Genomic DNA, 55431 nt, shown 5'->3' with positions numbered 1-55431 from the left:
GCGATCCGGTGGGGCGGCACGACGGAGCGAATTGTCGCATGGTCCTGCGTTTTGGCATCCTCGATGCAAAAGCTGTTGATGGCCCTGTTCGGCCACAGCTTCCAGCAACTCGAACCGACCGTCATGGTCGTCGATCTGACCCTGCTGATCGCGTTGTGCTGGGTGGGTTTGCGCGATCCGCGCTGGTGGGTGCTTACGATGTGCGCGTTGCAGTTGCTATCCGCCTCGACACATCTCGAGCATCTGGTGGATACGGGCATGTCGCCACTCGCCTACGCGATTTTGAGCGGCACGGGTGCATACCCGACCCAGTTTCTGCTGATCGCCGGGATCGTCGGGTATCACGCACGGACGAACCGACGCGTCACAGGCGTGCGATAGGGTCGGAATCGTCTTTCGAGATTCTGGCGGCGCGTCTCGCCCCGCCATGCCGGCTCGCCCGGCGATACGATCGGCACCAGCGGTTGCGCGCGCTGAACGTGTTGTACGACACGTTGCGTGCGGTTGCCGGGGAGCTTGCGGTCGCGCCGAATGCGGTGCGCGCGTGCGATTACATCCGCCCGGATCTGGTGGATGATGTGGCGTTCGCGCTCGGCCTGTGGATTTCGCCGGGCGATTAGGCATCCGCCGGACGTCAGGCTTCGGGGCGCCGACCCGATCGGCGCCCCTCGCGTCGGTTTACCGATCGAAGCTGTCCGCGCGTTGCCCCAGCAACGTCACCTCGACCCGGCGATTGAGTCGCATTCCCGCCGGCGTGGCGTTGGTCGCGACGGGATCGCCCTCGCCATGCCCGCGTACGCGGAAGCGGGCGCGCACCACGCCGAGTTGGTCGAAGGCGGTGCGCACGCTTTCCGCACGGCGTTCGGACAGATCCTGGTTATGCGCATCGGTGCCGCGGGAATCGGTAAAGCCGTCGATCGAGACGCGCACGCCGGGATTGTCCTTCAGATAGCCGGCCAGCGCCTGCAACTTGTCGATCGCGTGCGGGCGCAGCACCGCCGAGTCGGTCTGGAACAGCACATCCTCCTGCAAGGTCATGCGCGCGCCCTCGGGCGTCTGGCGGAAATGGTAGTCGCGCATCGCACTGCGATCCCAATGACCGCGATTGGGTCCGCCACCGGGGCCACCACGATCGACCACCACGACCTCCTCGCGCACCGTGCGCCCGGGGCCGTAGCGATCCCAGTTGAAGCGTGCGCGGTCCGGCCCCGCGACTTCGGCGAAGGCACTGTCGGCGGCGTCCGCTTCGCGCCGGTTGATATAGCCGTCGCGGTTAAAGTCGAAATTGCGCATCACGAAGGCGCGGCCACGCGGGGTGCCGCGCAGCTCGGGGTACAGCATCGGCACGCCCGGCCCGGCAAGCCGATAGGGGTGATCGCCCGGCGCCCAGTCCCACCGGCCCTGTGCGGATGCCGGCACCGCGACCAGCAGCGCGCTGGCGGCAGTCGCCACCGCGAGGATCATACGGTTAGTCGTTTTCATGTAAAATTCCTTTGTCGGCCCACTCTTGATGCAGGTTTGCCCGAACGCGCTTGAACGCCGCGTGAGCCATGCCGACAGGTGCCGTTCAGCGTATCGGCAGCCCGATCCGGGTAGCGGCACCGCGAACCTCGTCGAACAGCGTGGCCTCGGTGCCGGTCATCCACACCTGCCCGGTCCCGGCGAGCGCGTCGAACAGCGCGGCGCGCCGGCGCGGGTCGAGATGCGCGGCCACCTCGTCGAGCAGCAGCACCGGATGCCGCCCGGTGCGCGCCGCGACCAGCCCGGCATGCGCGAGCACGGTGCCGAGCAGCAGCGCCTTCTGCTCGCCGGTGGAACACAATGCCGCTGCCTGCCCCTTGCCAAGATGTGTGACGGCAAGGTCGGCGCGGTGCGGGCCGATCAGCGTGCGCCCCGCCGCCATATCGCGGCGGCGGCCGGCGGCGAGATCGGCGGCGAAGGTGTCGCCCTGCCCGGTCCACCCCTCCAGCACCAGCCCGGCGCGCGCGAACGGCCCGTCCGGCTGATCCGCGAGCACAGCGCCGAGCGACGCCACCGTCTCGCGCCGTGCGGCGTCGATCGCCGCGCCATGCTCGCCCATCTGCGCCTCCAGCGCGGTGACCCAGTCGGCGTCGAGCGGCGCACCCTCCGCCGCTTCGCCGAGCAGGCGGTTGCGCGCGCGCATCGCCGCATCATAGCGGTTGGCGTGGACGGCATGGCCGGGCGCCAGCGCCAGCGTCAACCGGTCAAGGAAGCGCCGCCGCTCGGATGCCGGCTCGACGAACAGCCGGTCCATCGCCGGGGTCAGCCACAACACCGTCGTCCATTCCGCGAGCGCGGTCGCGGCGGCGGCGGCGCCCTGGATGCGCACGATCCGCCGCTCGGGCGCGGTGGGGACCGTGCCGGTCGCGATCTGCACGTCGTCACCGATGGTTGCCGCCACGCCGAACCCGCCGGCACCGCCCTGCCGCGCCATCTCGCCAAGCGCCGCCTGCCTGAGGCCCCGCCCCGGCGCGAGCAGCGACACCGCCTCGATCACGTTGGTCTTGCCCGCGCCATTCTCGCCGGTCAGCACGACGAAGCCGGCGCCCGGCTCCAGCGTCAGATCGGCATGATTGCGGAAATCGGTGAGGACGAGGCGCGACAGCATCGCGGGTCGCCTTAGCGGCAATCGCGACCATGACGCCAGTTTCACGCAACCGTCGCATCGACCCGGCTATTGAGCAGGCACCCCAAAGGAGAACCCCGATGCGCCTGCCCCTGATCGCCCCCGCCGACCTCTCGCCCGAACAGAAGCCGCTCTATGACGACATGAAGACCGGCATCGCCAGCAACTTCAACGATTTCAAGGTGCTCGCCGATAACGGCGCGCTGATGGGGCCGTGGAACCCGTGGCTGCACGAACCCGTCATCGGCAAGGCGGTGTGGGATCTCACCAAGGCGATGTCGATGCAGGCGACGCTGCCCGATGCGGCGCGACAGATCGCGATCCTCGTCACCGGCGCGCATTTTGATGCCGCGTACGAGATCTACGCCCACATCGCCGTCGCCGAGCGCGAGAAGATGCCGCCCGCGCGCCTGTCCGCGCTGTGCGCCAACATCAAGCCTGCCGATCTGAACCCGGAAGAGAGCGTCGCATACGACGTCGCGTTCGCGCTGGTGAACGGCGGCGTGCTGCCCGAACCTTGCTACCGACTCGCCGTGGAAACCTTCGACCAGCACGGCGCGAACGAGCTGATCTACCTGGTCGGCCTGTATGCGCTGGTGTCGATGACGCTCAACGGGTTCAACGTGCCAGTGCCGGAACGCGACTGATTGCCCTATTTCCGACATGACGCGAACGTCATTTCACCGTTCGTTCGCGTCCATGTAGAGCGCCTTATCCGGGCGTTGCGGCGCACACCCCTTAGCCCCTATGGCTCGATCGCCTGTTCGTAGGAACGGGCACCGGGCGGGGCGCGGGCCGGGCGGTGGTTTGAACGGAGCGTGGGTCTTTTGCGCGGATGATGCTGGCAGGCGGTTACGAATATTGGCGCTGGCACGACCGGTCCTTCCGGCGGCGTGCCTTCGCGTTCGGCCTCGCTTTGGCGATCGAGCTGCTCATCGCGCTGTTGGTGCTGCTGTGGGGATCGCAGCGCCCCACCGCCGTGCCGCCGAAGCCGAGCGAACTGCACCTGTTCGTCCCCTCCGAACTGCCCGACCCCGCCAGGAAACCCGCCGCCAAGGGTGAGAAAACCACCGTCCAGCACCAGCAGAAGGCCACCGCGCCCAAAGTCACTCAGCCCAAGCCCGACATCGTGCCGCCACCCCCGCCGGTGCCGGTCCCGCCCAAGCTCATCACCATGAGCCAGGACGATTTCGCCGCGACCGACATTTCCAAGCTGCCCACCCACGGCAGCGACAGCGGTGACGACAAGCCCGGCGGCGGCAACAAGGGTGGTGCGGCCTATGGCCCCGGCGAAGGCCCGGGCGGCGAGCGGCTGTACAACGCCGAATGGTATCGCGAGCCGACCGATGCCGAACTGAACGGCTATATGCCCAAGAACGTGCAGGACCCCGAATACGCCGACATCGCCTGCCGCACGATCGAATCCTACCATGTCGACAATTGCCGCTCGCTTGGCGAATCGCCGATCGGCTCCGGCCTCTCCCGCGCGATGCGACTGGCGGCGTGGCAGTTCCTCGTCCGCCCGCCCCGCGTCGGCGGCAAGCCGCTGATCGGCGCGTGGGTGCGCATCCACATTTACTTTACCAGGCGCGCCGCGAAGGAATAGCCGGGCAAGCTTGGCGCAACACACGCCGCGTACCCAGCCTGCCATTGAGCCGGCCCGCCGCCCTGCCCGCTCGTTCGTTCCGAGCGTAGTCGAGGGATGGTCAGGCAGAGCAGGTGTCTTGCCTTTGCTCGACACGAACCGGGCGTGAAGGGAGAGGAACGCGCCCGCCCTTCACGCGGAAATTTTTGCCTAGCGGAAAAATCGGCCGCCCGGTCCATCCTATAATATCGGCATGGGGACATTCAGGCCCCGCACTTGTGCCGAGGTCCAGCGTGAACGCGATCCAATCCTTCCTGAAACAGATCGGCACGCGCCGGATGTACCTGATGGGCGGTGTCGCGGTGGCGATGCTGGCGGCGCTCACCTTTCTCGCGTTTCGCGGCAGTTCGGCGGAACTGGGCTATCTCTACACCGATCTCGACCCGTCCGCCGCACAGAGCATCTCGCAGAAGCTCACCGCGCAGAACGTGCCGTTCCGCATATCGGGCGACGGCACCGCGATCATGGCGCCGACCGACCAGCTCGCGCAACTGCGCATGAGCATGGCGGGCGAGCAGGTCGGCGGCAAGATCGGCTACGACGTGCTCGACAGCGCCAGCCCGTTCGGCCTGTCCTCCAGTCGCGAGAAGATGGACGAAACGCGCGCGACCGAGGGCGAGCTCGCCCGCTCGATCGCGACGCTCGAGGCGGTGTCGAGCGCGCGCGTCCACATCGTCATGCCGGAACGTGCGGTGTTTTCGGACGAGGGGCGCAAGGCCACCGCCGGCGTAACGGTGCGCACGCGCGGCCGGCTCTCGCCCGAGAACGTGCAGGCGATCCGCTACCTCGTTTCCTCCTCCGTCCCCGAACTGTCGCCGGAATCGGTGTCGATCGTCGATCAGACCGGCCGCCTGCTCGCCCGCGCCGGCGATGCGGGTGCCGCGACCAACGCGGAGACCGACGAGATGCAGCAGGCGATGGAAGAGAAACTGCGCGCACAGATCGAAAGTCTGGTCGAGCCGATCGTCGGCGCCGGCAAAGTCCGCGCCGAGGTGTCCGCCAATATTGACCGCGACAGCCGCCGCGAGGAATCACAGACTTTCGATCCCGACAAGCAGGTGATCGCGCACCAGACCTCGGTGGAATCGGGCGACCAGAGCCAGGAGGGCAACGCCGCCGCACAGGGCGCGTCGGTGTCCGCGCAGTTGCCCGGCAACGCGCCGGCACCCACCGCGGGCGGCAGCGATACCCGCCAGGCAAACAGCAAGCAGACCTCGGAAGACACCACGTACGACAACACCCGCACCAACGCGGTCGTCGTCCGCCAGCCCGGCACGCTGAAGCGCCTTACCGTCGCGGTGATGATCGACAGCGGCGCCAAGCCGCTCCCCGCCGCACAGGTCCAGCGCCTCACCACGCTTGTCCAGAACGCGGTAGGCTACGACGCGCAGCGCGGCGACAGCGTCGCGATCGAGAACATGCCCTTCGCCCAGCCCGAGGAGGTCGCCCCGCTCGGCAGTTTCCTCAGCAGCCTGCCCAAGGACCAGATCTTCAACCTGCTCAAACTGGTGGTGATCGGCGCGATCGGGCTGTTCGCGCTGAAGATGATGCGCACCCGTGGCGGCGGCGCCGACCTGCCCGAGGGTGCAGTGCAGGAGCAGACGCTCCTCGGCCGCATCCTGCCGCCCGCGATCACCGGTGCGCCGGCGCTCGCGGCGCTCCCCGCGGGCGACGGCGTGTCGCACATGGAGCAGATCGACCAGGAGATCGCACTCGCCCAGGTCGAGGGCGGCATCAAAGCCTCCTCGCTGCGTCGCATCGGCGAGACGATCACCGCCAACCCCGCTGAATCGGTTTCCGTCATCCGGCAATGGATGAACGCGTGATGGAGAGTAACATGGACGCCACCGCATCTTCCCAGCCCGCCCCAGACCTTGCCGCGTTCGGCACCAGCTTCGACACCGGCCACGATGTCGCGCTGAACGCGCGCGAGCCCGCCGGCCTCGAAGCCTTGTTCGACGTGCCCGTCCGCGTCCAGGCGATCCTCGGCCGCGCCCGCATGCCGATCTCCGATCTGATGGCGCTGCGCCCCGGCGTGGTGGTCGAGCTCGATCGCCGCATCGGTGAATCGATCGACATCCTCGTCAACAACCGGCTGATCGCACGCGGCGAGGTGGTGATGATCGACAATGCGCTCGGCGTCACGCTCACCGAAATCGTCCGGCATGAGAATTGAGCACGATGCCTGACGAGACGATACCGATCCGCATGATCCTGCTCGGCCCGCCCGGCACCGAAATCCGCCACGCCGCCGAAATGGCGCGGGATAGCGGCGCGGACGTGACGCTCGCCGACGATACCGCGCACGCGCTCGCCACCTTGCGCGAACACGGCAGCGATCTCGTCATGATCGACGTCGCGATCGATACGCCCGCCTTCCTGCGTGCCTTGCGCGCCGAACGGTTCGCGGTGCCGGTGCTCGCCTGCGGCATCGGCGCGCCCGCCGAACGCGCGGTCGCCGCGGTACGCGCCGGCGCGTGGGATTACGTGCCGCTGCCACTCGAACGCGCGCTCATCGCCGCCGCCATCGCCGCCGTCGCGAGACGCCCCGCCGCGATCATCGGCGAGGCACCCGCGCTGCGCCAGGCGGTCCGCTTCGGCCTGGCGATGGCCCCTGCCGGCGCGGCGATCCTCGTCACCGGCGAACATGGCGCGGGCAAGGCGCTGATGGCGCGCACCATCCACGACTCATCGCGGCTGAGCGGCCCGTTCGTCATGGTCGATTGCGCATGCCTCGACGAAGCGGTGCTCGAATCCGAACTGTTCGGGCATGAGGCGGGCGATTTTCCCGGCGCGGTGGCGCGCCGCGTCGGCCGCATCGACGAAGCGCGCGGCGGCACGCTGTTCCTGCGCGAGATCGGCGCGCTGCCCGCGCACACGCAAGCCCGGCTGCTCGATCTGTTGCAAGGCAGCGTCGGCCACCGCATCGGCGGCCCGCGCATGGACCAGAGCGCACGGCTGATCGCCAGCAATATCGGCGATCTCCATGCCGAGGTCGCCAGCGGCAGCTTCCGCGCCGATCTGCTCGCGCGGTTCGGCATGATCCAGGTGGCGCTCCCGCCGCTGCGCGCGCGCGGCGACGATATCGCGCTGCTCGCCCGCCATTTCGCGCACACCGCCAATATGCAGTGCCACCAGCACGACGGCGGGGTGGACGACGATGCGCTCGATCTGCTCAGCCGTCACGACTGGCCCGGCAACGTCCGCGAGCTGGAGGCGACCGTCCACCGCGCGGCGATGCTCGCCGGTGGCCGCCCGATCGCCGCCGCCGACATCGTGCTCAACACCACGCGCGCACCCGCCCGCACGCCGGTCGACAGCCTCGTCGGGCGCACCATGGCCGAGGTCGAGCGCGAGCTGATCCTGCACACGCTGGAAAAGTGCCGGGGCAACCGCACCACCGCCTCCTCGATCCTCGGCATCTCGGTGCGCACCATGCGCAACAAGCTGCGCACCTTCATGGATGCGGGTTTCCCCGTCTCCCCGTGCTGAGATAGACCATGCCAACCAGCCTCCCCAATGGCGTAAACGCCTTCCTGGAACGCATCGGCGCGGGCCGCGATCTCGCGCTTGCCGGCACGGTGGTCGCGATCATCGCGATGCTGATCCTGCCGATGCCGGGCTGGCTGCTCGATTTCGGCCTCGCGCTGTCGATCACCGTGTCGGTGATGATCCTGATGACCGCCTTGTTCATCGAAAAGCCGCTTCAGCTCTCCGCCTTCCCGACGATCCTCTTGATCGCGACGATGCTGCGGCTCGGGCTCAACCTCGCCTCCACCCGGCTGATCCTGTCGCACGGGCAGGAGGGCACGCATGCGGCGGGCGGCGTGATCGCGGCGTTCGGCGAGTTCCTGATGGGCGGTCAGACCATCATCGGCATCACCATCTTCCTGATCCTGATCGTCATCAACTTCGTCGTCATCACCAAGGGTGCGGGCCGCATCGCCGAGGTCGCCGCGCGCTTCAGCCTCGATGCGATGCCCGGCAAGCAGATGGCGATCGACGCCGACTTGAACGCCGGCATGATCGACGAAAAGACCGCGCGTGAGCGCCGCAGCGAGCTGGAGGCGGAAAGCGGCTTCTTCGGCGCAATGGACGGTGCCTCCAAGTTCGTGAAGGGCGATGCCGTCGCCGGGCTGATGATCACCGGCATCAACGCCGTCGTCGGGCTGATCCTCGGCGTGGCGATCCACGGCGTCGATTTCTTCACCGCGTTCAACACCTATACCACGCTGACCGTCGGCGACGGCCTCGTGACCCAGATCCCCGCGCTGATCGTATCGACCGCTGCCGGCCTGCTCGTCTCCAAGGGCGGCGTTACCGGGCAGACCGGCGCGGCGCTGGGCGATCAGCTCGGGCGCTTCCCCAAGGCGTTCGGCATGTCGGCGTTCCTGCTCGGCGGTTTGGCGCTGATGCCGGGGCTGCCGTTCATCCCCTTCGCCACGCTCGCCGGCATCTGCGGCTACGCCGCCTGGGCGATGAGCAAGCAGGCCGAGCGCAAGGCGGTCCTCGCCCGCGCCGATGCGAACGCCGCCGACGCTGCGGCCAACCAGGTCGAGGAACCGATTTCGCAGACGCTGGCGATCGACGCAGTACGGATCGAGATCGGCTATGCCCTCCTGCCGATGGCGAACGGCGCCAATGCCGAACCCCGCCTCGACGACCAGATCCGCGCGCTGCGCCGCCAGTTCGCCACCGATTACGGCTTCGTGCTGCCACCGGTGCGCATCCTCGACAATATGGCGCTGAAGCCCAACGATTACGTCGTCTACGTCCGCGAAACCGAAGTCGGGCGCGGCGAGGTGCGGCTCGACCGGCTGCTCGTCATCAACCCTACCGGCGCGCATACTGGCCTATCGGGCGAGGAGACGCGCGAGCCGGTGTTCAACCTGCCCGCGCTGTGGATCGGCCGTGAGCTTCGCGACGAGGCCAATTTTCGCGGCCTCACCGTGGTCGATTGCGGCACGATCGTCACCACCCACCTCACCGAACTGGTCAAGGACAATATCGCCGATCTGCTCTCGTACAGCGAGACGCAGAAACTGCTCGGCGATCTCCACAAGGACAGCGAGAAACTCGCTGCCGATCTGGTGCCGTCGAAAATCTCGGTGTCGGGGGTGCAGCGCATCCTCCAGAACCTGCTCGCGGAAGGCGTGTCGATCCGCGACCTGCCGACCATCCTCGAAGGCATCGCCGAAGCCGTGCCGCTCACTAACAACCTCACGCAGATGACCGAGTACGTCCGCGCGCGGCTCGCCCGGCAGATCTCCGCACAACAGGCGCGCGACGGCGCGATCCCGATCGTCACGCTATCCCCCGAATGGGACCGCGAGTTCAGCGAAAGCGTGATCGGCGACGGCGACGAGCGCCACCTCGCGATGGCCCCCTCCAACCTCCAGAAGTTCATCGCCCACGTCCGCGACACGTTCGACCGGATGGCGGTGGACGGCGAGATTCCCTGCATCCTCACCAACCCGTCGATCCGCCCGTTCGTCCGCTCGATCATCGAACGCGTTCGCCCCGCCACGGTGGTGCTGTCGCAGAACGAGATCCACCCGCGCGCCCGCGTCCGCGCGCTCGGCGCGATCGGGTGATGTGCGTCCTATAATACGCCCATGACCCCGATCGCGGCCACAGCGCCCGCACCCACAGCGCCGCCCGCAGCGCCCAAAGCGGCCGACCGCGACGATCGGTTCGCCGCGATGGTCGACGACGGCGGCGCGGACGCGCTCGCCCCGAGCGCGCGCCCGGCGCAGGATGCCGCCAAACCCGCACCCGCCGCCAAGCCGACGCCGGCCACCGCGCCGCAGACCACCGCCGCCGCCACGCTCGCCGCGCTGATTGCCGCCGCCAATGGCGAGGCCGCTCCCGCGCCCGCCGACGCGCCAGTCGCGCCCGAAGCAAAGCCCGATGGGCAAGCCCCCGCCGACCCCAAGGCGGAGGCCAAGCCAACCGACAAGGACGCACCCGCACCAGCCGCCGCTTCAGCCCCAACGCTACCGATCACCGCGCCCGTCCTCGCCGCGACGCCGACGCCGCTCGCGCCCGCCCCGCACATAGCCGCGCCGACTGCGAAAGTCTCGCCCAAGGACGAAAAGGTCGCGACCGCGTCCGCCGCCGACGCCAAGGCCACGCACGCAACACCGGCCCCCGCCGAGGCACCGCCCACCAAGGCCGAGACCACACCGACCGGCGACTTCAAGGCCGCGCTCGATGCCACGATCACGCCCGCGCAGCCGCACACCGCCGCCGCGCATCTGCCCGCGCCCGACGCCCCCGTCGTCTCGATCCGCCCCGGCCAGCTGGCGGCGGACACCGGCATCCAGATCGCGCGGCAGATCAACGCGGGCGAGAACGAGTTCCTGCTCCGCCTCAATCCCGCCGAGCACGGCCATATCCAGATCCACATGCGCTTCGCCGAGGATGGTGCTTTGCGCGCGGTGATCTCCGCCGACAGCGCCACCGTGCTCGACATGCTGCGCAAAGACAGCGGCGATCTCGACCGTGCGCTTGGTCATGCCGGCGTGCGCACCGATGCGCAGTCGTTCAGCTTTGATTCGCAGGGCCAGCCCGACGGCGGCCAGCGCCAGCCGCGCGGCACGCCGCAGGGATCGGCGCAAAGCTGGAACCACACCGCCAGCGATCAGACCGAAGACACCCCGCTCCCCCGCTTCCGCCCGTTGCACGGCGGGCTGGGCGTGCTCGACCGTTTAGCATGAAGGATCATCGATCATGACGACCGTCACCACCAACACCGGCGCCAACGCCACGCCCACCGCGACCGCCACCACCGCCGAGGCCACCAAGGGCATCGGCGCGGACTTCAACATGTTCCTCAAACTGCTCACCACCCAGATGCAGAACCAGGATCCGCTCAACCCGATGGACACGTCGCAGTACACGCAACAGCTCGTCCAATATTCGCAGGTCGAGCAATCGGTGCAGCAGACCGGCACCTTGAAGGACATCCTCACCCGCCTGACCTCACAGGACATGGCGCAGGCCTCGTCGTACATCGGCAAGGAAGCGAGCTTCAACAGCAGCTCGTCCGCGCTCGGCGCGAAGCCTGCGGCATGGAACTGGACGGCGGGCAGTGGCGCATCCTCGCTCACCGCGAGCGTGACGGACGCGAGCGGCAACGTCGTCGCCACCCGCCCGATCGACCCCGCCAGCCACGGTCGCTTCACCTGGGACGGCACCAAGGATGACGGCAGCAAGGCGGCGGCCGGCTCCTATTCGCTGGCCGTCAAGGCGACCGACGCCTCGGGCGGGGATGTCACCAGCACGGTCAACGGGCTCGGCGTGGTCGATGGCGTGTCGGCCGCGGCGGGTGTCGTCTCGGTCAGCGTCGGCGGCACGACCTACCCTGCGACGCAGCTGCTCGGCGTGTCGGCGGCGGATAAGGACTAATCCGGAGGCGCGCCAGATCGCCGAAAAGCACCGATTCGCCGCTATAATGAAACTGTGATGAGCTTGGATCGTTAAGCCCCTTGTCACTACGGTTCGGACTGTAACGGTCCGAAAAACGCTAGAGCCGGTGATGCGTCCCCCCTTTGCGCATCACCGGCTCGAAACGTTTGTGGCACCCCGATCTCGCAGCCATACCGGCGAACTATGTCGGACGGGCGGCTTCTATTGAAGTATGTCGTGCGATCTTCGCTAGCCTGCTCGCCGCAAGGCAAAAAGCCGGCAACGCGCGTCCCCACGCCCGTCACCGGCTCGATCCGTTATCCCCTGCCGCTTCCCCCGAAGCGGCACCCGGATCGGCTCCCCTTCAAAAGCGCTCCCCCAGACGACCGCCTACTGCTTGGTAGCCGCGCCGCTTGCCGCAAGGAAATCGCGGACCGCAAGCGTGCGCATCGTGTGTTCACGCACTTGGGCGAGGTGCGGGCTGGCAACGGCGGTGACCGCGAAGCCGAGCGGCGTGCACCCGGACACCGCATCAGGCGCAGTCAGCATCGCCAGGCACTCCGCCAGCATCGGGTCCTCAGTCGGGCCGAGCACATCCTCCACCTCGGCGATGGTGATGCCCGGCTGCCGGAACGCGATCCGCGCCGCAGCATGCCACAGCGCTTCGGCATCGGTGACGACCAGATCGAAGCTCAGGCGGAACCGTTCACCGGTCTGCCCGGCCTCGATATCCTGTTCGTACATGGCAATCGACTGAGCCATCGTCTTCCTTCCGAAGCCGCGTGGGTGGCGGCGCATTCCTGCGGTGTCAGCCGTTCCTGACGGCGTCCTTTTCGCCGCACGGCCGCCGGAAGAACATTGCGCAAAACGCCGTTAAGGGCTGCTACGGAAGCCGCGCGGCAAAGATAGTGAAAGAAACGCGCCTGACACGGCGTGAAGATGCCACGAACTCGCGCGCTGTCGCACGCGTAACGTCTCACCCTGATTTAAGTCCATTTTGGTGTTATTCAGTGGAGCGTCCACGGGCGTCGCGCCAACTCGCGCGCGACGGTCGCGGCAAGCGTGAGTTCCACGAACATCCGGTCCCATAGCAGCGCGGGCAGGTCGAAGCCGGCGTGCTCCGCTCCGACACCGCAGGACAGGCGCACCGCAGGCTGGGGATGCTGGATCAGGTCGAACCGTGCCGGGAATTGGCCGTCGACGGTTTCCTCCGGAATGGTGGTTCCTGTGTTGGTCATCCGCGCCGACAGGATCATGGCAGAGAGCATCTCGGCGCCGAACACATCGAGCCGGACACGCGGGCAGCCGGGCAGATCGGCCCGCTCCATTGCGATCACGCCGCCGGCGGGATGCGGTTCGACCCACAGCCGCAGGCAGGTACCGAAAGCATCCTCGATCTCGCGTATGCGGCGGGGTTCTGGGGCAGGCGCGGGTGCGAAGCTGATGGTCATGAGCCTACGCCGAATTTGAAAAGCGGAAAAGGGGCCGGACGGTACGCCCGGCCCCTTGGTGCGGTGGCCCCGGATACAGGGGGCCACCGCTTGCGGTTCCGGATTAACGGAACAGCGAGGTGATGGTCTGCGGCGCCTGGTTGGCGATCGACAGGGCCTGCACGCCAAGCTGCTGCTTGACCTGAAGCGCCTGCAGCTTCGCCGATTCCTTGGCGAGGTCCGCATCCACGATGTTGCCGACGCCTGCGGTGATCGCGTCCGACAGCTTGCTGACGAACGTCGACTGACCGTCGATCTGGCGCGACGCCGAGCCCAACGTGCTCAGCTTGCCCAGAACGCTCTTCGACGCGGTTTCCAGGTTGGCGACCATCGTCTTTGCCGTAGCGGCATCGGTGAAGGTCGCGCCCAGGCCCGTGATGTCGCTCTTGAAGTCCTGGTTCGCTACCGCCAGGGGGTCCTGGGTGGTATCGGTGGACTGGAGCGCCGACACGGCACCGGTGCCGCCGTCGAGCAGGTTGACGCCGTTGAACGTCGACGAGCTGATGATCGTGCCAATCTGGCTTTTCAGCGCGTCGAAGTCCTGCGACAGCGCCGAACGGCTGTCCGCAGAGATGCCGGCGTCCGAGGCCTCGATGGCCTTGGCCTTCATCTGGTTGAGCAGGTCGGAAACCTGCTCGCCGCCGGCGATGGCGACGTCGGTGGTGCTCTTCGCCGTGCTCAAGGACGAGCTGACCGCCGACAGGCTGCCCAAGTCGCCGCGAAGCGTCTGTGCAACGGTGTACTTGGCCGAATCATCCTTGGTCGACGACACGTTCAGGCCGGTGTTGATCCGGTTCTGGGTCGTGGTCAGTTCCTTCTGCGTAGCATTCAGGTTCTGAAGAGCGGCCATCGCGCCGAGGTTGGTGTTTACCGAGAGAGTCATAGGTATTTCCTTCTGGAAGATGCGGGGTGGCTTCTGCTGCCCCGGTCAGGCGAGCGCCTCACATCTCTATTGTGGGAAGGATTATGGGATGTCGGAAATCATCCTCGAACTATTCGCGGTTAGCGAAACCTTACGCGGACGCGTGCTTCACCACCTAAGAAACGGCCCGGACGCGCAGGTCGCGCATCCGGGCCGATTTTAGCCTGTCGCTGAACGCGATAGCCGCGACGTTACCGTCGCATTGCCCGCGGCGTGACGCGTTTTGAGGCGCGTAGCCTGTGCGTTGCCGCGCGGTTTAGAACGGCGACAGCACGTCCATCAGTTGCTGGCCCCAGCGCGCCTGCTGCGCATCGGTCAACTGCCCGCGCCCACCATAGCTTATCCGTGCCTCGGCGATCTGGGTATGCTGGATGCTGTTGTCGCGCGCGATGTCCTGCGGCCGCACAATGCCGGAGACGAGCAGCTCGCGCAGTTCGTAGTTGACCCGCGTCTCCTGTCGCCCGCGGATGACGAGGTTGCCGTTGGGCAGCACCGACGTCACCACCGCCGCGATCGTCATGTTGACCACTTCGCTGCGGTTGACCGTCCCCGCGCCCGCCGAACTCGACTTGGTGTTGGTGCTCACCAGCGTGCTGGGGTCCACCCCCGCCACCCGCTTGGCGATCTTCTCCAGCCCGAGCAGCGCGCTGACGCCGGAGTTTTCCGATCCGTCGCGGGTGCGCGTGGTGGTGTTGCCGACGTTGGCCTTGTCGGAGATGTTGACCTTGATCGTCAGGATATCGCCGACCCGCGTCGCGCGCTGGTCCTGAAACAGCGCACCCGCGCCGACCCGAAACAGCGACGGGCTGTTGACCGCCGCCGCCTGCGGGTTGCGGCCTTCCGCCATCGCGACCTCAGTACGCGAGCCGACCGACGCCTCGACCTCGGGCGCGGCGACCGGCGCCATTTCGCTCATTTTGGGCGCCTTGCCGATCTGCTTGATCCGTCCCATCGTGCCACAGCCCCCGAGCGCGAGCGCCGGGATCAGCAGAATTGCAATTTTTTTCATTACCTTACCCTTTGTTTGCGCAGCGTCTCACGACGCCGCGAACAGAACCTTGCCGGTGCCCGACACCACCGCGTCGAGCGTGCGTCCGGTGGCGTTGCTGAACACCCGCACCGCATCGCCCATCCCGCCGCCGGACAGTGCACGGCCGGGCGCGGTGATGGTCAGCGCGCCGCTGTGCACCAGGATCGACACCGGCTCGCCGCGCCGCACCAGCTGCACCGGCAGCGTATCGGTCAGCCGCACCGGCGACCCCGCCGCCAGCGCGCGCGTCGCCTCGCGGCCGACCGCATCGCTCGCCCGCAGCGCGCCGCGCACCTGTGCGGCGGGCAGCGTGCCGCGTTCGAAATCGGCTTGCGAGAACGCCTCGCCGCGCCCGACCGGGCGGGCGAGCACATCCGCCTCGGCGGTCGGCGCAACCTGCGCGACCGCAGGCGCGGCGACCAGCACCAGCGCGGCGAGGAGATGCCGCGCGCTCACCGCAACTGGCTCGTGGTGGAGAGCATTTCATCGGCGGTCTTCACCACCCGGCTGTTCATCTCATACGCACGCTGCGCGGTGATGAGCGCGGTGATCTCGCTGACCGGGTTGACGTTGGATGCCTCGACGAAGCCCTGCATCACCGTGCCGAAGCCCGGCTCACCCGGCGCCGCCACCGTCGGCTGGCCCGAGGCGCTCGTCTCGATGAAGCGGTTGTCGCCGGTCGCCTCAAGCCCCGCCTCGTTGACGAAGGTGGCGAGTTCGAGCTGGCCGACCGTCTGCATCTGCGCGTTGCCGGCGGTCTTGACCTGCACCTCGCCGGTCTTGGAGATGGTCACGTCGACCGTGCCCTGCGGGATGGTGATGCCGGGCTGCACCGGCAGCCCGTCGGTCGTCACCAGCTCGCCCTGATCGGACACCTGGAGCGTGCCGTCGCGGGTGTAAGCGGTGTCGCCCGACGGCAGCGTGACTTGCAGGAAGCCGTGGCCCTGGATAGCGATGTCGTAACGGTTGTCGGTCTGGTTCATCGCGCCCTGCTGCGCCACGCGGTACACGCCGCCGGTGCGCACGCCCGAACCGATCTGGATGCCGACTGCGGTCTTCGCCTCGGTGCCGCCGCTGGCAGCACCCGGCCGCTGCACCTGTTCGTAGAGCAGATCCTGAAACTCGGCACGCTGCCGCTTGAAGCCGGTGGTGCTCATGTTGGCGATGTTGTTCGAGATCACATCGACGTTGGTCTGCTGCGCGAGCATGCCGGTCGCAGCGATCGAGAGGGAACGCATGGGTGTTTCTCCTTAAATCTTAGCTGATCCGGCTGAGCCGGCCGATCGCGGTCTTGCGCAGGTCGCTCATGCTCTCGGACATGCGGATGCTGTTCTGGTAGGACCTGAGGATATCGATCATGTTGGTCGTCTCGATGATCGGCGAGACGTTGGACTGCTCGATCCCGCCGGTGCGCAGGCTGGTTTCGCTGGCGGGCAGCACACGGCCGTTCTGCGCCGCCATCAGCCCGTCACCACGCGGCGTAACGCTTGCCTCGTCGTCGAACACCGTCACCGCAAGCCGGCCGATATCGCCGGTCTTGGTCGAGATCGTGCCGTCCTTGGCCATCGCCAGCTCGCCGACCTGTTCGGCCGGTATGTTGATCGGCGACCCGCCCTCGTCGAGCAGCTTCTGACCCGCAGACGTGACGAGATCGCCACTGTCCGACACCCGCACATAGCCCGCGCGGGTATACGCGGTGGTGCCGTCCGCCGCCTGCACCGCGAAATAGCCGGGGCCGTTGATCGCCGCGTCGAGCGGGTTGCCGGTCTGTTCGAACGCGCCGCTCGTGGTGTCGTGCACCGGGCGGTAATCGAGCACGAACGACACCGGCTTGGCATCGTCCACGCTCGCCTCGCGGGTATTCTCGACCTGTTCGTGGAACACCGGCTGCTCCCGCCGGAATCCGGCGGTGCTGGTGTTCGCCATATTGTTGGAAACCACGTCGAGCCGCCGCTTCAGCGCCTGTTCCTGGCTGAGCAGCACGTAGCTTGAGATGTCCATCCACGCCGTCCTGAAAAATGTGCAGGCCGGAAAATTTTGCCGACCTCCATCCTATAATAGACGAGAAACGAGCGTCGGCGGTGTCGGCGTCCACGAAAATTCGGATCGAACCCAGGGGGCTGCTCAAGCGATGTCCAAGATGGAGAAGATTACCGCCGCGCCCGAGGGGGAAGACGGCGCGCCAGCAGAAGCCCCCAAGAAGGGCAAGAAGAAGCTCGTCATCATCGGTGCGGCGGCAGCGGTGCTGCTCGCCGGTGGTGGCGGTGGCGCGTATTTCATGCTGGGCACCGCATCCGCCAACAGCCACGAGGCGGACGCCGCCCCGGCCGAAGCTGCGTCGTCCGAACACGGCGAGGGTGCCGAAACCGCGCTGGTCGACGTTCCCGCGATGGTCGTCAACCTGCGTACCGCCGGCGGCGATCAGCGTTACCTGAAGATCCACTTCATGCTCGTCCCGAAGACGGCGGCGGCGGGTGAAGCGGTGAAGGGCAAGCTGCCCGCGATCATCGACGCCTATCAGCCGTTCCTGCGCGAACTGCGCCCGGAGGATCTCGCCGGTGCCGCCGCCGTGTTCCGCATCAAGGAGGAACTGCTCACCCGCGCGTCCGACGTGATGGGCACGGGCAAGGTCGAGGACGTGCTGATCCAGGATCTCGTCCAGCAATGAGCGACGCGGTCGATCTCGATATGGAGGAGTTCGCCGCGCCTGAGGCACCGGTCGAACTCGCGCCGTTCGACCAGGCCGGCATCGACGCTCTGTTCGGCGACGTGCCGGTAGAGCAGGAGCGCCGCGCGGGGCTTCGCGCTGTCGTAGAATCGCGCATCATCAGCCACGAACGGCTGCCGATGCTCGAGGTCGTGTGCGAAAAGATGGTGCGCTCGTTTTCGTCGAGCCTGCGCAGCCTCACCTCCGACGCGATCGACGTCAGTCTCGAAGACATTACGTCGGTGCGGTTCGGCGACTTCATGGAACGCCTGCCGCTGCCGGCGATGATCGCGGTGGTGCGGGTCGACGCCTGGCAGAATTACGGCATCATGACCGTGGATTCGAGCCTGATCTACGCCACCGTCGATGCGCTGCTCGGCGGGCGGCGCGGCAGCCCTGCGCTGATGATCGACGGGCGCGACTTCACCACGATCGAGACCAATCTCGTCACGCGCATGATGAACCTCGCGCTCGACGAATTCGCCACCGCGTTCGAGCCGATCGCCCCGATCGATCCTACGCTGGAGCGGATCGAGACCAATCCGCGCTTCGCCGCGATCGCCCGGCCCAGCAACGTCGCGGCGGTCGCCACCTTCCGCGTCGATATCGACGGACGCGGCGGCAAGTTCCAACTGCTGTTCCCCTACGCCACGCTGGAGCCGGTGCGCGCCAAACTGATCCAGCGCTTCATGGGCGAGCAGGTCGGCCGCGAGAACATCTGGCAGAGCCATATGGACCAGGAACTGCGCCGCGCCGACATCACCCTCGAAGTCGTGCTCGGCGAACGCACGCTGCGGCTCGACGAGGTGCGCAGTTTCAAGGTCGGCCAGACCATCGCGCTCGACGCCGTTCCCGACCAGCCGCTGGAAATTCAGTGCGGCGGCGTCGGTCTCGCGCTGGGGCAGGTCGGCCAGCGTCGCAACAACATCGCCGTCAGCCTGCTCACCGGCATCGCCCCGAGGAAGAAGAAATGAGCTTTCCCCTGTTCGCCAATATCGTGACGACGATCCTGTGCCTCGCCGTGCTGGTGCAGAGCGTGCGGATGATGCGCAGCCTGAAGGCGGTCGGCAACGATCAGATGGGCAGCGTCGTCGCCGCGCTCGACGAATCAACCGCGCAGGCGCGCGCCGTGCTGTCCGGCCTGAAGCACACGCTGGAAGGCGATTTCGCCGGCAGCGTGAAGCTGGTGCTGGAGGGCCGAGAGATCCGCGACGAGCTGAAGATGATGATCGAGATCGCCAATTCCATGGCCGAACGGCTGAGCGATTCCAGCCGCCCCGCTGCCGACGCCGGGCCCCGGACGACCTTTGAAGACCCTGCGCCGCACCCGATCGAGCGCACCCCAGAGCCGCTACTCGATGATCTGTTTCCAGAGCCCGAGCCGCAGCCAGTCACGCCGCTGGCGAGCGAGCCACCTGCCCGCGCACCACGTTCACCCGCCAAGCCGATGAGCAAGGACGACATCGCCGCCAGCCTTGCCGAACTGCGCGCGGTGCTGTCGGGACCACTCGGCCGCACTGCCCGCGCCACCGAACTCAGGGCCGAAGCTCAGGCGGAGGCAGCATAATGGCGCGCCGCCCGCTCCTCCTCATGCTCACCGCCGGCGCCGCTGCGGTCGGCGCGTTTGCCAACGGCATGGACGCCGTGGCCTCCCCCGAAGCCAGCGCCGCCGCGCAGCCGGTCAGCCGGTTGGGCGCATCGATCGCGCAGGATATCCAGCAGCGCAATGCCGCCGCCGCGCAGCAATCGCGCGAGCTGCAACTGCGCGAACAGATGGTCAAGGCGACCGAGAACCGAATCCAGGCCTCGCTGAAGGCGAAGCAGCAGCAGGATGCCGCCGCTACGGCGCCGCAACAGCAGGCGCCGGCGCAGGCGACGCCCGCAGCACCCAGCGAAATCGATTCGCTCGCGACGATCTACGGCGCGATGAAGCCGGCCAAGGCGGCGGCGGTGTTCGAACAGCTCGATCTGGACGTGCAGGTGATGGTCGCCAAGCGCATGCGCGAACGATCGACCGCCGCCATCCTCGCGGCGATGAGCCCGACCGGCGCGGCCAAGCTCAGCATGGCGATGGCCGGCCGTCGCCCGACCATTCCCCGCCCCGCCTTTGCGGCCGCCCGTCCGATCGGCGGCGCTATGGCGAGCGCAACCGCGAAGCGCTGATGCAGACGCGTTGACACTGTACGCCGCGCGACCGGGCCATGATCTTGGCTTCGGCAACCTTGACCAGACCCTCAACGTGTGGCGGCCGACCGGTGTCGCGGGCAAGGTGCTGCCGGTGCCGATCTTCTACGCGGGCGGCTGGGTAGCCGGCTTGCTGGACGCCTATGGTGCCAGCGTGTGCGGGTTCAGCCGCAACAGCGCTTGAACTTCTTGCCCGATCCGCAAGCGCAGGGATCATTACGGCCGGGCTTGGCGGGGGCGGCGGGCGCCGGCGCGGCGTCACGCCCGTCCCTTGCGAACAACCGCAGCACGTCGGCCGGGATACGCGTCGGCGCGGCGTCGCAAATGGCGTTGATCTCGTCGGCGGTCAGCGTGGCGGCATCGCTGGCCACCGCGATCAGCGTGCGCAGATCGGCCAGCGCGGCGGCAGCATCGCCCTGCGCCGCCGACCAGCTTTGCGGCCGTACCTCCATCGCCATCGCAAAGCCGCCGATCCATTCTTCCCACAACGGCTCGCCGTTACGCGGATCGACATCCAGGATCGGCTGATGCCTGCCGCGCGCCAAATCGCGCAGGATTTCCTTCAGGCGCGCCTGCACCATGTCGGCGAACAGCCGCACGTCGAGAGGATCCTCAAACGGCGCGCCCTCGCCATAGGCACCGCCCCAGATTGGCGGCAGCCATTCGTCCACCACCATCCGTTCCGGGCAGACCGCGACCGCGGTAAGATAGCCGTCCAGTTCGGTCAGCAGCAGCGGATCGTCGATCGGCAGGTCGGCGAGAATCTCGTCGAGGCGGCGGAAGCGCGAAGGGAACCGGAAGATCGGAGAGGGCATATCCCCATAGGCGCTAACTTCACGGTTTGTGCAGGCTATTCGGTATTTTGGCGTCATTTGGGACGGAAACGGACTACGCCGATCAGCACGTCGATTGCGTAAGCACCGGCTATGGGTAAAGTCCCGCCAGTTTTTCCAAAGGGAGTACGAAGATCATGAACATCGCCGATCTGACCAAAGGCGTCGCAGAGGCGACTGGCTCGACCGACGCTGACGCGAAAAAGGCGATCACGGCCGTATTCGACCAGATCGCGAATGCCGCAGCGAAAGGAGAGGAAGTCTCCATCCCGGGGTTCGGCAAGTTTGCCGTGAAGGATCGTCCGGAGCGTCAGGGCCGCAATCCGTCAAACGGTGAGGCGATCACCATCGCGGCATCGAAAAAGGTGGCATTCACGCCCGCCAAGGGGCTTAAGGACAAGCTCTGATATCAGCGTGGCGGCCACTTCGGGCGGCAGCCGGGTACACGTGGACGCAGAGCATCCACTGACCCTTGGAAACGCTCAACTCACGGAACAGCGCTTGCTGCTCGAGTGGTATCTAGCCAATCAAATCCCAAGCCGACCGAGACGAGCAATCGTTTAAGGCGGTTGGACGGGGCCGGAAGATTCTCTTTCGGCCCCGTTTTCTTGACCGCTCGCCAAGAGGCTGAACGTCGATAGTTCAAGGAAGCGTTGCCGATCCGTACCGCGGCGAAAACGCCGGAGCAGCGCGTTTGCACGAAGCAGTCCGCCGCATCCGGTAATCTCGCTTCAGCGATCGCGAACCAACGTCAGGACCGCACCGCCACTCGGCGCCAGCGGCACGATGAGGTTGCCATTGGCAGAGAGGATGCCCGTACGTCGGTCGATCGCGACAGGAGCCTTCCCGTCGACCCAAGCCTGCACGCGCCACTTGCCTGTGCCAAGAAACGTCAGTGGCAACGAAACCGTGCGGCCATGTTCATTCGTGATCATGCCCACGTACCAGTTTTTGCCGTGGCGTCTCGCAACCGCGATCCATTCGCCGAACGCGCCAGCGATACCGCGCGTCTCGTCCCAAACGGTCGGCACCTCTTGCAGAAAATCAACGCCCGGCGCCCAATTGCCATTCGAGGTGTGGTAGGCGACGGGCGCATCGGCCAGCACCATCAGCGGGCTGGGAAAGACCACAAACAAGGCGAGTTGATGCGCGCGGGTGGTCATGACTTCAGGCGCCGGCGCGCGGTATCGGAATTCTGCCGGTGTTACGTTGCGAAATCCACCGGGGGTATAATCCATTGGGCCGATCGTGGCGCGCGAATACGCGGTGCGCACGTTGTAGCCGGCCGTAACATCACGGCTCCAGCGGTTGTATTCGTTGCCCATCACGCCTTCTTGCGTGATGTAATTGGGATACGTCCGGTCCAGACCACGCGGCACGAACGCGGCGTGCAGATCGACCAGGAGGTGATGCCGCGCGGCGCTTGCGAGCAAGCGATGGTAAAAGGCGACGACGTCCTGGTCCTGCCGGTAGATGAAGTCCGCCTTCATGCCGGCGATGCCCCAGCGCTGCCACTGGGTGAGCACAGGCTCCACCCGATCCTTCACGGAATTCCAGTCGGCCCACAGTATCAGGCGAACGTGCCGCTGGGCGGCGTACCGCACAAGCTCCGGTATATCGATCCCTGCGGCCGACGCGGTCACGTCGGCGGGCGTGTTCGGGTCTGACTTGGCCGCCCAGCCTTCGTCTATCAGATAATATGGCAGATGCATGCGCGCGGCGAAATTGATATAGCGCCGATACGTCGGCATGTTGTGACCGGCGTTGGGCACGTCTGGCGCGAGCAGTCCCGACCACCAGCCCCAGGCTGCCTTGCCCGGCTTTACCCATCCTGTATCACCAATGCGGGACGGTGCAGCCAGCCTGTCTACGAGCCGGTTGGCAATCATCTGTTCCGGCCGATCCGCGATCATCACCACGCGCCACGGCGTGGCGAACCCATGGCGCGGCATCGCGATCTTCACAGACACGGCATCGTTGTCGGGACGCGGCGTGAGAAGAACGGCAATCGCGCTGCGATCCCTGATGCCGGTCAGATATGCAGCCGAGTAATTCTCGATGTTGCTTTCGGTGAGGGCATAAGTCTCTCCGCCGCGGCCGGTGACGCAGGTGAGCGGAAGGTCGTAGAGTTCGCCTGGCGCAATATCCCGAGCGTGTACGACAACCTCATCACCCTCATGGCTGTTGAAGTATTTCTTATGCCGGACGCCAAGGCATTGATCGTTGCGTGGCACGACGAAACGGGTTTGCTCAGAGGCGAGCTTGATCAGCGGGATCGTGCGCTGTGGCGGAATGACAAGCCTGAACGCGGCGCCATCATCGCAGGCGCGCGTCTCCAGCCGGATCTCCCGCTGCAAACCGCTGCGTTCGCGCGCGGTCAGGATCCCCTGCGCACAGTCGCTCGCCCCGGCGGAGATGCGCAACCGGCTGAGCAAGGTCAAAGCGCCGAAAGGTTGCCGGGCCAACTCCAGGCTCACTGGCGAAGGTGCGATGAGCAGCGACGAGCCATGCCGTATTGCAATCATCAACCCGCCGCTGCGCGTCACGTCGGATTTGATGGTGACATGCCTGCTGCGAGAGATGACGTAATCGGCTGTCGTTTCCCTTTGTGTGAGAGGCGTGCAGCTTGCCAGGGCGGCCACACTGGCGAGGCCGCCGAGAACCTTTTTCATGCAATTTTCCGACTGGATGATGGACTCCGGCAGCGCCTGCCAGAAGATCGCAACGGCTGCGACCCGAAAGGTGAAAGCCGTGCGGCTTCAACGCCGATTTGGCAGCGCACCCGGCGTCGCTTCAGCACCGCATGTTGGCTGCTGAGCCAAAGTGACGTGATGAATATGGACGTGAAAAAATCTGATGACACCGGTGCCAAAACGTGAAAGTAACAGGGTCGTTAGAAAAGAGCGAAGCGATCTGCGGTCGTTCGGGAGAGGGTATTTAGGAAAGGCGGCGTTCGGCATGGCCCGGACGGGGCACCTGCATGCTCGTTCCGATTTCGTCTCGACGGATAACTCGGAAAGGAGGGGCGTTCACTTTGTTGAGCAGCGAGCAGGCAATAGCGCAAGCCTTCGTCACCGCGCGCCAGGAGGCCCGTGCGATCTCGAACTATCCGGGGGTACGTCCCACCGATCTTGACACCGCTTACGCCATTCAGGCGCACGCCATAGCGAACTGGCCCGATCACATAACCGGATGGAAGGTCGGCAGGATCCCGCCCGATCAGGTTCCCGCGCTGGGTGCGGTGCGGCTGGCCGGGCCGATCTTCAAGCGACAGGTGGTGGTCGCGATCGGTGATGCAACCGTGGACATGCCGGTATTCTGTGGCGGCTTCGCAGCGGTCGAGGCTGAATATGTCGCAGAAATCGGCAGCGTGCCAGCCGGCAAGACAAGCTTCACGCACGCGGAAGCTGCCGCGCTGGTCACGCACCTATACTACGGGATCGAGATCGCCAGTTCGCCGCTGGCGAGCATCAACACGGACGGTTCCGCCGTGACGATATCCGATTTCGGCAACAATGCCGGTCTGGTGTTGGGCCCGGAAATCCACGACTGGCGGGCATCAGGGTATGAAACGGCACCGGTATCGGTCAGCCTGAACGACGAAGAGGTCGGCGCGGGAACGGCGGCGGCGATGATGGACGGCCCGATCGGCGCGGTCCGCTTCCTGCTGGAAACCGCAGCCGAACGCAGCCTGCCGCTGAGCGCCGGGATGCTCATCTCGACCGGAGCGGTCACCGGCGTTCACGAGGCGGCGGTGGGCGCCAAGGCGACCGTCACGTTCGGCGGCACCGTTCGGCTGTCGTGCAGACTGGTAGCAGCCACGCCCAACGGCAGTGACGAACCGACCTGAAATCTTGCCGCCGCAAGATACCATGAAGATCATTGAACGATCCGGGCAGAAGCCGAACAGGCCCGCCGGATAAAAACGAGAGGGGAACCCATGAAAGCACAGATCACCAAGCTTGCGCTTTGTTCGTCGGTCATCGCGTTGGCGGCAGGTGCCGCGTCCGCGCAAACGGCACCGCCGGGGCCCGGGACCACACCGTCGGCACCCCAACCAGCCTCGGTCGAGAACGACAGCCAGACGGCAACGTCGCAGAAGGGCGATCCGGTGGCGAACCCCGAAGACATCATCGTCACCGGTTTCCGTGCCAGCCTTGCCTCGGCCATCAACGCCAAGCGCGAGGCGATCGGCGCGATCGACGTCATCAAGGCGGAGGACATCGCCAAATTCCCGGACAACAACCTTGCGGAATCGATCCAGCGCGTTCCCGGCGTGTCGATCGCGCGCGATGCCGGCGAAGGCCGCAGCATCACCGTGCGCGGTCTGGGTGCGCAGTTCACGCGTATCCGCATCAACGGGATGGAGGCGCTGAGCACCACGACCTCCACGGACAGTTCGGGTGGTGCGAACCGTGGTCGCGGCTTCGACTTCAACGTGTTTGCATCGGAACTGTTCAGCTCGATCACGGTGCGCAAGACGCAGTCGGCGGAGGTCGACGAAGGCTCGCTGGGCGCGACCGTCGATCTTCAAACCGCGCACCCGCTCGATTACAAGAAGACGACGTTCGCGGCATCGGTGCAGGGCAACTACAACGATCTGCGCAAGGCGGTTGACCCCCGGCTCGCCGGCCTGTTCACCACCAAATTGTTCAACGGTACCGTCGGCATCCTTGCGTCCGCCGCCTACTCGCGCAGCCGTAAATATGAAGACGGCGCGGGCTCGGTCGGCTTCGATACCACCGGCACCAATGGTGGCTATTGCGCACCGGTCGGCTACGCGCCGACCAACCCGCCGCTGTCGGCGTCGACCGGCACGACCGCGACCTCCTGTTCGACCGGCGTCGCCCGCCCGGCCAATACGCCGGAGAACGTCGCGGCCTATAACACCGTTAACGCCGGCGGCGGTGCGAACGTCCATGCGCCACGGCTGCCACGCTATGGCCGGCTGACGCACGATCAGAAGCGGCTGGGCCTGACCGGTTCGATCCAGTGGCAACCGAGCAGCCACACCTTGCTCACCTTTGACGCGCTCTACTCGAACTATCACGCGACGCGGGAGGAGAACTTCATCGAAGCATTCTCGTTCAGCCGCGCGCTGTCGAATAACGGCAAGCCGCAGACGGCGGTGCGCCAGGCGGAGGTGAACGGCGCGGGTGACCTCGTGTATGGCGTGTTCGACAATGTCGACATCCGTTCGGAAACGCGTTACACCGATTTTACCACTAAGTTTCAACAATATACGCTGAACGGCAAGCAGGATCTGACGAGCTGGTGGACGGTGACGGGTGCGATCGGATATTCCAAATCCGACCTTGAGGTGCCGATCGACACGACGTTGACGATCGACCGTCCAAACAGCCAGAATTACAGCTGGGACTATCGGCAGGACAGCCGCCATCCGATCCTCAACTACGGCTTCGACGTCACCAACCCGAGCAACTTCGGCTTCATCAACAACACGTCCGAAATCCGCCTCAGCACCAGCAGTTCGGTCAACACCTTCAAGAACGCGCAGTTTCAAAGCAATATGAAGCTCGTCGAGGGGCTCAACCTGAAGCTTGGCGCATCGTACAAGCGTTTCGAATTCAAATCCTTCGCCACCTCGCGCGCCGCCAATTCGCTGCTCGTGCCGGCGCTGCCGGCGGGCACGACCGTCGCCGATCTGACGCGCGTCCTGACCGGCTTCGGCGAAGGCTTCAAGGTGCCCTCGCCGACGCCGACCTCCTGGGTCACGCCTGATGTCGGCAAGTTCGTCAAGGTGTTCGACATCTTCTCGAACACCGGCACTTTCACGCAGACCGGCGTCACGAACAGCAGCGCGCGCGGCAACATCCGCGGCGTAACGGAGGACGATAAGTCCGGCTACGGGCAGGTCGAGTTCGACGGCGATACGCTGTTCGGCTTCCCGCTGCGCGGTGATGTCGGCGTGCGCTATGTCGTGACCGATCAATCCTCGAACGGCTATCAGCTTGTCGGTTCGGCGCCGGTGCTGGTGACGGCGAAGCGCAGCTACGACAATTGGCTACCCTCGCTGAACCTAGCTTACTCGCCGACCAGCAAGCTGATCTTCCGCCTGGGCGCGTCGCAAGTGATCGCACGGCCCGACCTTGGCAATCTGACGCCCGGCGGATCGATTACCGTGACCGGCGCACGCAGCGTATCGGTCGGCAATCCCGATCTCGATCCGATCAAGGCCAAGACGCTCGATCTCGCGGTCGAATGGTATCCCACCCGCGACGCGTTGCTGTCGGGTGCGTTCTTCTACAAGAAGATCAGCACCTACATCCAGACGCTCCAGCAGGATCTGCCGTTCGATCAGCTTGGCCTAGATCCTGCGCTGCTCGCCAATTCCACCACGGTGACCAGCGACATCTTCACCTCACGCCGGCCGTTCAATACGCCGGGCGGTCCGCTCAAAGGATTTGAAATCAACGCGCAGACCGCGTTGCCGTTCAACTTCCTGCCGGATTGGCTCAACCATTTCGGTGTGCTCGCGAACTACACGCACGTCACTTCGAAGATCAATTACATCCTGACGAGCGCGGGCGGCGTGCCGATCCTCACCACCACCGCCGCATTGGTCGGTCTGTCCAAGAACGCCGCCAATGCCACCGCCTATTTCGACGACGGCCGGTTCTCGATCCGCGGCTCGATCGCGTATCGCGGCGGCTTCCTCGTCAGCGTGCCCGGCGGCAATACCGGCAACGATGTGAACGGGCAAAGCAAGATCACCACGATCGACGCCAACCTGTCGTATCAGCTCAACAGCATCGTCAAGATCACCGTGCAGGGGCTCAACCTGACCGACGCAGCGGTCGACCAGTACCAGGGGTCCGACCGCAACAGCCCGTTCATCAACACGCATACCGGCCGCCAGATTTACTTCGGCGTAGGCGTGAAGTTCTGAGCTGATCTCCCCCACTGGAGGGGCGGCGCCAGCTGCTCCTCCGTCTTGTCCTGTCACCGCAGGCGCGGCAGTTCCCCTGAGGTAACCTGCGTCTGTGACCTGAGCGTCCGCCGCATCTGCGTGAAAGCTATGGGGTCGTTATGACGATAGAACGCCGTTCGCTTCTTTCCATCGGCGGAATGACGGCGCTCGCCGCTGTGGTCATGCCCGCAGCGGTCGGTGCGCGACACGTCGGCCGGGCCGTGCCTGCGTTGCCGCAGCGTCGGCGCAACCCGCTCACGGGTGTGCGGCTGGATCCACGGGCGTTTGGCGCGACCGGCGATGGCATCACCAAGGATACGGCGGCAATCCAGCAGGCGCTCGACCGGTGCGCGGTGTTCGGCGGCGGCGTGGTGGCTCTGGCGGGGGGCACGTTTCTGACCGGCGCGGTGCGGGTTGGCTCAAATACGGAACTGCGGATCGAAGCAGACGCGACGTTGCAGGGGGTCGGCCGACGTCGCCGATTACCCGATCGTACAGGTACGATGGGAGGGAAGATGGGTACCGGGTCATGTCGGCCTGGTGTGGGCGCAAGACGCGCGCGGCATCGTGCTCAGCGGCGGTGGCCGGATCGTCGGATCGCGCGCGATTTCGGGGCGCATGGCACCATCAGGCCTGCGCAACCCGGCACTGCTGGAGTTCGTTGCCGTGCATGGACTGGAGGTGCGGGATCTCGTCACCGAACAGAACGACATGTGGTCGATTCACCCGGTCTATTGCACCGATGCGACCTTCAGCGGGCTGACGATCAAAGGCGGCGCCGACGGGATCGATCTGGATTCCTGCCAGCGCGTGGAGGTGCGCGGATGCGATTTCGACACAGCCGATGATTGCATTTCGCTCAAATCCGGTCGGGGTATGGAAGGTGCGATGCTCGCCAGGCCGACCGAGGACGTGACGATCACCGGTTGTACGTTCCGCGACCGCCGCTGGGCCTGCATCGGCATCGGCAGCGAGACCTCCGGCGGTATCCGCCGCGTTCTGGTCGAGCGGTGTACCTTCGCCTCCGCGTATACCTTCAGCATATATATCAAAAGCCGACCGGGTCGCGGCGCGTTCATCGAAGACATAACGATGCGCGACCTTGATGTCGCCGGCGCCGGCGGCGGCTTCCTGCGCCTGAACTTGCTCGACAGCGGAAAACAGGATCCGTTCCCGGTCGCAGGACCGGCAGGTATCCCGACGGTGCGAAACCTTGTTTTCGAGCGTGTGCGGGTAAAGCATGTTCCCCTGCTGGTCGAAGCGGTCGATATCCATCCCGACAAACCGCTGAACCGCTTCGTGATGCGCGACTTTGCCGGCATGTCTGGTCGTGGCATCACCCTCGCCAACATGCGCGATGTCGTGCTGGATCGGATCGACGTCGCCGTCGCTTCAGGACCGAAGATCGCTGCGTCCGGTGTGAGCGGCCGTGGGCTGGACGGAGCGGAAACGCTCCCGTCGGTGCCGCGCCCGCCTCCCGTCATTCAGGAGGCGGGGCAGTACCGGCTTGGTCAACCATCCGGTGCGCCCAACTAGGTGCGATAACTTCAGAAAGGGTCGCTTACGGATTCGCCGAGAAAGTCATCGGACGCTTGCTTGTCGTTGCTCTGCCCAACATCCTGCGTGACGAGGGCGCGCCGCGTCAGGGGGCTTTGGCTACCGGCGTTTCGGCACCCGCGACCGGCGCCGTAGCGGACGTCGTCACCGAAGGCGCAGGGGTCGCAACCGCTACCGGAGCTGCGTCAGGCGTGGGAACGGATGGCGGCGTGCCCCCGCCAGTCCCGTCCAGCGTCACCACCGGCGCTGGTGCCGGCGCCGCGACCGGCGTATCGGCGGTGCCGGCAACTGCCTGCGCCGGTTTATAGTGATCGCGCCAGGTATCGAATGCCGCATAGAAAGCGACAAACGGCTTGTCCAATCGCAGCAGGGCCGCACGGGCGAAGGTCGGCAGATCGGCATCCGTGACCTGACCGACCTGAGCGATCTCTAAACGCGCGACCGCGCAAAACTCCAACCGCATCGTCGGTTGGCTGTAGAAATTGTAGATACGTGTCTGGTTGTCGTCGTACACCCGCCGCCAGTCCGCCCAGCCGGGAGCCTGCCATTCCTTCAGGTACGTTTGCAACACATGGTCGAGCACGGCGGCGTGCGTCGTGATCCACGTGTTGTAAGGCTGCACGACACCGCCGCCCGCGCGGTCGCAACCCAGCGCGGCGACATTCAGCGCATTGCGCAGGTGCCACACGGCCGCCGCATCGGTGTTGTTGATGTTGGGCGTGCCGTAGGTGCCGTTCGCCAGTTTGGGCGGGATCTTCATGCCGAGGTAGCCGCCTATCGGCATCGGCGGCGGTGGCGGCGGCAGCTTCACGACGATCGGCGGTGGCGGTGGCGCCACCGGCGTCGTGGCGCAACCGGCCATGCCCAGCGCCAGTCCAGCCAGCAGGCCCCAGCCGAGGATCGCACGCAAAGTCATCGTTTCGCCCAGATAGTCCGTCGCAGCGCGCTTAGCGCGTAACGGATGAACGCTGCAAGAACGATGGTGCGATCAGACAGTCGCGCGCCGGGTGGCATAACACGATCGAACGCCCCTGCAATTCGGTGGCTCAACCGCCGGTCCGGGAGCGGTCATCCGTACAGCTGTGCGGAATGGTTCCGGTGCAAGGGACTGGCGATACCTCAGCCGCCGTTGGCCCAGCTTTCTCATCGTGGAGAGAGACCGCCTCCCCGTATGACTTCAACCCTGCGGGCTGTCCTTGGTTGGAGCGGGCGTCTCATCCGATCCCTCGGCCGGATCGGTGCTCGATTGCCCCGCGTTTTCGGGCGACAGCGGTGCGTCAGCGTCGTGGTCTTGCGCGATATCGGTTTCTGGCATGGCATGTTGCTTTCATTGGGGTGCGCGTTCTCATGATAGCGACTGACGTCGGGCAGAGTTCCGCATTACCATTGATTTGCACGCAGAAGCGCAAGGTCGGTGGCTATGCGCCCGCCTCTGGCGCCCATACGTCCGCGGCGTTAGACCTTGTCGCCACGAACGCTTGCTGGAGGTGCCCGATGTCTGACGATTACGCCCATGGCCGGCGTGATGGTCTGCGCCTCGCGCTGGCGATCCTGGCGGCCGAAGAAGCGAAATGGTCGGCGTTGCTCGGCGAGAGCCGGTCTTGGCGTACGAACGCCACGCGGGAGGTTCGGCACAAGACACTGCAAGTCGCGCAGGCCCGCGTGCAGACGGCACTCAACCGTCTCACGCCCAATGCGTCGGTGGAGATCGACCCGGAACTGGCGTCCGCGCTCGACAAGGTCGGGTTGTGATCGCACGTCAGCGGACGAGCGGCCGCACCTTGGCGAGATCGTTGCGAATCGTGGTCGCCGCGACGCCGGCTTCGCCCATCGCGTGGCTGATCTGATCGAGTCCGCGCGCGACGTCCCCCGCTGCGTAGAGGCCCGCGATGCTGGTGCGCTGATGGTCGTCCACCACGAGGCAGCCGTCCGGGCCGGCATCCGCGCCGATGCTCACGGCAAGTTCGGAGCGGATGACCGAACCGAGTGCCGGATACACCGAATCGAAGCGCAAAGTGCCGCCCGGTGTGGTGACGAGCATCGCGTCCCCCTCGATGCTCAGCGGGGCGCATGGGCCGTCAACGATCGCGATGCCGAGGTCCTGTAATCGCGCTCGTTCATCGCCCGACAGGGCATGATCTGCATCTGGCGAAATCAGCGTCACGTCGCGCGTGTACATGCGGATGAACACCGCCTCCCTGACACCGTGGGCGTGTGTGCCGATCACGCCGACGCGCTGGTCGGTGACTTCGTAGCCGTCGCAGATCGGGCAATAGCGCAGCAAACCGCGCGCCAGCGCGAGATCGTGCAGATCGGGCGCGATCGGCGGGCGGTTGTTAACGACTCCGGTCGCCAGCAGCACCGTCCGCGCGGGGATCCAAGTGCCATCGACCAGCGCCTCGAACAGCTCTCCATCGCGCCGCAGCGTCTCGATGACGCCGGGCGAAACCGTCGCGCCGAACTCCGCCGCCTGTTCGCGCATCCGAGCGAGGAGGTCGGTGCCGGCGATGCCGCCGGGGTAGCCGGCGTGGTTGCGCGTGCGCGGAATCCAGGCCGCGCGGCTTTGTCCGGCATCAACAACGTGCAGCCGCAGGTGAAACCGCGCGAGATAAATCGCGGCGGTAAGCCCCGCCGGGCCGCCGCCGACCACCAGACAATCCACGGGTTCTGTCAAATCGGCCTCCGCTACATGAGCCAAGTTCAGCGCGTCACGGGCCACGCGGTTCCCAAGCGTGCGGCGGACGTGTAGTCGGACGCGACATGATCGGAACGAACAGCATGCGCATCTTCACGATCGGCTACGAGGGTGTGGCGCAGGCGGATCTCGTCGCGGCGCTGACCGCCGCGGGGGTGACGCTGCTGGCGGATGTGCGCGCCGTGCCGCTGTCGCGGCGGCCGGGCTTCTCCAAGAATGTGCTGGCGGCCGGTCTGCGTGAGGCCGGCATCGACTATGTCGGGCTAAAGGCGCTAGGCACGCCGCCCGAGGGCCGAGAAGCCGCGCGCAAGCACGATCACGCGCGGCTTGCCAGTGTGTATGCCGGGCAGCTCGAACTGCCGGAGGCGCTGGCGCAAATGGCGCAGCTGCGCACCCTGGCGACAGAACGGCCGACCGCGCTATTGTGCTTCGAGCGCGACCCCTCCGGGTGCCACCGCTCGCTGTTGGTCGCAGCGGCGCTGCCGGAGGCCGACGTCGTCGACCTCTATCCGTAAGAGCCTTCGCGTTATCGCCGCCGATCAGCACCCCTCAAACGCGAACGCTCAAACGTCCGGCGATGGCACGCCAAGCTTGTCGGCGATCTTCGCTGTTTCGGCATCGCCTGGCGGTTCGGGCATGTCCTGTCCGGGGGCAAGCGCATCGTCGGCGATGCCCGGGCCGGTGCCGGCAATCGTCTCGTCCAGGGGCCGCGCATTGCTGCCCGACGTTCGGGATTCGTCCATGACATTCTCCTCGTTCATGTCATCAACCGTATCGGTCTGCTTGCGTTCCATGGGGACGCGAGGATGGCGCTGCGGCACGCGCTACCGACTTTCGCGAGCGTACGGTTGCCGCCGCTGTGGAGGATATGGCGAACACGGATCTGCCGGTTGGCATGCCTGTCCGCGTCCGGTATCTCACCCGCAGCGTAGCAATGGTTGAAGTGTCCGTGGATCAGAACCGTCAGTTGAAACACCTCGGTGGCGACCGCCGTTTCGAACTGCTCGTCAACGCGATCAAGGATTACGCGATCTACCTGCTCGATCGTGACGGCTATATCGCGAGCTGGAACGCCGGAGCAGGCCGCTTCAAGGGCTATCGCGCCGACGAGATCATCGGTCAGCATTTCTCCCGATTTTACACCGATGAGGACCGCGCGCGCGGTCTGCCGCAGCGGGCGCTCGAGATCGCGCGGACGACCGGCACGTTCGAGGCCGAGGGATGGCGCGTGCGCAAGGATGGCACGCAATTCTGGACCAGCGTCGTCATCGATCCGGTGGTGGACGAGAATGGCACCCTCATCGGCTTCGCCAAGGTAACCCGCGACATCACCGACAAGCGCGCGGCCGAGCGCGCGCTGCTGGAGAGCGAGCAACGCTTCCGGCTGCTCGTCCACAGTGTCCGCGATTACGCGATCTACATGCTCGATCCGCTCGGCCATGTCAGCAACTGGAACCCCGGGGCGGAGGCGATCAAGGGGTACACCGCCGACGAGATCGTCGGCCAGCACTTCTCGCGCTTCTACGTCGAGGAGGACCGGCAGGCCGGCGAACCCGAACGCGCGCTGCGGGTCGCGCGCGAGATGGGCAAGTACGAGGTCGAGGCGTGGCGCCAGCGCAAGGACGGCTCGCGCTTCCGCGCCGGCGTGCTGATCGACCCGATCTTCGCCGAATCCGGCGAACTCGTCGGTTTCGCCAAGGTGACGCGCGACCTGACCGAACGCTGGCAGGCGCAGCAGGAAACCGAGCGCGCCCGCGAGGCGATGGCGCAGGCGCAGAAGATGGAAGCGGTGGGCCGGCTGACGGGTGGGGTCGCACACGATTTCAACAATCTGCTGACCGTGATCCGCTCCTCCGCCGACCTGCTCAAGATGCCGGGCCTCACTCCGGGTAAGCGCGAGATGTATCTCAACGCGATCTCCGACACGGCCGATCGCGCTGCCGCGCTCACGTCGCAACTGCTTGCCTTTGCACGGCGCCAGCCGCTCAAGCCCGAAGTCTTCGACGTCGGTCAGCGGATCGTCGCGATGCTGCCCATGCTCGAAACCAGCGTCGGCTCGACCGTGCGCGTCACCATCGACGCGGAGCAGGCGGGCGTCGTCAACGCCGACCTCAACCAGTTCGAGACGGCGGTGCTCAACCTCGTCATCAACGCGCGCGATGCGATGCCGGCGGGCGGTGTGCTGTCGGTGACGAGCCGGCTGGTCGGCGCGCTGCCGGCGGTACGTGGCCACGGCGCAGCGACCGGCCGGTTCGTGGCGGTGCGGGTGGCGGACACCGGCAGCGGCATCGCGCCGGAAACGCTGAAGCAAATCTTCGAGCCGTTCTTCACCACCAAGGCGCTCAACAAAGGCACTGGGCTCGGGCTCAGTCAGGTGCACGGTTTCGCCAAACAGTCCGGCGGCGAGATCGACGTGGAGAGCCAGCCGGGCCGGGGTGCGGCCTTTACCTTGTACCTGCCCGTCGCTCGCGAGGATCAGATCGCCGCCGCCGCGCCCGCCCGCCAGATGCGTGAGCAGGACCTGACCACGCTGCGCGTCCTGCTGGTCGAGGATAACGAGGCGGTGGGCCAGTTCGCACGCGGGCTGCTGGAGGAACTCGGCCAGATCGTCACCTGGGCGCCGAATGGCGAGAGCGCACTCGACCTGCTCGAAGCGGCAGCGGACAAGTTCGACCTCGTCTTCACCGACGTCATCATGCCCGGGATCAACGGTCTGGAACTCGCCCAGACCATCGCCGCGCGCTGGCCCGATCTCGAAGTGGTGTTGACCAGCGGCTACAGCCACGTTCTGGCCGAGGAGAGCGACCACGGCTTCACCCTGTTGCGGAAGCCCTATTCGGTCGAGGGATTGATGAACGTGCTGCGTCTGACCGGGCGCTAGTCGCCGGGCGATCGGTGCACGCGCGGCGACGGAGCGTTTCGCGAACGCGTGGTCGACAGCCCCGACTGGCGGCACCACATCGTTGCTTATGAAAAACATTGGTTTCCTGTCGTTCGGGCACTGGTCCGACTCGCCCCACTCCGCCACGCGCTCGGCCTCGGACGTGTTGCTGCAATCGATCGACCTCGCCGTTGCGGCGGAGGAGATGGGGCTCGACGGCGCGTACTTCCGCGTTCACCATTTCGCGCAGCAACTCGCCTCGCCGTTTCCGCTGCTCGCGGCGGTGGGCGCTAAGACCAGCCGGATCGAGATCGGCACCGGCGTGATCGACATGCGTTACGAAAACCCGTTCTACATGGTGGAGGATGCCGGTTCGGCGGATCTCATCAGCGGCGGGCGGCTCCAGCTTGGCCTCAGCCGGGGTTCGCCCGAGCAGGTGATCGAAGGATGGCGGCATTTCGGCTATGCGCCGGCCGAGGGCGAGAGCGATGCGGACATGGGCCGCCGTCACGGCGAGGTGTTCCTCGATCTGCTCGACGGCAAGGGTTTCGCCCGGCCCAATCCGCGCCCGATGTTCCCCAATCCGCCCGGCCTGCTGCGGCTGGAGCCGCATTCGGAAGGGTTGCGAAAGCGGATCTGGTGGGGGTCAGGCGCCAACGCCACCGCCGTGTGGGCAGCGCAGAAGGGTATGAACCTGCAAAGCTCCACCCTGAAGGCGGATGAGAGCGGGGAACCGTTCCACGTCCAGCAGGCGCGGCAGATCCGGCTCTACCGGGAGGCGTGGAAGGCGGCCGGGCATGATTGGCAACCGCGCGTTTCCGTCTCGCGCTCGATCTTCGCGCTGATGAACGATCGCGACCGCGCCTATTTCGGGCGGGGCGAGAGCAGCGACCAGATCGGTATCATCGACTCGATGCGCGCGGTGTTCGGCCGTTCCTATGCCGCCGAGCCGGACGTGCTGGTGAAGCAGCTACGCGAGGACGAGGGCATTGCGGAGGCGGATACGGTGCTGCTGACCGTGCCCAACCAGCTTGGCGTCGAGTACAACGCGCATGTGCTGGATGCCATTCTGACGCACGTCGCACCGGCACTCGGCTGGCGGTAATCGGATTTCGTCGGACGGGCACAGTCCGCGCCGCTCGGTTACAGCCCCTCCCAGCCGACCCATTGCGCGTTGGCCAGGCGGCGCGCGACCGACCAGCTCTGCACGCGGATGTCGGGCACCGCGACGATCTCCCAAAATTCCCCGCGCGTCATGGGCCCAAGCGCATAGAGCCAGTCGTTGCCGGTGCCGTCGGTGGCGACCGTGCGGCTCTGCGCATCGACGTCGATGCCGATGCGCAGCGTGTCGGGGCGAATTGTGCCGCGTGCGACCAGCGCGCACAGCAACGGCTCGTCGGCGCGGAGCAGATCGCCCTGCGGGCCGGTGCAGTTGATGATGCGGGCCGGGCGGAGCGTTTGCGCGTCCGTCTCGCCACGCGGGCGCCATGACACGGCGAGGCAATGACCCTCCGCCTCGGTGCCGAGGATACGCCCGCCGCAGATCGTCAGCGTGTTGTCGCGGCGCAGCGCCGCCAGCGCGTCGACGACCGAGGGGGCGATGCGGTGGCGGTGGATGTCCCACCACGGCCGCAGATGGCGTAGGAAGCGCGCGCGTTCGGCATCGCTGGCGGCGCGCCACATATCCTGCGTGAAGCGGCGCAGTTCGTCGATGGCGGGGCGCCAGCCGATCTCGTTCGCACGTGCCCGCACCCGGCGGAGCAGCGCCGCGCCGGTTTCGCGCGGGCGTTCGCGCAAGGGATCGGCAGGCGCGCCGGCAGCGGCGTGCGGGTGCGGCAACTGCCCGCGCCGCGACATCGCCACGATCCGCCCGGCGAAACCGCGCGCGCGCAAGGCGAGCACCACGTCGACCATGGTCAGCCCGGTGCCGAGCGCCATCACCGTGTCGTCCTTGCCGAGCCCGTCGAGCGCACCCTTCGCCCACGGATCGGGTGCGTAGCGATGCGCGGGCAGATCGCCCATGCCCGGTGGCGAGTGCGGCGGCAGGTTGCCGACCGCGAGCATGACGGTATCGACGGTGACGACGCGCCCGTCGGCAAGCGTGACGTGGGTACAGCCGTCCGCGCGTACCACATCGACTGCATCGCCGTGGACGATCTCGAGCCGCCCCGCCGCCGCCGCCTGCGCTTCGCCCAGCAGATCGCGCAGGTAATCGCCGTAGCGCAGGCGCGGCACGAACGGGTTGGGATCGGCCGACACGTCGCGCGCGGCCAGCCAGCGGCGGAAATGCTCGGGATCGTCGGGGAAGGCGCTCATGTTGGCGGCGCGCACGTTGAGCAGATGGGCGGGGTGCGCCGCGCCGTAAGCCAGCCCCTCGCCGGCGGCGGCATGCCGTTCGATCAGCAACAGCTTGGCATCGCCGTGGCGGAGCAGGTTGATGGCGGCGAGCGTACCGGTGAAGCCGCCGCCGATGATCGCGATGGTGTTCGTCATGCCCCGCTCCATCGCATCTCCGCGCGGCGATTGCGAGGCCCGCGCGGACCCGGCCGTTGGCGCCCGCGTTGAACCGACATGGCCCTGCCGCGCACGCTGATCGACCCCCGCCTGATCTACCTCGAACCCGCCGTGCGCGATTACCCGCGTGGGCGCGAGGTGCTGGCGCGCTTTCCGGATGCCGAGCTGGTCGAGGTTGCGAGCCACTGGAAGATTGCACAGCTTGCCAACCCCGCGCTTGCCGAGGATTGGCTGCGGGTGAAGCGCGAGATCCTCGTGCTCGGCGTGAAGAAGGGGCTGGCGATGCGGCCCAACGGGCGATCGGCGGATTTCATCGCGCCGTCCTCCTCGAATGGCTGCGCGATGGCGTGCGCTTATTGTTACGTCGGGCGGCGCAAGGGCTATGCGAACCCGATCAGCATCTTCGTCAACATCGACGATATTACGCGGGCGCTGGCGCGTCATGCCGCCAAACAGGGCGTGAAGCCCGAGCCGAACACGATCGATCCGGTCGATTGGGTGTACGATCTCGGTGAAAACGGCGATCTGTCGCTGGATGCCGCGCTGTCGGACAACGTGCGCGATCTGGTCGCGGCGTTTCGGGACATCCCCAATGCCAAGGGTTCGTTCGCCACCAAATACGTCAATCGCGATTTGCTAGAGTACGATCCGCAGGGACGCACCCGGATCCGCTTCTCGCTAATGCCCGAGACGATCGCGAAGATCGTCGACGTGCGCACCTCACCGGTGTCCGAGCGGATCGCCGCGATCAACGCTTTCGTCGCCGCCGGTTACGAGGTGCACGTCAACTTCTCGCCGGTGATCGTGCATGAAAACTGGGAGCCGGAGTGGAAGGCGTTGTTCGCCGAGCTGAACGACACGCTCTCCCCGGCGGCGAAGGCGCAGCTCAAGTGCGAGGTGATCTTCCTGACGCACAACGAAGCGCTCCACGACACCAACCTGCAATGGCACCCGCGCGCCGAAGAATGGCTGTGGCGCCCCGACATTCAGGAAACCAAGTGGAGCCAGTCGGGCATGCACAACCTGCGTTACAAGGTGGGGTGGAAGCGGCAATGGCTCGACCGCTTCCTCGGCTGGCTGGGTGCGGCGATGCCGTATTGCGCGGTGCGCTACGCGTTCTGATAGGCCTCGATCATGCCGCGCACCTCGACCTTGGCCTTCAGCCGCGCGCACAGCAATGCGGTGCCGCTGATCTTGCGCTGTACGAACAGCGTGTCGATCGGCGGTACGTGCCAGGTCGCGCGATCCTCCGCCATGGCCTGCGCCTCCTCGCGGATCACGCCGACGAAGCTGCGGTCGCCAAAGTCGAACGGGCCTTCGCGCGTCATCTCGCCGAGGATCACGTCGATCATCCGGTCCACCGCCGCGCGGTGTCGCGCCACCGCCGCTTCCCCGAGGAACCCCGCCGCCACCGCCGCTTCACGCACTGCATCCCGATCGCCACCGAGCCCGGCCATCAGCAGGCGGTGATAGCCAGCGCGCGTTTCCGGCAGGATATCGCGGGTCGCGCCGAAATCGAGCAGCACCAGCCTGCCCGTCTCGGCCTGCCAGCGGTAATTGGCGAAATTGGGATCGGTCTGCATCGTGCCCCACGCGAACAGTTCGCGTAAGACCAGCGCGACGAGCGCGTGCGCGGCGCGGTCGCGCTCTTCCTGCCCGCGCGTCTCCAGCGCCTCGATGCGTTCGCCGGCGATGAAGTCCATCGCCAGCACGTTGGGGGTGCTGAACGCAGGCTCGGCAGCGGGGACGACGTAGGCGGGATCATCACCGATCAGCGTGCGGTAGCGTTCCAGCATGGTGCGTTCGCGTGTGTAGTCTGCCTCCTCGTGCAACTGCCGCTTGGCCTCGGTGAGCAGGGGCGCAATGTCGATCTCGCGCGGGAGCAGCCCGGAGACGCGTAGCAGCGTCGCCACATTGTCGACATCTGCGTCGATGCTCGCCGCCACACCGGCATATTGCACCTTGATCGCGAGGATCCGCCCGTCGGGCAGTTCGGCGCGGTGAACCTGCCCGATCGAGGCGGCGGCGACCGGCTGCGCCTGGAAATGCCGGAAGCGCCGCCGCCAGTCGCGGCCCCACTCGGCGATCAGCACCTTGTCGAGCTGTTGTGGCGGCATGTGGTGCGCATTGTCGCGCAGCCGCGACAGGATGCGGGTGAGTTCGGGCGGAAGCATGTCGCCTGCGTCCATCGAGATCATCTGGCCGAGCTTCATCGCGGCACCACGCAGGTGCGCGAGCTGGTCCGCCACCCGCGTCGCGTTGGCGGGGGTGAGCAGCAGGTCGCTCATGCGCGGGCGTTCGCCGCTCGCCAGCTTGCGCGCGCCCTCCGCCATCACACCGCCGGCGATGCCGCCCGCCATCCGGCCGAACCGGCCGAGCCGCGACAGCCGCCCGCTCGGGATCGCGCGTCCGTTGTCATCCGCCATGTTGTGTGTCCTTGCTGGCCAGCACCGCCGCGAGGGTGGCTGGCGTGTATTCGTAAACGTCGACGCCGACGTCATATTGGCGTGGCATCGGCTTGAGGCGACCGTGGCTGTGGCCGTGCAGGTTGAGGCTGCCGCGATGCTGACCATTCCACGATCGGAACGGATAGTGGCACAGCACGAGCTTGCGCCCGCCCAGCTCGATCTCGGCATAATCGCCGACGCTCGCCCAGCCGACGGCAGCGAGCGTGGCATCGGGATCGTTGTTGCCGCGCAGCAGGTGTTTGCGCCCGTTCAGCCGGGCGAGCCAGCCCGCCACATCCGCCGGCCGGCGCGCGACGTCGCCGAGGTGCCACACCTCATCATCGGGCGCGACGGTGGCGTTCCAGCGCTCCAGGATCAGGGCGTCCATCTCGGCGGTGTTCGCGAACGGGCGTTTCCAGATGTTGATGGTGCGGTGGTCGCCGAAATGGGTGTCGGCGGTGAAGAACACGGTCATGTCCAGTACAGCACCCGCGCGAGCGGCAGTGCGGCCGCGATCTTGTCTTCGAAGAAGCTGCGCAGTTCGCGCATCGTCGCGGCGTCGTAGACCAGTTTCTCGCTGCCGAACTTGGTGCGTTTGATGGTGCGCCGGTCCATCCCCATGTCGAGCGACGAGCCGGGATACCAGCTTTCGAGCACCGCCTTCGATCCCGGATTGTAGCGATGGGTGATGAGTTCGACCGTCAGGTCGAGCGCGGGCAGATCGGCGAGCGCGGTGGCGGCATCGTCGATCAGCGTGGCGTATGCCTCGCGCCAGCCGTCGGCGGCGATGATCGGCGCGATCGTCAGCCCGATCGGATAGCCCGCCTGCGCCATCTGCCGCAGCGCGCGCAGCCGCTCCGCCACCGGCGAGGTGCCGCCCTCGAACCGCGCAAAGGCGCGCGGGTTGAGCGAGGCGCGCATCCGCGTGCGACCGTTGTGTGCGAGGCCGAGCAATGGCGTGACATCGGCGAACTTGCTGGTGAAACGCAGTTGCGCGTCCGCCTGCCAACTGCCGAACCAGGTGATCGCGGTGGAGAGCGACCCCGTCAACGGTTCGAGCGCGAGCGGATCGGTATAGCACGATGCCTCGAACGTGGTGCCTTCGTGTGCGCGCGCGGTGCTGCGCGAGGTGATGGTGCCCTGACCGAGATAGGCGGGCACGGCGGCGAGGATTTCGTCGAGGTTGGCGTAGACCCGCGTGATCGGCGGGCCTTTCAGCGAGCCGGCGAGGTAGCAATAGCCGCAATGCGCCGGGCAGCCTTCGGCGAGATCGACGCGCCAGTCTGCGCTCGGCGCGATCGGCTGGAACTTGCGCTTGGAGGGGGGCGCGACGACCACCGCGAGCGTCGCCTTGGCCGCAGCGTAGGCCCGGCGCGGATCATCGGGCAGATCGAGCAACAGCCGGTCGTTCGCCAGCTCGACCACCTCCACGCCGCGCGCCGCCGCGCGTTCGGCGATGGCACGCGCGTGCGGCCAGTCGCGCGCGCTGCGGGTCAGCAGCACCCGGCGCGGCAGCCATTCACGCGCGCTTTCACGCGGGGCGGGATCGGGGCGAGCGGGTGTCATCCCACCCTAAACGGTTGAGTGAGCAAGGCGTTCAGACCCGCGGTGCCGCATACGCAAAAGGGCGGGGAACGTCGCCGTTCCCCGCCCTTTCGGCAGCGTCCTAGGACCGAAGTCTTAGAAGTGCGTGATGACGCCGAGCTTCGGGGTGAAGCTGTGGAACGCACCGAAGGTGTCGACTTCGCCGCGGATGCGGAAGCCGGCGTTGCCGGTGATGCCCTTCAGGCCGATGTCCTGCGGGCCGACTTCGAAGCCGATGCCGTAGTCCATGCCGTCATGCGTCTTGTCGTTGCGGTTGCCGCTGACGTAGGGTGCGTAGTGGTCGAAGTTGACCCACTTGTAGCCGACCTTGCCGAAGAACAGGCCGCTGTCACCAGCGCGCACGCCGAAACGGCCTGCACCGCCGTATTCCCAATCGATGTTGCCGGTGAAGCCCTTGGCAACGGTACCTTCCGCACCGACGAACACCGGGCCGAGCGGCACGTTGAAGCCGACCACGCCCTCAACCAGACCACCGGTCAGGCGGTAGTTGTTGCGCAGCGAACCATTCGCGTTCAGCGCCTGCGGGATGCCGTGGTTCGGCTGGTTGTCGAACGACTCATAGCTGCCCATCACGCCGACATACGGCACGATGCCAAACGCCTTGCTGCCGTCCGGTGCGGTCGGGGTGGAGTTGTCCGCAGGCATCGGAGCCGACGTGTCCTGCGCGATGGCAGGGGCGGCTGCGAACACGGCGAGAGCGGCGGCGGCGAGTTTGATTTTCAGCATCTGTTTGAGACCTTACAAGCTTACGGAATGGTTGAACCCAGAGCCCACTGAACCTGCTTTGTGGCGACTTGTTGCACTGCGAAGTGAAAAAAGCCGGGAACCCCGAAATTGTCACTTTTCTGCAACGGTTTCTTGCTCCTCGATGAACAAATTTGCCGCTGTATATAGCTGACGCGCTCATCTCACCGTACTTGCGGGGCGACTCGCGGCACTTTTCTAGCACTTCCCCTTTATTGAGCCGGGTATTCCGCCCGATTTTGCGGCAACTTTAAGGCATCGCAGGTCGATCTGGGCATGATGCTGCTGCAGAGCGGCGTAGCGCGCGCTCAGGCGATTGCGACCGGCGCGGGCATCCCATTCGTCGTTGAAGTGTTTAGCGGCAGCACCATTTGTGAGATCCCGATGCCGACGCAACACCAGCCACTGATCGACCATGTCGCCATCGTCTCCGGCGCGAGTTCCGGCATCGGTCTTGCCGTGGCGGAGGCGCTGGCCGACGCGGGAGCGGCGGTGGCGGTGAACTATCGCTCCGGTCGCGACGCCGCCGAAGACCTCGTCGCGCGCATCACCGCCGGCAGCGGCCGCGCGATCGCGGTGCAGGCCGACGTGTCGAAGGAGGACGAGGTCGCCGCGTTGTTCGAGCAGACCGCCGCCGCATTCGGCCGGGTCGATGTGCTCGTTGCCAATTCCGGCGTGCAGAAGGATGCCGCGATCGCCGACATGACGCTGGAGGACTGGAACACCGTCATCGACATCAACCTGACTGGTCAGTTTCTGTGCGCGCGTGAGGCGGTGCGGCATTTCCGCGCGCAGCCGGCGGCGGGCCGCCCGGCGCGCAGCGCCGGCGTCATCGTCGCGATGAGTTCGGTGCATGAGGTGATCCCCTGGGCCGGCCACATCAACTATGCCTCGGCCAAGGGGGGCATCCGGATGCTGACCCGCACGCTCGCGCAGGAGGTCGCAAGCGACGGCATCCGCGTCAACGCGATCGCGCCGGGAGCGATCAAGACGCCGATCAACCAGGATGCCTGGGACAGTGACGAGGCGCTCAGCAAGCTGTTGCGGCTAATTCCGTACGGCCGCATCGGCGATCCCGAGGATGTCGCCCGTGCGGCGGTGTGGCTTGCCTCGGACGAGGCGGATTACGTCACCGGCACCACCCTGTTCGTCGATGGCGGCATGTCGCTGTACCCCGAGTTTCGCGACAATGGTTGAACGCCACCGCTCGGACGACGTGCCGCCGCTCCGCACGATCGGCGATCACGGCATCATCGGCGATCTCACTACTGCGGCGCTGGTCGCGCGCGACGGTACGGTCGACTATCTGTGCTGGCCCGCGCTCGACAGCCCGACGATCTTCGCCGACCTGCTCGATGTCGGCAGCGGCGGCGCGTTCGCGATCACGCCGGCGCTCCAGAACCCGCGCCACATGCAGATCTACATTCCCGACACCAACGTGCTGACGACCCGCTGGATGGGCGAAGATGGCAGTGCGGAGGTCGTCGACTTGATGCCGCATCCCGATGCGCACCCCCGCCCCGATCACGGCGCGCGCTGCCTGATCCGGCGCGTTACGGTGACGAAAGGCACGGTCGCGTTCACCGCCGATTGCGCGCCACGCTTCGATTACGCACGCGCGGTGCCGGATGTCGCCCCGGTGGCGGGGGGAGTGTGTTTCAGCGGACCGGGCCTCACGCTGCGGCTGTTCGCGTCGGTTCCGCTGACGTGTGCGGAGGGCGCCGCGCGGAGCAGCTTTACGTTACACGTCGGTGAAAGCGCGTGGTTCATCCTCGGTGGTGAAACGCTGACCGCGCCTGCCAACGACGCTGCTCTCGCCGCTGCGATCGACGGAACCGTCGCGGCGTGGCGCCACTGGCTGCATCAAGCCAGCTACAAGGGACGGTGGCGCGAGGCTGTGCTGCGGTCGGCGCTGGCGCTGAAGCTGCTGACCTCGGCGGAGCATGGCTCGATCGCGGCGGCGGCGACGTTCGGCCTGCCGGAAGCATCGGGCGCCGGGCGCAACTGGGATTACCGCGCGACGTGGATCCGCGACGCCTCGTTTACCGTGTACGCCTTCATGCGGCTCGGCTTTACCGACGAGGCGGAGGATTTCCGGCGCTGGGCCGCCAAGCGGGTGATGGCCGCCGACCCCGAACACCCGATCCGTATCATGTATGCGCTCGACGGATCGGAGGCCCGCGACGAGCAGGAACTGCCGCACCTCGCAGGTTATGCCGGTAGTCGTCCGGTACGGATCGGCAATGCCGCGCACGACCAGACCCAGCTCGATATCTTCGGCGAGCTGATGGACAGCGTGTATCTTTCCAACAAATATGGCGCCGCGATCAGCCACGAAGGCTGGCAGCACGTCCGCGGCATCGTCGAATACGTCATGCAGCATTGGCAGGAGCCGGACGCCGGTATTTGGGAGATGCGGGGCGAGGCTCGCCACTTCCTGCATTCGCGGGTGATGTGCTGGGTGGCGATCGACCGTGCGCTCCGGCTGGCGCACAAGCGGTCGTTGACCGCGCCGATGGCGGAATGGACGGCGTGTCGCGACGCGATCGTGGCAGATGTGTGGGAGAATTTCCGTCACCCGGAGCACGGCTATTTCGTGCAGGAACGCGGCGGCACCGAACTCGATGCGGCGCTGCTGATGATGCCGCTGGTTCGCTTCGTCCCCGCGACTGACCCGGTATGGCTGAAGACGTTGGATGCGATCGGCACGCAGTTGCGCGACGATGGCCTGGTCTATCGCTACCGCAACGCCGATGGCCTGGAGGGCGGCGAAGGCGCGTTCACCACCTGCACGTTCTGGTATGCCGAATGCCTCGCCCGTGCCGGCCGGCTCGACGAGGCGCAGATCGTGCTGGGCAAGGGGATGGCCTACGCCAATCCGCTCGGCTTGTTTTCGGAGGAACTCGACGTGCGTGGTCTGCCGCTTGGTAATTTCCCGCAGGCGTTGACGCATCTTGCGTTCATCAGCGCGGCGTACTTCATCGATCGTCGGCTGGATCCTAGCTATCGGCCGAACTGGCAACCATAAACGGCGACACATGGTTGCGCCGACCGTATGGGCGGCATCCCCCGTTGACCAATCCAACCGTTGCACTACCCTACAAGCCGTTCTCCGGGAGATGGCAAATGATTTGGTTTGGAATGTCGCTAGCGGCGCTCCTGTTGTCCGCGGCGACGACTGCACCGACAATGGTCGATCACAGTTCCCATGTTCCCGGTTCGAACCCGATCATTCGCGACAAGTTCCTAGCAGACCCGGCGCCTCTCGTCGTTGGCGACACGCTGTACCTCTATGTCGACCACGACGAGGCGCAGCGTGACGAGATGTTCAACATGCGCGAGTGGCTGGTCTATTCAACCACCGACATGAAGACGTGGACGGCGCACCCGCCGATCATGAGCGTCAAGGATTTCAAATGGGCCAAGCAGGACGCCTGGGCGCCGCAGGCGATCGAGAAGAACGGGAAGTTCTATCTCTACGCGCCCGTCGAGCATGACAGCACCCATCCTGGCAAGGCGATCGGGGTAGCCGTATCCGACACGCCGACAGGTCCGTTCAAGGACGCCCGCGGATCGGCGCTGATCACCAACGAAATGACGCCAAAGGGCAAGCATAGCTGGGAGGACATTGATCCCACCGTGCTGACCGACACCGACGGCACCACCTGGATCGCGTGGGGCAATCGCGAGTGCTACATCGCCAAACTCAAGCCGAACATGATCGAACTCGACGGGCCGATCACCGAGATCACGCTGCCGCATTATGAAGAAGGTCCCTGGCTGCACAAGCGCGGCAAGCTCTACTACTTGACGTATGCCTCGCTCGACCGGGCAACGCAGCGCGATGAACATGTCTCTTACGCGACCGCGCCTGCGATCACCGGGCCGTGGACCTATCGCGGCGAACTCACCGGCTCGGGCAAGTACAGTTTTACCATCCACCCCGGCATCGCCGAGTTCAAGGGCAAATGGTATCTGTTCCTCCATAATGCCACGCTCGCAATCGGCGATCAGAGCGGCGCGATCGGGCGGCGCGCGGTGACGGTGGAACATCTCTATTATAATCCAGACGGCACGATGAAGCCGGTCATTCAGACTGAGGCGGGTGTCTCAGCCCCGGCAGAAGAGCAATCGTCGAACAGGTCTTAGCAGCACGGAACCGGTGCGGCAGGATCAAGCTCAGCGCGCGCAGCCGTAACACGCGTAAAAACCATAACGAGGAGATGTCATGCTGAGGTTCTTATACGATAAACTCGCGGCCGCGCGGGTCGGCGTGCGGTCCTGCGCCCTGGCTCTCGCCGCATCCACGGCGGTGATCTCGCCTGCTCAGGCGCAGTCCGATCGGATGATGCCGATTGCGGTGCCGGTTCAGCCCGACGCCATCGTGCTCGGGACGGGCGCCCTCCCCGGCGCTACGGCGAAGGAGTCCTGGCACAGCCAGTACAACAGCGTGTTTGCCCGCAATGTGACGGTCGCAACACTAACGCCCTTCCTGCCTGACCCAGCGAACGCAAGCGGCGTGGCGGTCATCGTCGCCCCCGGCGGCGGGTTTACGACATTGTCCATGCAGAACGAAGGCTGGGACGTCGCGCGCGCCCTCGCCGCACGCGGCGTCGCGGCGTTCGTCCTCAAGTACCGGCTCAACCAGACCCCAGGCGACATGGCCGCCTACCAGAAATCGCTACAGAACCTTGGTGCCGGCGGCGCACCACGGCCAACCGCCGAGGCGATGATGGCGAAGCTGGCGCCCCAGCTTGCCGATGCCCGCGCCGCCTTCGCCCTGATCCGCAAGCGGGCCGTAGAGTGGCACGTCGATCCGGCCAAGATCGGCATGGTCGGCTTTTCGGCTGGTGCGATGCTGACCATGGCGACGACGCTGAACGGCCAGCCGGACGCCAAGCCGGCATTCGTAGGCGACATTTACGGACCGGTCTCCGCAATGACGGTGCCAGTGGACGCACCGCCAATCTTCGTGGCGCTCGCCGCTGACGACCCGTTGTTCGGCGGCGGATCATTCGGGTTGATCGACAGTTGGCGCGCGGCCAAGCGGCCGATCGAATTCCACCTGTTCGAACAGGGCGGACACGGCTTTGGCATGTACCCGAAGAAGACGACCAGCACCGGCTGGTTCGACGAGTTCGCGCGCTGGATGACGATGCACGATTGGATGAAGCCCAAAGGCTGAAATGCGATTGGCAGTGGAGCTGTGTTGGCGAGATGCCGTGGCACACATTACTAACGTTGGGCCGACAGTTGCCGGATCACATCCCTCCGGCACGGTGATGCAGTGAAGATGGTTGGCGGGTAATCCACGCTAGCCAGATCCGGTGGCTGCCGAACCCACGACGACGGCCGCCGGAGCCCCACGCCGAAGTTCTACTGCTGCCAGCCGGTGTGGCACATTTCGTATTGGCGTCCGGGTACGGCGGCCACCACTTCGGTGTCGTCAGCTCTGCTTCGACGCAGCTTGGTGTTGTCGGCGTCGACCCGCATCGCAGCTTGCAAAGCCAGATCCAGCTTCCCGCGCAATCGGCAGCAGCCTTCGCGCGATCCAGTTTCTGCTGCCATAGTCAGTCAGCCAGACCGAGCGGTTACGGCCGACATCTCAATAATGATAATTATTCGCATTAGCCTTGATGCGTATCTCGACTCGGCTTAAACGGAGTTGTGACACCCCAATCTCCTTCTACGCCTAGGCGAGCGTCCGTCAGCCGCGATCGGAAAAGGTGGCGTAGCTTGTGGTTGAAGCAGCTTCATAGCTGGCATTGGATCAGCGCGGCTTTGTCGATGACCGGTATGCTGCTGTTCGCGATCACCGGCATCACGCTCAACCATGCAGCTACGATTGGTGCCACTCCCGTGGTCGTCGAAAGGAGCGCGATGCTGCCTCCCTCCTTACAGCGCATGCTGACGGCATCACGCGCCCCGGATTCGCCTCTGCCCACGCCGGTCGCGAAAAGCGTCGCGGCCACGGTCGGTCTTGATCCCGCCGGCAAGCCAGTCGAGTGGTCCGATTCCGACGCTTATGTCGCCCTGCCCCGGGCAGGTGGCGACGCCTGGATCAGTATCGAGCGTGCCTCCGGGCGCATAACGGCTGAGACGACCGATCGCGGCTGGATTTCGTATCTGAACGACCTCCACAAAGGCCGCAATACGGGCGTGGCATGGGCGTGGTTCATCGACATCTTCGCCGGCACCTGCATCCTGTTCACGCTGACCGGGTTGCTGCTGCTTCAGTTGCACGCGCGGCATCGGCCGACGACCTGGCCGATCGTCGCCGCCGGGCTCGCCATTCCCATCCTGCTTGTCTTCCTGTTCGCACATTGAGGGGTCCTGCCATGCGTTCTACCGTGTTCCTGCTGCTTGGCGGGGCGATCACCGCGCCGGCCCTGTCGTTGCCGGCCAGCGCCGCGCCCGCTGGCACCATCACGATCGCCATCCCGCGGCTGAGCGTCGCCGAATATCACAAGCCCTATGTGGCGATATGGCTGGAGCCGGTCGGCGGCGGTGCGTCGCGCACGCTGGCGGTCTGGTACGATCTCAAGAAGCGCGGGAACGACCCTGGCACCAAATGGCTCGCGGACTTGCGCGCATGGTGGCGCAAGGGCGGCCGGAGCATGACAATGCCCGCTGATGGCCTCAGCGGCGCCACGCGCGCGCCGGGCCAGTACACCATCCCCGTCCCGTCCGACGTCAGGCCCGGCGAATACGTCCTGAACGTCGAGGCTGCGCGTGAAACCGGCGGTCGCGAGCTTGTCTCCGTACCGCTTGCCGCCGGAGCCCGCACCACGGGCAAGACCGAGCTCGGCACCGTAGCCATCTCCGCCCGCTAAGGATGTATCATGAAGCCTTTTGCCATACGCATGATGGTCGCCGCTGCGCTGTTGTCAGTACCCGCCGCACTGTCGGCGCACCGCATGTGGCTGTTGCCGTCGGCCACCGTGTTCTCGGGCACCGAGGGCTGGGTGACAGTCGACGCCGCCGTCTCAAACGACTTGTTCTTCTTTGATCACCAGCCGCTACGCCTCGATGGCGTAAAGGTCTGGCAGCCCGACGGCAGCGAAGGCATCTTCCAGAACGGGGCGACAGGGCGCTATCGCTCGGTGTTCGACGTCAAGCTCGATAAGCCTGGCACCTGGAAGATCGGCACGCAGATGTCCGCCGTCATGGGTAGCTTCAAGGTCGATGGGGTCGAGAAGCGGATCGGCGGTCGTCGCGGCCCGCCGCAGCCAAACGCACCCGCCCCGCTGACGATCGCCGACATCCCCGCCAACGCGACCGACGTGAAGATCACCGAGGTATCGGGCCGCAACGAGATCTTCGTGACAGCAGGCGCGCCGACCACCACCGTCTTCAAGACGACCGGCAAGGGTCTGGAGTTCGCACCGGTCACGCACCCCGACGAACTGGTCGCCGGCGAGACCGCCAGCTTCCGCTTCCTGATCGACGGCCAGCCCGCCGCCGGCCTGAAGGTCACGGTGATCCCCGGCGGCAAGCGCTATCGCAACGACGAGGGTGCACGCGAGTTGACAACCGGCGCCGACGGGATGCTGCGCGTTTCGTGGCCGGCAGCTGGCATGTACTGGCTCAACGCCACACTGACCGACACCAAAGCAACCTCGCCACGCGCGACCGAGCGACGGATGAGCTACGCGACGACGCTTGAAGTCCTGACGCCCTGAGGCGTTCGGCATGAGGATCGCGCTTCCGCCAACGATTGACGCCGCGGCTTTCGCGGCGCGCGATCCGTCCGCGGCGGTGCTCGATCTGCACGGTAAGACCATGGGGACATCGTGGAGTGTGCGCTTCGCTGCGCCCGCCGGCGTCGATCCAACGGCGATCCGTAAGGCGATCGTCGCGCGACTGAGCGGGCTCGTCGCGGAGATGAGCCACTGGGAGCCGGACTCTCTCCTGTCGCGCTTCAACCGGTCGGCCCCTGGCACTTGGACGACGCTTCCGCCCGACTTCGCGCATGTCATGACGCGCGGCCTTGCGATCGCCGAAACAACGAACGGGGCGTTCGATCCCGCGATCGGCAAGCTCGTCGATGCCTGGGGTTTCGGCGTTATCCCCGTCACGCACGTGCCCAGCCGACTTGAAGTAGAGACGGCACGGGCGTCATCGGGCTGGCGCCGGCTCGTATTCGCGCCCAGCGGCGCCCATCTTCGCCAACCGGGCGGCTCAGCGCTTGACCTGTCAGGGATCGCCAAGGGGCATGCGGTCGACGCCATCGCCGACCTTCTGCATAACGCCGGCATTTCGAACGCGTTGGTCGAAATCGGCGGTGAACTCGTCGGTCGTGGCATCAAGCCAAATGGCGATCCCTGGTGGGTCGATCTGGAAAGCCCGCCGGGACTGGCGCTCCCCGCGTTGCGTATAGCGCTGCACGGAATGGCCGTAGCGACCTCGGGCAATTATCGCCGCGGCGCCCACACGCTCAACCCGCGCACCGGTCACCCGATCGAAACGCACGTCGTATCCGCGAGCGTACTCCATCAGACCGCACTGGACGCCGATGCCTGGGCGACGGCGCTCACCGTTTTAGGTCGGGGCGGCCTAGAGCTCGCGCACGATCTCGGGATCGCCGCCCGGATCGTCACGGTGATCGACGGCACCGTCCAAGAATACCTCACCCCCGGTCTATCGGCGATGGTGAGCGACTAATTGCAGCCTCTCCATACATCCCTTGGGCAGATAGCCTTCTGCAAAGTGCTGTATCCTCGCGAAGACGGGCGGCGAAACGCCGGCACCTGCTGCACCGATTGCGGCGACGCTGATGCGAACCGCTTCGGCAGGCCAGCAGGGGATTCAGCTAATCGGCGGGCACTTCGCTCCGTGAAGGAGAACAGGGGACAGGTCGTGCGAGGCCTATAAGCGTATACTGTTATGCGCTTACGCTTATACGCGCCCGCCATCGCAGGTGTGTTCCGGCACAAGAAGCGGCACGAAGAAGCGCGGCACCACGCCTTCGCGACACGGACGCTCTGCGACTGGCGACCCTTGGCAATCAGAACGGCAGCAAGTTGTTAATTCGGCCACGGTATCGTCGCGCTCGAAGGAGCAATCAGTGCGTAGTTATCAGGAAGAGGCTCGGCTAGACGCCCTGCGTCAACTCAAGCTGCTGGATACTCCAGCAAGCGAGAGCTTCGACCGGATCACGCGCATGGCGAGCCAGATTTTCGATCTGCCGATTGCCGCCATCTCACTGACGGATCGCGACCGGCAGTGGTTCAAGTCACGCGTCGGTATCGATCACTGGAGCATCCCGCGCGACAAGGCGCCTTGTGCCGAGGTGGCCGAAACCGCCAGCCCGTTGGTGATCACCGACTTCCTCGCTGACCCATGTTACGCGGATAGCCTGCTGGCACGCGCTGGAACGCGCTTCTATGCGGGTGCCCCGCTCGTCACCAGCGATGGCTATGGACTGGGCTCGTTGTGCGTTCTGGGTACCGAGCCGCGACACGCGTCGCCAGCGGAAATGAGAGCGCTTACCGACCTCGCGGCGATGGTGATGGGGCAGATCGAGCTGCAACACGCGTTCGGGCGCATCGATCCGGTCAGCGGCCTGCCCACCCGGATTCAGTTCCGTGATGACCTGACCGATCTCGCGCGTGATCTGCCGGGCGAAGAGCGTTTTGCTGTGGTGGTCGACCTCGCCCGCGACGATCAGGTCGGCAAGATGACCCGCGCCTTGGGTAGCGGCCGCGTAGACGAGATGGTCCGTGAAGCTGCGTTGGCGCTTCGCGAAGCGCTTGGGCCTAGCCGATCCGTTTATCATGTAGGTGCCACACAGTTCGCATTCCTTTCGCCGTCTGGCCTCGGGCAGGAGGCATATATGGAAATCCTGCGATCCGGGTTCGAGCAGATACGGGTATCGTCCTCGGTCCGCTTCGTTACGAGCGTTTCCATAGGCATGCGTCCTTTTACATTGGGCGCGCTATCGGCTGACGACATTCTGCGCGGCGCCATCAGTGCAGCACAAGATGCCCGCTCGACGGACGGAGCGATCAGCCTGTACTCTGCCTCCCGGGATAGGACTCATCGCCGTCAGTACGGTTTGCTCCAAGATTTCGGTACGGCATTGGATGCGACGGACCAATTGCGGCTTGTCTTTCAGCCACGCATCGATCTGGCGACAAGACGCTGCGTTGGCGCTGAAGCGTTGCTACGGTGGCGTCATCCGATGCTGGGCGAGATTTCTCCCGCCGAGTTCATCCCCTTGGTTGAACAAACATCGCTGGCTCGCACGGTCACGCAGTGGGTGCTGGATGCCGGGCTGGATCAGCTGGCATCCTGGACAGCGCGCGGCATCGGCCTCACGCTTTCGATCAACATTTCGGCTGCAAATCTGGCAGAAGCCGACCTGATCCAACGTATACAGCTTGGCCTGCTGAAACGTCAGCTGCGGCCTGACCAACTCGAAGTCGAGCTTACCGAGAGCGCGATCATGGATCAGCCGGATCAGGCGCTGGGAATGCTGCGCGAATTGGCAGATGCGGGTATCTGCGTCGCGATCGATGATTTCGGGACTGGCCAGAGCAGTCTCGCCTATCTGCAGAAGTTGCCGGCGCAGGTCGTCAAGATCGATCAGTCCTTCGTGCGCGATCTCATAGAGAACCACGGGCCGGACTTCGTGCTGGTGGAAACGATGATCGGCTTGGGACACAAGCTGGCCTACCGTGTCGTCGCCGAAGGCGTGGAAACGCCGGAAGCGGCAGCGATCCTCACGAACGCCGGCTGCGAGGAAGCGCAAGGCTTCTTATTCGCAAGACCGATGGAAGCCATCCAGCTTGAGCGCTGGATGACCGAAGGCGGTGACAGCGGCCGGACCTCTATGAAAGCCGCCTGACGCAAAGCTTACCCGGATTTTGCTTTGCCTTTGCCTAGTGCCGATCTCCTGAATTTGGGAGGCCGCGTCTGCGGAGACTTTAGCAACCAATAAGTTGCTCCGTACAGCATCACGTCACCCAAGCGCGCGTATTCCTGTTCGGCGTAGCCATACGGATCACCCGCCAACGCCATCAGCTTGGCGCGGTCGACGACCAGCACCTTCGCCCGTACAGCTCGGATCGCCCGGTCCTCCTCAAGGCTGAAGTGCGTCGCTAACGCTGCTGCGCCGCACGCCCGGCATCAAACGGGATTCCTCATGCGTCATGCAAATCTCATCGGCTTGCACGCGATCATGATACAACAGGATCCAGCGGGCCATTCGGCGGTCGATCGAATGCGCCAGTGAGGACACGATGGTGCGTCCCATCTGCAACATGAAGACGTGCGTGAACCGCAGCAGCGCCATGTGCAATGACGTGCTCTGCTCGACCGCAGCAAGCAGACGGTGGCCGCTTGTTCGGGGCGGCGGGCGATGTTGTGCCACTGATGGGCACGATCGTCGCCATTGCTTCTCCTGTGCCCATGCATGTTCGGAACGGTTTCGTACAGAAAGGTTGCGAAGCGCTCGATTGTTCATGCCTGGAGCGCGAGGAGGAACGCATGATCTCAAGACAGCCACTTATCCTCGGTGTCGTGGCCACCGCGCTGATGACGGCATCCGCAGGCGTATTCGCGCAATCGCCGCGTGCAGTCAGCGCGTCGCCCCGCCCCCGCCTTCAATCAGCACGCAGCCGCCCAAGGCAGCGCCCGACATGCAGATGGGACTGGATGCGCTTGCGGGCCTCGGCGGGAAGCCGATCGAGACGCTAAACTCGGCCGAAGCACGCACGCAGCCTTTGGCTGTTGACGGCGCGACGGCGGTGATGGCGAAGCGGGGCATATTGACCACACCAGACGCGTCGGTGTCGACCGCACCGCCGCGCGTGCGTTTCTGTTCTCGCTCGGTCGCTACCACGTCGAGGAGGCGTCGACTTCGCTCTATGGTGAAGCGACGTGGACGCCACTCGCCGGCGTGCGAGCGGTCGGCGGGCTACGTGGCGAGTATTATCATTACGCCGTGCGCGCGCAGAACAGCGCGGCAGCGGCGGCAGGAACAGGCTGCGGTGACGATGCGATTGTCTCACCCAAGGCGTCGGTCGTTTATGCCCCGACTGAGCATGTGGAGCTGTATGCCAATTGGGGCCGTGGCTTTCACTCCAACGACGTGCGCGGTGCGGTGAACGTCGACACCCCGGTGCCGGTGCTGGTGCGCGCGACGGTCGCGAGGTCGGCGCACGCTGGCAGGCATCGGGGCTGATGCTGACAGCGACCTAATGGTGGCTCGACGTCGACAGCGAGCTGCGCTTCGTCGGCGACTCCAATGCAGTCGAGCCGACCGGGGCGAGCAAGCGGCACGGCTACGAGTTGGTCGCCTTCTGGCGGCCGCTGCCGTGGCTGGCGCTTGACGGCAACTTATCGCCAGCCACTCACGTTATGACAACGGCGACCGCATTCCCAACGCGTTCGAGAACGCCGCTTCGGCCGGAGCATCGATCGTGCTTGATCCCTGGGAAGCAAGTATCCGGGTGCGTCATCTCGGGCCCTATCCGCTGATCGAATAGCGTGCGCGAGAGCGGGAGCACGGTCGTCAATCTGCGTGCGGCACGCAGGATTGGGCGCTTTCAGGTCTATGGTGAGCTGCTCAACATCCTGAACAGCCGCGACAAGGATATCGCCTATTATTACGAGTCCTACATTCCCGCGTTCGACACTACCGGTCCGAGCGATGGGCGACTGAGCCGCGTCGTAGAGCCGCGCACACTGCGGCTGGGCGCCCGCGTGAACTTCTAGCTTAATCTTGGCTGCCGGTCGCATCGGCAAGACTGGCAGCTTGAAACCATGGCCGTTTGAGGCATGCGCTATCGCGCAGCGCGCGGGGGCGCGAAGTTCAAGCTGGCCGGCAATCTGCTGAGCGGCGCGCAGCGCCCAGCCCACCTGCTCGCCGAGCTGGTGACCTGCGGTGTATGCGGCGCACTATCAGGGCGAACGGCGATGGCCGTGGCGCTGCAAAGGTCACCGCACTGGAACATGCGACAGCGTTTCGATCAGCACCACCCAACACCCCGGCGCTGGCGGGCATTTGCGGTCGGCTGGTGACGTCGATGCTCATTAACTTCAGCAAGAGACCGTGGCTGCGGCACAGGCTAGAAATCCAGAACGCGCCTGCCGAGCACGACCTCGTTGATACTGTGGCTATGCGCCGGGTGGGAAACGCAAAAGGCCCCCGCGGTGGTGACCGAGGAGGCGTTGCAAAATTAGG

57 protein-coding genes and 1 pseudogene (1 of these 58 only partly in view) are annotated in these 55431 nt (G+C 65.8%); 35 read left to right on the top strand and 23 right to left on the bottom strand.

The window, feature by feature from the left end; translation table 11 throughout:
* Together L8F97_RS08270 and L8F97_RS08265 are read left to right on the top strand one after the other, a co-directional pair.
* Positions 1–381, top strand: the 3' portion of a protein-coding gene (locus L8F97_RS08270) for a hypothetical protein (RefSeq protein WP_242148433.1). Its footprint begins 69 nt before the window's first position; only the last 381 of its 450 coding nucleotides appear in the window; its start codon lies beyond the left edge, outside the window; the stop codon is at positions 379–381.
* 83 nt (positions 382–464) lie between these two features.
* A complete protein-coding gene (locus L8F97_RS08265) occupies positions 465–620 on the top strand; it encodes a hypothetical protein (RefSeq protein WP_242148431.1) in 156 nt (51 codons plus the stop codon).
* A 58-nt stretch (positions 621–678) separates the two neighbouring features.
* On the opposite strand, the gene L8F97_RS08260 is transcribed toward L8F97_RS08265, so the two are convergent.
* Together L8F97_RS08260 and recF are read right to left on the bottom strand one after the other, a co-directional pair.
* Entirely contained in the window at positions 679–1482 is an 804-nt protein-coding gene (locus tag L8F97_RS08260) for an OmpA family protein (protein WP_242148429.1), read from the bottom strand.
* Between the two features lie 85 nt (positions 1483–1567).
* On the bottom strand, positions 1568–2629 hold the full coding sequence (recF, locus tag L8F97_RS08255) for a DNA replication/repair protein RecF (RefSeq protein ID WP_242148427.1): 1062 nt from the start codon (positions 2627–2629) through the stop codon (positions 1568–1570).
* 98 nt (positions 2630–2727) lie between these two features.
* Here recF and L8F97_RS08250 point away from each other — a divergent pair, with 98 nt between their 5' ends.
* The 8 genes from L8F97_RS08250 (at position 2728) to L8F97_RS08215 (ending at position 11702) form a co-directional block, all read left to right on the top strand.
* Positions 2728–3294, top strand: a complete 567-nt coding sequence (locus tag L8F97_RS08250; protein WP_242148425.1) for a carboxymuconolactone decarboxylase family protein — start codon at positions 2728–2730, stop codon at positions 3292–3294.
* Between the two features lie 188 nt (positions 3295–3482).
* Positions 3483–4253 carry a hypothetical protein gene (locus L8F97_RS08245; protein ID WP_242148423.1) on the top strand — a complete coding sequence of 257 codons (771 nt, stop codon included), beginning with the start codon at positions 3483–3485 and terminating at the stop codon, positions 4251–4253.
* Between the two features lie 272 nt (positions 4254–4525).
* Positions 4526–6118, top strand: a complete 1593-nt coding sequence (gene fliF / locus L8F97_RS08240; protein WP_313931932.1) for a flagellar basal-body MS-ring/collar protein FliF — start codon at positions 4526–4528, stop codon at positions 6116–6118.
* A gap of 11 nt (positions 6119–6129) precedes the next feature.
* Positions 6130–6468, top strand: coding sequence for a flagellar motor switch protein FliN (gene fliN / locus L8F97_RS08235; protein ID WP_242148421.1), 339 nt, complete (start codon positions 6130–6132; stop codon positions 6466–6468).
* A 5-nt stretch (positions 6469–6473) separates the two neighbouring features.
* Positions 6474–7784, top strand: coding sequence for a sigma-54-dependent transcriptional regulator (locus L8F97_RS08230; RefSeq protein ID WP_242148419.1), 1311 nt, complete (start codon positions 6474–6476; stop codon positions 7782–7784).
* Between the two features lie 8 nt (positions 7785–7792).
* A complete protein-coding gene (gene flhA / locus L8F97_RS08225; RefSeq protein ID WP_242148417.1) occupies positions 7793–9886 on the top strand; it encodes a flagellar biosynthesis protein FlhA in 2094 nt (697 codons plus the stop codon).
* Positions 9887–9907: 21 nt separating this feature from the next.
* On the top strand, positions 9908–11011 hold the full coding sequence (locus tag L8F97_RS08220; RefSeq protein ID WP_242148415.1) for a flagellar hook-length control protein FliK: 1104 nt from the start codon (positions 9908–9910) through the stop codon (positions 11009–11011).
* 13 nt (positions 11012–11024) lie between these two features.
* Entirely contained in the window at positions 11025–11702 is a 678-nt protein-coding gene (locus L8F97_RS08215; RefSeq protein ID WP_242148413.1) for a flagellar hook assembly protein FlgD, read from the top strand.
* A gap of 390 nt (positions 11703–12092) precedes the next feature.
* Here L8F97_RS08215 and L8F97_RS08210 read toward each other — a convergent pair whose 3' ends face one another.
* The 7 genes from L8F97_RS08210 to L8F97_RS08180 form a co-directional block, all read right to left on the bottom strand.
* On the bottom strand, positions 12093–12464 hold the full coding sequence (locus tag L8F97_RS08210; protein ID WP_242148411.1) for a hypothetical protein: 372 nt from the start codon (positions 12462–12464) through the stop codon (positions 12093–12095).
* A 245-nt stretch (positions 12465–12709) separates the two neighbouring features.
* Positions 12710–13153 (bottom strand): hypothetical protein, encoded by a 444-nt coding sequence (locus L8F97_RS08205; RefSeq protein WP_242148409.1) that lies wholly within the window; start codon positions 13151–13153, stop codon positions 12710–12712.
* A gap of 103 nt (positions 13154–13256) precedes the next feature.
* The gene (locus L8F97_RS08200; RefSeq protein ID WP_242148407.1) at positions 13257–14075 is read right to left on the bottom strand and encodes a flagellin; all 819 of its coding nucleotides are present in this window, start codon (positions 14073–14075) and stop codon (positions 13257–13259) included.
* A 295-nt stretch (positions 14076–14370) separates the two neighbouring features.
* A complete protein-coding gene (flgH, locus tag L8F97_RS08195) occupies positions 14371–15123 on the bottom strand; it encodes a flagellar basal body L-ring protein FlgH (protein ID WP_242148405.1) in 753 nt (250 codons plus the stop codon).
* A 27-nt stretch (positions 15124–15150) separates the two neighbouring features.
* Positions 15151–15600 (bottom strand): flagellar basal body P-ring formation chaperone FlgA, encoded by a 450-nt coding sequence (flgA, locus tag L8F97_RS08190; protein WP_242148403.1) that lies wholly within the window; start codon positions 15598–15600, stop codon positions 15151–15153.
* Positions 15597–16382: a flagellar basal-body rod protein FlgG gene (flgG, locus tag L8F97_RS08185; protein ID WP_242148400.1), complete on the bottom strand. Its 786-nt coding sequence runs from the start codon at positions 16380–16382 to the stop codon at positions 15597–15599. The genes flgA and flgG overlap by 4 nt, the downstream gene beginning before the upstream one ends.
* A 19-nt stretch (positions 16383–16401) precedes the next feature.
* Positions 16402–17145, bottom strand: coding sequence for a flagellar hook-basal body complex protein (locus tag L8F97_RS08180; RefSeq protein WP_242148398.1), 744 nt, complete (start codon positions 17143–17145; stop codon positions 16402–16404).
* A gap of 139 nt (positions 17146–17284) precedes the next feature.
* On the opposite strand from L8F97_RS08180, the gene L8F97_RS08175 reads away from it, so the two are divergent.
* From L8F97_RS08175 to L8F97_RS08155, 5 genes are read left to right on the top strand one after another with little or no spacing between them, the layout of a single operon-like run.
* Complete coding sequence (locus tag L8F97_RS08175) at positions 17285–17812, top strand: flagellar basal body-associated FliL family protein (protein WP_313931931.1); 528 nt, start codon at positions 17285–17287, stop codon at positions 17810–17812.
* Complete coding sequence (fliM, locus tag L8F97_RS08170; protein ID WP_242148395.1) at positions 17809–18825, top strand: flagellar motor switch protein FliM; 1017 nt, start codon at positions 17809–17811, stop codon at positions 18823–18825. Before L8F97_RS08175 ends, fliM begins: the two co-directional genes overlap by 4 nt.
* On the top strand, positions 18822–19418 hold the full coding sequence (locus L8F97_RS08165; RefSeq protein ID WP_242148393.1) for a DUF6468 domain-containing protein: 597 nt from the start codon (positions 18822–18824) through the stop codon (positions 19416–19418). The genes fliM and L8F97_RS08165 overlap by 4 nt, the downstream gene beginning before the upstream one ends.
* The gene (locus L8F97_RS08160; protein WP_242148391.1) at positions 19418–20014 is read left to right on the top strand and encodes a MotE family protein; all 597 of its coding nucleotides are present in this window, start codon (positions 19418–19420) and stop codon (positions 20012–20014) included. The genes L8F97_RS08165 and L8F97_RS08160 overlap by 1 nt, the downstream gene beginning before the upstream one ends.
* A gap of 10 nt (positions 20015–20024) precedes the next feature.
* Entirely contained in the window at positions 20025–20219 is a 195-nt protein-coding gene (locus tag L8F97_RS08155; RefSeq protein ID WP_242148389.1) for a hypothetical protein, read from the top strand.
* Here L8F97_RS08155 and L8F97_RS08150 read toward each other — a convergent pair.
* Positions 20200–20850 carry a UPF0149 family protein gene (locus tag L8F97_RS08150; RefSeq protein WP_242148387.1) on the bottom strand — a complete coding sequence of 217 codons (651 nt, stop codon included), beginning with the start codon at positions 20848–20850 and terminating at the stop codon, positions 20200–20202. The genes L8F97_RS08155 and L8F97_RS08150 overlap by 20 nt on opposite strands.
* 155 nt (positions 20851–21005) lie before the next feature.
* Between L8F97_RS08150 and L8F97_RS08145 the strand changes: the two genes are divergently transcribed.
* On the top strand, positions 21006–21275 hold the full coding sequence (locus tag L8F97_RS08145) for an HU family DNA-binding protein (RefSeq protein ID WP_242148385.1): 270 nt from the start codon (positions 21006–21008) through the stop codon (positions 21273–21275).
* A gap of 324 nt (positions 21276–21599) precedes the next feature.
* Here L8F97_RS08145 and L8F97_RS08140 read toward each other — a convergent pair whose 3' ends face one another.
* The gene (locus L8F97_RS08140; protein WP_242148383.1) at positions 21600–23540 is read right to left on the bottom strand and encodes a glycoside hydrolase family 97 protein; all 1941 of its coding nucleotides are present in this window, start codon (positions 23538–23540) and stop codon (positions 21600–21602) included.
* Positions 23541–23905: 365 nt separating this feature from the next.
* Here L8F97_RS08140 and L8F97_RS08135 point away from each other — a divergent pair, with 365 nt between their 5' ends.
* The 3 genes from L8F97_RS08135 (at position 23906) to L8F97_RS08125 (ending at position 29335) form a co-directional block, all read left to right on the top strand.
* Positions 23906–24718: a 2-keto-4-pentenoate hydratase gene (locus L8F97_RS08135; RefSeq protein ID WP_242148381.1), complete on the top strand. Its 813-nt coding sequence runs from the start codon at positions 23906–23908 to the stop codon at positions 24716–24718.
* Positions 24719–24808: 90 nt separating this feature from the next.
* Entirely contained in the window at positions 24809–27778 is a 2970-nt protein-coding gene (locus tag L8F97_RS08130; RefSeq protein WP_242148379.1) for a TonB-dependent receptor, read from the top strand.
* A gap of 561 nt (positions 27779–28339) precedes the next feature.
* Positions 28340–29335 (top strand): glycoside hydrolase family 28 protein, encoded by a 996-nt coding sequence (locus L8F97_RS08125; RefSeq protein ID WP_242148377.1) that lies wholly within the window; start codon positions 28340–28342, stop codon positions 29333–29335.
* A 106-nt stretch (positions 29336–29441) separates the two neighbouring features.
* On the opposite strand, the gene L8F97_RS08120 is transcribed toward L8F97_RS08125, so the two are convergent.
* Entirely contained in the window at positions 29442–30272 is an 831-nt protein-coding gene (locus L8F97_RS08120) for a hypothetical protein (RefSeq protein WP_242148375.1), read from the bottom strand.
* A 261-nt stretch (positions 30273–30533) separates the two neighbouring features.
* A complete protein-coding gene (locus tag L8F97_RS08115; RefSeq protein WP_242148373.1) occupies positions 30534–30671 on the bottom strand; it encodes a hypothetical protein in 138 nt (45 codons plus the stop codon).
* A 179-nt stretch (positions 30672–30850) separates the two neighbouring features.
* Here L8F97_RS08115 and L8F97_RS08110 point away from each other — a divergent pair, with 179 nt between their 5' ends.
* On the top strand, positions 30851–31108 hold the full coding sequence (locus L8F97_RS08110) for a hypothetical protein (protein ID WP_242148371.1): 258 nt from the start codon (positions 30851–30853) through the stop codon (positions 31106–31108).
* 7 nt (positions 31109–31115) lie between these two features.
* Here L8F97_RS08110 and L8F97_RS08105 read toward each other — a convergent pair whose 3' ends face one another.
* Positions 31116–32030, bottom strand: a complete 915-nt coding sequence (locus tag L8F97_RS08105; protein ID WP_242148369.1) for an NAD(P)/FAD-dependent oxidoreductase — start codon at positions 32028–32030, stop codon at positions 31116–31118.
* A gap of 104 nt (positions 32031–32134) precedes the next feature.
* Here L8F97_RS08105 and L8F97_RS08100 point away from each other — a divergent pair, with 104 nt between their 5' ends.
* Positions 32135–32566 (top strand): DUF488 family protein, encoded by a 432-nt coding sequence (locus L8F97_RS08100; RefSeq protein ID WP_242149057.1) that lies wholly within the window; start codon positions 32135–32137, stop codon positions 32564–32566.
* Positions 32567–32614: 48 nt separating this feature from the next.
* Here the strand turns inward: L8F97_RS08100 and L8F97_RS08095 are convergent, their stop codons facing one another.
* Positions 32615–32845, bottom strand: a complete 231-nt coding sequence (locus L8F97_RS08095; RefSeq protein ID WP_242148367.1) for a hypothetical protein — start codon at positions 32843–32845, stop codon at positions 32615–32617.
* Between the two features lie 74 nt (positions 32846–32919).
* On the opposite strand from L8F97_RS08095, the gene L8F97_RS08090 reads away from it, so the two are divergent.
* Together L8F97_RS08090 and L8F97_RS08085 are read left to right on the top strand one after the other, a co-directional pair.
* Positions 32920–34932 (top strand): PAS domain-containing sensor histidine kinase, encoded by a 2013-nt coding sequence (locus L8F97_RS08090; RefSeq protein WP_242148365.1) that lies wholly within the window; start codon positions 32920–32922, stop codon positions 34930–34932.
* A gap of 88 nt (positions 34933–35020) precedes the next feature.
* Entirely contained in the window at positions 35021–36037 is a 1017-nt protein-coding gene (locus tag L8F97_RS08085; protein ID WP_242148363.1) for an LLM class flavin-dependent oxidoreductase, read from the top strand.
* 38 nt (positions 36038–36075) lie between these two features.
* Here L8F97_RS08085 and L8F97_RS08080 read toward each other — a convergent pair whose 3' ends face one another.
* Positions 36076–37425: an FAD/NAD(P)-binding protein gene (locus L8F97_RS08080; protein ID WP_242148361.1), complete on the bottom strand. Its 1350-nt coding sequence runs from the start codon at positions 37423–37425 to the stop codon at positions 36076–36078.
* Between the two features lie 78 nt (positions 37426–37503).
* Between L8F97_RS08080 and L8F97_RS08075 the strand changes: the two genes are divergently transcribed.
* Positions 37504–38568 carry a spore photoproduct lyase family protein gene (locus L8F97_RS08075; protein ID WP_242148359.1) on the top strand — a complete coding sequence of 355 codons (1065 nt, stop codon included), beginning with the start codon at positions 37504–37506 and terminating at the stop codon, positions 38566–38568.
* Here the strand turns inward: L8F97_RS08075 and L8F97_RS08070 are convergent.
* The 4 genes from L8F97_RS08070 to L8F97_RS08055 form a co-directional block, all read right to left on the bottom strand.
* The gene (locus L8F97_RS08070; RefSeq protein WP_242148356.1) at positions 38556–39872 is read right to left on the bottom strand and encodes an ABC1 kinase family protein; all 1317 of its coding nucleotides are present in this window, start codon (positions 39870–39872) and stop codon (positions 38556–38558) included. The genes L8F97_RS08075 and L8F97_RS08070 overlap by 13 nt on opposite strands.
* Positions 39862–40368, bottom strand: a complete 507-nt coding sequence (locus L8F97_RS08065; RefSeq protein WP_242148354.1) for a metallophosphoesterase family protein — start codon at positions 40366–40368, stop codon at positions 39862–39864. The genes L8F97_RS08070 and L8F97_RS08065 overlap by 11 nt, the downstream gene beginning before the upstream one ends.
* Entirely contained in the window at positions 40365–41459 is a 1095-nt protein-coding gene (locus L8F97_RS08060; protein WP_242148353.1) for an SPL family radical SAM protein, read from the bottom strand. The genes L8F97_RS08065 and L8F97_RS08060 overlap by 4 nt, the downstream gene beginning before the upstream one ends.
* A gap of 114 nt (positions 41460–41573) precedes the next feature.
* Positions 41574–42224, bottom strand: a complete 651-nt coding sequence (locus L8F97_RS08055) for an outer membrane protein (RefSeq protein WP_242148351.1) — start codon at positions 42222–42224, stop codon at positions 41574–41576.
* 294 nt (positions 42225–42518) lie between these two features.
* Between L8F97_RS08055 and L8F97_RS08050 the strand changes: the two genes are divergently transcribed.
* From L8F97_RS08050 to L8F97_RS08035, 4 genes are all read left to right on the top strand, one after another.
* Positions 42519–43439, top strand: coding sequence for a glucose 1-dehydrogenase (locus L8F97_RS08050; protein WP_242148349.1), 921 nt, complete (start codon positions 42519–42521; stop codon positions 43437–43439).
* Complete coding sequence (locus L8F97_RS08045) at positions 43432–45270, top strand: glycoside hydrolase family 15 protein (RefSeq protein WP_242148346.1); 1839 nt, start codon at positions 43432–43434, stop codon at positions 45268–45270. The genes L8F97_RS08050 and L8F97_RS08045 overlap by 8 nt, the downstream gene beginning before the upstream one ends.
* A 98-nt stretch (positions 45271–45368) precedes the next feature.
* Positions 45369–46391 (top strand): glycoside hydrolase family 43 protein, encoded by a 1023-nt coding sequence (locus L8F97_RS08040; RefSeq protein WP_242148344.1) that lies wholly within the window; start codon positions 45369–45371, stop codon positions 46389–46391.
* 79 nt (positions 46392–46470) lie between these two features.
* Complete coding sequence (locus tag L8F97_RS08035) at positions 46471–47427, top strand: alpha/beta hydrolase (RefSeq protein ID WP_242148343.1); 957 nt, start codon at positions 46471–46473, stop codon at positions 47425–47427.
* Positions 47428–47618: 191 nt separating this feature from the next.
* Here the strand turns inward: L8F97_RS08035 and L8F97_RS08030 are convergent, their stop codons facing one another.
* The gene (locus L8F97_RS08030) at positions 47619–47810 is read right to left on the bottom strand and encodes a hypothetical protein (RefSeq protein WP_242148341.1); all 192 of its coding nucleotides are present in this window, start codon (positions 47808–47810) and stop codon (positions 47619–47621) included.
* 99 nt (positions 47811–47909) lie between these two features.
* Between L8F97_RS08030 and L8F97_RS08025 the strand changes: the two genes are divergently transcribed.
* From L8F97_RS08025 to L8F97_RS08005, 5 genes are all read left to right on the top strand, one after another.
* The gene (locus tag L8F97_RS08025) at positions 47910–48569 is read left to right on the top strand and encodes a PepSY-associated TM helix domain-containing protein (RefSeq protein ID WP_313931929.1); all 660 of its coding nucleotides are present in this window, start codon (positions 47910–47912) and stop codon (positions 48567–48569) included.
* Between the two features lie 11 nt (positions 48570–48580).
* Positions 48581–49075 carry a DUF2271 domain-containing protein gene (locus tag L8F97_RS08020; protein WP_242148337.1) on the top strand — a complete coding sequence of 165 codons (495 nt, stop codon included), beginning with the start codon at positions 48581–48583 and terminating at the stop codon, positions 49073–49075.
* 9 nt (positions 49076–49084) lie between these two features.
* Entirely contained in the window at positions 49085–49924 is an 840-nt protein-coding gene (locus L8F97_RS08015) for a DUF4198 domain-containing protein (protein ID WP_242148335.1), read from the top strand.
* 10 nt (positions 49925–49934) lie between these two features.
* Positions 49935–50906, top strand: a complete 972-nt coding sequence (locus L8F97_RS08010) for an FAD:protein FMN transferase (protein WP_242148334.1) — start codon at positions 49935–49937, stop codon at positions 50904–50906.
* 403 nt (positions 50907–51309) lie between these two features.
* Positions 51310–53091, top strand: a complete 1782-nt coding sequence (locus L8F97_RS08005) for a putative bifunctional diguanylate cyclase/phosphodiesterase (RefSeq protein ID WP_242148332.1) — start codon at positions 51310–51312, stop codon at positions 53089–53091.
* A 234-nt stretch (positions 53092–53325) separates the two neighbouring features.
* Here the strand turns inward: L8F97_RS08005 and L8F97_RS08000 are convergent, their stop codons facing one another.
* The gene (locus tag L8F97_RS08000; protein WP_242148330.1) at positions 53326–53538 is read right to left on the bottom strand and encodes a hypothetical protein; all 213 of its coding nucleotides are present in this window, start codon (positions 53536–53538) and stop codon (positions 53326–53328) included.
* Between the two features lie 285 nt (positions 53539–53823).
* The gene (locus tag L8F97_RS07995) at positions 53824–54087 is read right to left on the bottom strand and encodes a hypothetical protein (RefSeq protein ID WP_242148328.1); all 264 of its coding nucleotides are present in this window, start codon (positions 54085–54087) and stop codon (positions 53824–53826) included.
* On the opposite strand from L8F97_RS07995, the pseudogene L8F97_RS07990 reads away from it, so the two are divergent.
* Together L8F97_RS07990 and L8F97_RS07985 are read left to right on the top strand one after the other, a co-directional pair.
* A pseudogene (locus L8F97_RS07990) lies at positions 54016–54962 on the top strand (TonB-dependent receptor domain-containing protein); the annotation flags it as partial. The gene L8F97_RS07995 and the pseudogene L8F97_RS07990 sit on opposite strands and share 72 nt — an antisense overlap.
* A 63-nt stretch (positions 54963–55025) precedes the next feature.
* The gene (locus L8F97_RS07985) at positions 55026–55268 is read left to right on the top strand and encodes a hypothetical protein (RefSeq protein ID WP_242148326.1); all 243 of its coding nucleotides are present in this window, start codon (positions 55026–55028) and stop codon (positions 55266–55268) included.
* Positions 55269–55431 lie beyond the last annotated feature (163 nt).

The sequence above is a fragment of the Sphingomonas sp. BAUL-RG-20F-R05-02 genome, from assembly GCF_022662305.1.
Classification (GTDB): domain Bacteria; phylum Pseudomonadota; class Alphaproteobacteria; order Sphingomonadales; family Sphingomonadaceae; genus Sphingomonas.
Note: the sequence above shows the minus strand (reverse complement) of the source record. Positions and strands in the feature narration are given on the sequence as shown.

Coding starts and splice junctions, on each gene's coding strand:
- L8F97_RS08260 (WP_242148429.1), bottom strand. CDS start 1,482: ATGAAAACGACTAACCGTATGATCCTCGCGGTGGCGACTGCCGCCAGC.
- recF (WP_242148427.1), bottom strand. CDS start 2,629: ATGCTGTCGCGCCTCGTCCTCACCGATTTCCGCAATCATGCCGATCTG.
- L8F97_RS08250 (WP_242148425.1), top strand. CDS start 2,728: ATGCGCCTGCCCCTGATCGCCCCCGCCGACCTCTCGCCCGAACAGAAG.
- L8F97_RS08245 (WP_242148423.1), top strand. CDS start 3,483: ATGATGCTGGCAGGCGGTTACGAATATTGGCGCTGGCACGACCGGTCC.
- fliN (WP_242148421.1), top strand. CDS start 6,130: ATGGACGCCACCGCATCTTCCCAGCCCGCCCCAGACCTTGCCGCGTTC.
- L8F97_RS08230 (WP_242148419.1), top strand. CDS start 6,474: ATGCCTGACGAGACGATACCGATCCGCATGATCCTGCTCGGCCCGCCC.
- flhA (WP_242148417.1), top strand. CDS start 7,793: ATGCCAACCAGCCTCCCCAATGGCGTAAACGCCTTCCTGGAACGCATC.
- L8F97_RS08220 (WP_242148415.1), top strand. CDS start 9,908: ATGACCCCGATCGCGGCCACAGCGCCCGCACCCACAGCGCCGCCCGCA.
- L8F97_RS08215 (WP_242148413.1), top strand. CDS start 11,025: ATGACGACCGTCACCACCAACACCGGCGCCAACGCCACGCCCACCGCG.
- L8F97_RS08210 (WP_242148411.1), bottom strand. CDS start 12,464: ATGGCTCAGTCGATTGCCATGTACGAACAGGATATCGAGGCCGGGCAG.
- L8F97_RS08205 (WP_242148409.1), bottom strand. CDS start 13,153: ATGACCATCAGCTTCGCACCCGCGCCTGCCCCAGAACCCCGCCGCATA.
- L8F97_RS08200 (WP_242148407.1), bottom strand. CDS start 14,075: ATGACTCTCTCGGTAAACACCAACCTCGGCGCGATGGCCGCTCTTCAG.
- flgH (WP_242148405.1), bottom strand. CDS start 15,123: ATGAAAAAAATTGCAATTCTGCTGATCCCGGCGCTCGCGCTCGGGGGC.
- flgG (WP_242148400.1), bottom strand. CDS start 16,382: ATGCGTTCCCTCTCGATCGCTGCGACCGGCATGCTCGCGCAGCAGACC.
- L8F97_RS08180 (WP_242148398.1), bottom strand. CDS start 17,145: ATGGACATCTCAAGCTACGTGCTGCTCAGCCAGGAACAGGCGCTGAAG.
- L8F97_RS08175 (WP_313931931.1), top strand. CDS start 17,285: ATGGAGAAGATTACCGCCGCGCCCGAGGGGGAAGACGGCGCGCCAGCA.
- fliM (WP_242148395.1), top strand. CDS start 17,809: ATGAGCGACGCGGTCGATCTCGATATGGAGGAGTTCGCCGCGCCTGAG.
- L8F97_RS08165 (WP_242148393.1), top strand. CDS start 18,822: ATGAGCTTTCCCCTGTTCGCCAATATCGTGACGACGATCCTGTGCCTC.
- L8F97_RS08160 (WP_242148391.1), top strand. CDS start 19,418: ATGGCGCGCCGCCCGCTCCTCCTCATGCTCACCGCCGGCGCCGCTGCG.
- L8F97_RS08150 (WP_242148387.1), bottom strand. CDS start 20,850: ATGCCCTCTCCGATCTTCCGGTTCCCTTCGCGCTTCCGCCGCCTCGAC.
- L8F97_RS08145 (WP_242148385.1), top strand. CDS start 21,006: ATGAACATCGCCGATCTGACCAAAGGCGTCGCAGAGGCGACTGGCTCG.
- L8F97_RS08140 (WP_242148383.1), bottom strand. CDS start 23,540: ATGAAAAAGGTTCTCGGCGGCCTCGCCAGTGTGGCCGCCCTGGCAAGC.
- L8F97_RS08130 (WP_242148379.1), top strand. CDS start 24,809: ATGAAAGCACAGATCACCAAGCTTGCGCTTTGTTCGTCGGTCATCGCG.
- L8F97_RS08120 (WP_242148375.1), bottom strand. CDS start 30,272: ATGACTTTGCGTGCGATCCTCGGCTGGGGCCTGCTGGCTGGACTGGCG.
- L8F97_RS08115 (WP_242148373.1), bottom strand. CDS start 30,671: ATGCCAGAAACCGATATCGCGCAAGACCACGACGCTGACGCACCGCTG.
- L8F97_RS08110 (WP_242148371.1), top strand. CDS start 30,851: ATGTCTGACGATTACGCCCATGGCCGGCGTGATGGTCTGCGCCTCGCG.
- L8F97_RS08100 (WP_242149057.1), top strand. CDS start 32,135: ATGCGCATCTTCACGATCGGCTACGAGGGTGTGGCGCAGGCGGATCTC.
- L8F97_RS08095 (WP_242148367.1), bottom strand. CDS start 32,845: ATGGAACGCAAGCAGACCGATACGGTTGATGACATGAACGAGGAGAAT.
- L8F97_RS08090 (WP_242148365.1), top strand. CDS start 32,920: ATGGCGAACACGGATCTGCCGGTTGGCATGCCTGTCCGCGTCCGGTAT.
- L8F97_RS08085 (WP_242148363.1), top strand. CDS start 35,021: ATGAAAAACATTGGTTTCCTGTCGTTCGGGCACTGGTCCGACTCGCCC.
- L8F97_RS08080 (WP_242148361.1), bottom strand. CDS start 37,425: ATGACGAACACCATCGCGATCATCGGCGGCGGCTTCACCGGTACGCTC.
- L8F97_RS08075 (WP_242148359.1), top strand. CDS start 37,504: ATGGCCCTGCCGCGCACGCTGATCGACCCCCGCCTGATCTACCTCGAA.
- L8F97_RS08070 (WP_242148356.1), bottom strand. CDS start 39,872: ATGGCGGATGACAACGGACGCGCGATCCCGAGCGGGCGGCTGTCGCGG.
- L8F97_RS08065 (WP_242148354.1), bottom strand. CDS start 40,368: ATGACCGTGTTCTTCACCGCCGACACCCATTTCGGCGACCACCGCACC.
- L8F97_RS08060 (WP_242148353.1), bottom strand. CDS start 41,459: ATGACACCCGCTCGCCCCGATCCCGCCCCGCGTGAAAGCGCGCGTGAA.
- L8F97_RS08055 (WP_242148351.1), bottom strand. CDS start 42,224: ATGCTGAAAATCAAACTCGCCGCCGCCGCTCTCGCCGTGTTCGCAGCC.
- L8F97_RS08050 (WP_242148349.1), top strand. CDS start 42,519: ATGATGCTGCTGCAGAGCGGCGTAGCGCGCGCTCAGGCGATTGCGACC.
- L8F97_RS08045 (WP_242148346.1), top strand. CDS start 43,432: ATGGTTGAACGCCACCGCTCGGACGACGTGCCGCCGCTCCGCACGATC.
- L8F97_RS08040 (WP_242148344.1), top strand. CDS start 45,369: ATGATTTGGTTTGGAATGTCGCTAGCGGCGCTCCTGTTGTCCGCGGCG.
- L8F97_RS08035 (WP_242148343.1), top strand. CDS start 46,471: ATGCTGAGGTTCTTATACGATAAACTCGCGGCCGCGCGGGTCGGCGTG.
- L8F97_RS08030 (WP_242148341.1), bottom strand. CDS start 47,810: ATGGCAGCAGAAACTGGATCGCGCGAAGGCTGCTGCCGATTGCGCGGG.
- L8F97_RS08020 (WP_242148337.1), top strand. CDS start 48,581: ATGCGTTCTACCGTGTTCCTGCTGCTTGGCGGGGCGATCACCGCGCCG.
- L8F97_RS08015 (WP_242148335.1), top strand. CDS start 49,085: ATGAAGCCTTTTGCCATACGCATGATGGTCGCCGCTGCGCTGTTGTCA.
- L8F97_RS08010 (WP_242148334.1), top strand. CDS start 49,935: ATGAGGATCGCGCTTCCGCCAACGATTGACGCCGCGGCTTTCGCGGCG.
- L8F97_RS08000 (WP_242148330.1), bottom strand. CDS start 53,538: ATGGCGCTGCTGCGGTTCACGCACGTCTTCATGTTGCAGATGGGACGC.
- L8F97_RS07985 (WP_242148326.1), top strand. CDS start 55,026: ATGCGCTATCGCGCAGCGCGCGGGGGCGCGAAGTTCAAGCTGGCCGGC.